Origin of the sequence: Burkholderia sp. FL-7-2-10-S1-D7 (assembly GCF_001524185.1) — a bacterium.
GTDB lineage: Bacteria > Pseudomonadota > Gammaproteobacteria > Burkholderiales > Burkholderiaceae > Burkholderia > Burkholderia diffusa.
In genome coordinates, this window is record NZ_LOWY01000023.1 from 1 (window position 1) to 57,671 (window position 57,671).

Annotated in this window: 47 protein-coding genes, 1 tRNA gene and 1 pseudogene (1 of these 49 running past the window's edge); 25 read left to right on the forward strand and 24 right to left on the reverse strand. The window is 66.8% G+C overall.

The window, feature by feature from the left end:
• Positions 1-109: 109 nt before the first annotated feature.
• Positions 110-400: pseudogene (locus WS75_RS31960) on the reverse strand (helix-turn-helix domain-containing protein); the annotation flags it as partial.
• A gap of 285 nt (positions 401-685) precedes the next feature.
• Between WS75_RS31960 and WS75_RS11845 the strand changes: the two are divergent.
• The 7 genes from WS75_RS11845 (at position 686) to WS75_RS33515 (ending at position 7,317) form a co-directional block, all read left to right on the forward strand.
• The gene (locus WS75_RS11845; protein WP_257129359.1) at positions 686-1,219 is read left to right on the forward strand and encodes a fimbrial protein; all 534 of its coding nucleotides are present in this window, start codon (positions 686-688) and stop codon (positions 1,217-1,219) included.
• A 106-nt stretch (positions 1,220-1,325) separates the two neighbouring features.
• A complete protein-coding gene (locus WS75_RS11850) occupies positions 1,326-3,587 on the forward strand; it encodes a TcfC E-set like domain-containing protein (RefSeq protein WP_257129360.1) in 2,262 nt (753 codons plus the stop codon).
• Positions 3,588-3,618: 31 nt separating this feature from the next.
• Positions 3,619-4,308, forward strand: coding sequence for a hypothetical protein (locus tag WS75_RS11855; RefSeq protein WP_059680641.1), 690 nt, complete (start codon positions 3,619-3,621; stop codon positions 4,306-4,308).
• On the forward strand, positions 4,305-4,775 hold the full coding sequence (locus WS75_RS11860; RefSeq protein ID WP_059680642.1) for a hypothetical protein: 471 nt from the start codon (positions 4,305-4,307) through the stop codon (positions 4,773-4,775). Before WS75_RS11855 ends, WS75_RS11860 begins: the two co-directional genes overlap by 4 nt.
• 82 nt (positions 4,776-4,857) lie before the next feature.
• Complete coding sequence (locus tag WS75_RS11865; protein ID WP_059680643.1) at positions 4,858-5,406, forward strand: hypothetical protein; 549 nt, start codon at positions 4,858-4,860, stop codon at positions 5,404-5,406.
• An 88-nt stretch (positions 5,407-5,494) separates the two neighbouring features.
• The gene (locus WS75_RS11870) at positions 5,495-6,181 is read left to right on the forward strand and encodes a hypothetical protein (RefSeq protein WP_059680644.1); all 687 of its coding nucleotides are present in this window, start codon (positions 5,495-5,497) and stop codon (positions 6,179-6,181) included.
• Positions 6,182-6,354: 173 nt separating this feature from the next.
• The gene (locus WS75_RS33515) at positions 6,355-7,317 is read left to right on the forward strand and encodes a hypothetical protein (RefSeq protein WP_156429766.1); all 963 of its coding nucleotides are present in this window, start codon (positions 6,355-6,357) and stop codon (positions 7,315-7,317) included.
• 356 nt (positions 7,318-7,673) lie between these two features.
• Here the strand turns inward: WS75_RS33515 and WS75_RS11880 are convergent, their stop codons facing one another.
• Entirely contained in the window at positions 7,674-8,957 is a 1,284-nt protein-coding gene (locus tag WS75_RS11880) for an isoprenylcysteine carboxylmethyltransferase family protein (protein WP_059680646.1), read from the reverse strand.
• A gap of 120 nt (positions 8,958-9,077) precedes the next feature.
• Entirely contained in the window at positions 9,078-11,324 is a 2,247-nt protein-coding gene (locus WS75_RS35195) for a collagen-like triple helix repeat-containing protein (protein ID WP_082729572.1), read from the reverse strand.
• 370 nt (positions 11,325-11,694) lie between these two features.
• Here WS75_RS35195 and WS75_RS11895 point away from each other — a divergent pair, with 370 nt between their 5' ends.
• Positions 11,695-12,093 carry a carboxymuconolactone decarboxylase family protein gene (locus WS75_RS11895; protein WP_059601370.1) on the forward strand — a complete coding sequence of 133 codons (399 nt, stop codon included), beginning with the start codon at positions 11,695-11,697 and terminating at the stop codon, positions 12,091-12,093.
• 40 nt (positions 12,094-12,133) lie between these two features.
• On the opposite strand, the gene WS75_RS11900 is transcribed toward WS75_RS11895, so the two are convergent.
• Genes WS75_RS11900 through WS75_RS11910 form a run of 3 tightly spaced genes read right to left on the reverse strand, consistent with a single transcriptional unit; the run spans position 12,134 to position 15,589 of the window.
• A complete protein-coding gene (locus WS75_RS11900) occupies positions 12,134-13,120 on the reverse strand; it encodes an alpha/beta fold hydrolase (protein WP_059680649.1) in 987 nt (328 codons plus the stop codon).
• Positions 13,121-13,127: 7 nt separating this feature from the next.
• Entirely contained in the window at positions 13,128-14,690 is a 1,563-nt protein-coding gene (locus WS75_RS11905; RefSeq protein WP_059680650.1) for a flavin-containing monooxygenase, read from the reverse strand.
• Positions 14,687-15,589, reverse strand: coding sequence for an SDR family NAD(P)-dependent oxidoreductase (locus WS75_RS11910; protein WP_059680651.1), 903 nt, complete (start codon positions 15,587-15,589; stop codon positions 14,687-14,689). The genes WS75_RS11905 and WS75_RS11910 overlap by 4 nt, the downstream gene beginning before the upstream one ends.
• Positions 15,590-15,677: 88 nt before the next feature.
• On the opposite strand from WS75_RS11910, the gene WS75_RS11915 reads away from it, so the two are divergent.
• Positions 15,678-16,334: a TetR/AcrR family transcriptional regulator gene (locus tag WS75_RS11915; RefSeq protein ID WP_059680652.1), complete on the forward strand. Its 657-nt coding sequence runs from the start codon at positions 15,678-15,680 to the stop codon at positions 16,332-16,334.
• Between the two features lie 63 nt (positions 16,335-16,397).
• Here WS75_RS11915 and WS75_RS11920 read toward each other — a convergent pair whose 3' ends face one another.
• Positions 16,398-17,342: a LysR family transcriptional regulator gene (locus WS75_RS11920; RefSeq protein WP_059680653.1), complete on the reverse strand. Its 945-nt coding sequence runs from the start codon at positions 17,340-17,342 to the stop codon at positions 16,398-16,400.
• A 126-nt stretch (positions 17,343-17,468) separates the two neighbouring features.
• Here WS75_RS11920 and WS75_RS11925 point away from each other — a divergent pair, with 126 nt between their 5' ends.
• The 3 genes from WS75_RS11925 to WS75_RS11935 all read left to right on the forward strand — a co-directional run bounded on the left by WS75_RS11925 (position 17,469) and on the right by WS75_RS11935 (position 20,544).
• Complete coding sequence (locus WS75_RS11925) at positions 17,469-18,113, forward strand: glutathione S-transferase family protein (protein ID WP_059680654.1); 645 nt, start codon at positions 17,469-17,471, stop codon at positions 18,111-18,113.
• Positions 18,114-18,144: 31 nt separating this feature from the next.
• Positions 18,145-20,208 (forward strand): pyridoxamine 5'-phosphate oxidase family protein, encoded by a 2,064-nt coding sequence (locus tag WS75_RS11930; protein WP_059680685.1) that lies wholly within the window; start codon positions 18,145-18,147, stop codon positions 20,206-20,208.
• A gap of 132 nt (positions 20,209-20,340) precedes the next feature.
• Entirely contained in the window at positions 20,341-20,544 is a 204-nt protein-coding gene (locus tag WS75_RS11935) for a DUF2970 domain-containing protein (RefSeq protein WP_059680655.1), read from the forward strand.
• Between the two features lie 47 nt (positions 20,545-20,591).
• Here the strand turns inward: WS75_RS11935 and WS75_RS11940 are convergent, their stop codons facing one another.
• The 7 genes from WS75_RS11940 to WS75_RS11970 form a co-directional block, all read right to left on the reverse strand.
• Positions 20,592-21,731, reverse strand: a complete 1,140-nt coding sequence (locus WS75_RS11940) for a porin (protein ID WP_059680656.1) — start codon at positions 21,729-21,731, stop codon at positions 20,592-20,594.
• A gap of 317 nt (positions 21,732-22,048) precedes the next feature.
• Positions 22,049-23,374: a flavin-dependent monooxygenase QhpG gene (gene qhpG, locus WS75_RS11945; RefSeq protein ID WP_059680657.1), complete on the reverse strand. Its 1,326-nt coding sequence runs from the start codon at positions 23,372-23,374 to the stop codon at positions 22,049-22,051.
• A complete protein-coding gene (gene qhpE, locus WS75_RS11950; protein ID WP_059680658.1) occupies positions 23,371-24,063 on the reverse strand; it encodes a subtilisin-like serine protease QhpE in 693 nt (230 codons plus the stop codon). The genes qhpG and qhpE overlap by 4 nt, the downstream gene beginning before the upstream one ends.
• Entirely contained in the window at positions 24,056-25,783 is a 1,728-nt protein-coding gene (locus tag WS75_RS11955; protein WP_059680659.1) for an ABC transporter ATP-binding protein, read from the reverse strand. Before WS75_RS11955 ends, qhpE begins: the two co-directional genes overlap by 8 nt.
• 49 nt (positions 25,784-25,832) lie before the next feature.
• The gene (locus WS75_RS11960; protein WP_082729573.1) at positions 25,833-27,764 is read right to left on the reverse strand and encodes a sigma-54-dependent Fis family transcriptional regulator; all 1,932 of its coding nucleotides are present in this window, start codon (positions 27,762-27,764) and stop codon (positions 25,833-25,835) included.
• 232 nt (positions 27,765-27,996) lie between these two features.
• A complete protein-coding gene (locus tag WS75_RS11965; protein WP_257129361.1) occupies positions 27,997-28,293 on the reverse strand; it encodes a hypothetical protein in 297 nt (98 codons plus the stop codon).
• A gap of 20 nt (positions 28,294-28,313) precedes the next feature.
• On the reverse strand, positions 28,314-29,807 hold the full coding sequence (locus tag WS75_RS11970; protein ID WP_059680661.1) for an aldehyde dehydrogenase family protein: 1,494 nt from the start codon (positions 29,805-29,807) through the stop codon (positions 28,314-28,316).
• A gap of 447 nt (positions 29,808-30,254) precedes the next feature.
• On the opposite strand from WS75_RS11970, the gene peaA reads away from it, so the two are divergent.
• From peaA to WS75_RS12010, 8 genes are all read left to right on the forward strand, one after another.
• Positions 30,255-31,862, forward strand: coding sequence for a quinohemoprotein amine dehydrogenase subunit alpha (gene peaA, locus WS75_RS11975; RefSeq protein WP_082729574.1), 1,608 nt, complete (start codon positions 30,255-30,257; stop codon positions 31,860-31,862).
• A gap of 71 nt (positions 31,863-31,933) precedes the next feature.
• On the forward strand, positions 31,934-33,364 hold the full coding sequence (gene peaB / locus WS75_RS11980; protein WP_059680662.1) for a quinohemoprotein amine dehydrogenase maturation protein: 1,431 nt from the start codon (positions 31,934-31,936) through the stop codon (positions 33,362-33,364).
• 1 nt (position 33,365) lies between these two features.
• Positions 33,366-33,689 carry a quinohemoprotein amine dehydrogenase subunit gamma gene (gene qhpC, locus WS75_RS11985; RefSeq protein ID WP_059466008.1) on the forward strand — a complete coding sequence of 108 codons (324 nt, stop codon included), beginning with the start codon at positions 33,366-33,368 and terminating at the stop codon, positions 33,687-33,689.
• Positions 33,690-33,717: 28 nt separating this feature from the next.
• A complete protein-coding gene (gene peaD / locus WS75_RS11990) occupies positions 33,718-34,836 on the forward strand; it encodes a quinohemoprotein amine dehydrogenase subunit beta (RefSeq protein ID WP_059680663.1) in 1,119 nt (372 codons plus the stop codon).
• A 45-nt stretch (positions 34,837-34,881) separates the two neighbouring features.
• Positions 34,882-36,600: an AMP-binding protein gene (locus WS75_RS11995; RefSeq protein ID WP_059680664.1), complete on the forward strand. Its 1,719-nt coding sequence runs from the start codon at positions 34,882-34,884 to the stop codon at positions 36,598-36,600.
• Between the two features lie 489 nt (positions 36,601-37,089).
• The gene (locus WS75_RS12000) at positions 37,090-39,321 is read left to right on the forward strand and encodes a TonB-dependent siderophore receptor (RefSeq protein ID WP_059680665.1); all 2,232 of its coding nucleotides are present in this window, start codon (positions 37,090-37,092) and stop codon (positions 39,319-39,321) included.
• A gap of 59 nt (positions 39,322-39,380) precedes the next feature.
• Positions 39,381-39,992 carry a nicotinamide riboside transporter PnuC gene (gene pnuC, locus WS75_RS12005; protein WP_059680666.1) on the forward strand — a complete coding sequence of 204 codons (612 nt, stop codon included), beginning with the start codon at positions 39,381-39,383 and terminating at the stop codon, positions 39,990-39,992.
• A 36-nt stretch (positions 39,993-40,028) separates the two neighbouring features.
• Positions 40,029-41,237, forward strand: coding sequence for a phosphotransferase enzyme family protein (locus WS75_RS12010; protein ID WP_059680667.1), 1,209 nt, complete (start codon positions 40,029-40,031; stop codon positions 41,235-41,237).
• A gap of 270 nt (positions 41,238-41,507) precedes the next feature.
• Here WS75_RS12010 and WS75_RS12015 read toward each other — a convergent pair whose 3' ends face one another.
• The gene (locus WS75_RS12015; protein ID WP_059680668.1) at positions 41,508-42,803 is read right to left on the reverse strand and encodes an O-acetylhomoserine aminocarboxypropyltransferase/cysteine synthase family protein; all 1,296 of its coding nucleotides are present in this window, start codon (positions 42,801-42,803) and stop codon (positions 41,508-41,510) included.
• 133 nt (positions 42,804-42,936) lie between these two features.
• Here WS75_RS12015 and WS75_RS12020 point away from each other — a divergent pair, with 133 nt between their 5' ends.
• On the forward strand, positions 42,937-43,605 hold the full coding sequence (locus WS75_RS12020) for an O-methyltransferase (protein ID WP_059680669.1): 669 nt from the start codon (positions 42,937-42,939) through the stop codon (positions 43,603-43,605).
• A gap of 105 nt (positions 43,606-43,710) precedes the next feature.
• On the opposite strand, the gene WS75_RS12025 is transcribed toward WS75_RS12020, so the two are convergent.
• The 3 genes from WS75_RS12025 to WS75_RS33520 form a co-directional block, all read right to left on the reverse strand.
• Positions 43,711-44,934, reverse strand: a complete 1,224-nt coding sequence (locus tag WS75_RS12025; protein ID WP_059680688.1) for an RtcB family protein — start codon at positions 44,932-44,934, stop codon at positions 43,711-43,713.
• A gap of 62 nt (positions 44,935-44,996) precedes the next feature.
• Complete coding sequence (locus WS75_RS12030; protein ID WP_059680689.1) at positions 44,997-46,136, reverse strand: slipin family protein; 1,140 nt, start codon at positions 46,134-46,136, stop codon at positions 44,997-44,999.
• Between the two features lie 258 nt (positions 46,137-46,394).
• Positions 46,395-46,467, reverse strand: a tRNA-Arg gene (locus WS75_RS33520).
• Between the two features lie 337 nt (positions 46,468-46,804).
• Here WS75_RS33520 and rtcR point away from each other — a divergent pair.
• On the forward strand, positions 46,805-48,421 hold the full coding sequence (rtcR, locus tag WS75_RS12035; RefSeq protein ID WP_059680670.1) for an RNA repair transcriptional activator RtcR: 1,617 nt from the start codon (positions 46,805-46,807) through the stop codon (positions 48,419-48,421).
• 84 nt (positions 48,422-48,505) lie between these two features.
• On the opposite strand, the gene WS75_RS12040 is transcribed toward rtcR, so the two are convergent.
• Entirely contained in the window at positions 48,506-49,132 is a 627-nt protein-coding gene (locus tag WS75_RS12040; protein ID WP_059531846.1) for a LysE family translocator, read from the reverse strand.
• Positions 49,133-49,281: 149 nt separating this feature from the next.
• Positions 49,282-50,190 (reverse strand): LysR substrate-binding domain-containing protein, encoded by a 909-nt coding sequence (locus WS75_RS12045; RefSeq protein WP_059680671.1) that lies wholly within the window; start codon positions 50,188-50,190, stop codon positions 49,282-49,284.
• Between the two features lie 107 nt (positions 50,191-50,297).
• Here WS75_RS12045 and WS75_RS12050 point away from each other — a divergent pair, with 107 nt between their 5' ends.
• The 3 genes from WS75_RS12050 (at position 50,298) to WS75_RS12060 (ending at position 53,341) form a co-directional block, all read left to right on the forward strand.
• Positions 50,298-51,380 carry a tartrate dehydrogenase gene (locus WS75_RS12050; protein WP_059680672.1) on the forward strand — a complete coding sequence of 361 codons (1,083 nt, stop codon included), beginning with the start codon at positions 50,298-50,300 and terminating at the stop codon, positions 51,378-51,380.
• Positions 51,381-51,555: 175 nt separating this feature from the next.
• Positions 51,556-52,866, forward strand: a complete 1,311-nt coding sequence (locus WS75_RS12055) for an MFS transporter (protein ID WP_059680673.1) — start codon at positions 51,556-51,558, stop codon at positions 52,864-52,866.
• Between the two features lie 109 nt (positions 52,867-52,975).
• Positions 52,976-53,341: a nuclear transport factor 2 family protein gene (locus tag WS75_RS12060; RefSeq protein WP_059680674.1), complete on the forward strand. Its 366-nt coding sequence runs from the start codon at positions 52,976-52,978 to the stop codon at positions 53,339-53,341.
• 18 nt (positions 53,342-53,359) lie between these two features.
• On the opposite strand, the gene WS75_RS12065 is transcribed toward WS75_RS12060, so the two are convergent.
• The 4 genes from WS75_RS12065 to WS75_RS12080 form a co-directional block, all read right to left on the reverse strand.
• Positions 53,360-53,872 (reverse strand): shikimate kinase, encoded by a 513-nt coding sequence (locus tag WS75_RS12065; RefSeq protein WP_059680690.1) that lies wholly within the window; start codon positions 53,870-53,872, stop codon positions 53,360-53,362.
• Positions 53,873-54,222: 350 nt separating this feature from the next.
• A complete protein-coding gene (argG, locus tag WS75_RS12070; protein ID WP_059601426.1) occupies positions 54,223-55,560 on the reverse strand; it encodes an argininosuccinate synthase in 1,338 nt (445 codons plus the stop codon).
• A 328-nt stretch (positions 55,561-55,888) separates the two neighbouring features.
• Positions 55,889-56,959: an FUSC family protein gene (locus tag WS75_RS12075; protein ID WP_059680675.1), complete on the reverse strand. Its 1,071-nt coding sequence runs from the start codon at positions 56,957-56,959 to the stop codon at positions 55,889-55,891.
• Between the two features lie 151 nt (positions 56,960-57,110).
• Positions 57,111-57,671: the end of a GGDEF domain-containing protein gene (locus WS75_RS12080; protein WP_059680676.1), read on the reverse strand. 972 nt of this gene lie beyond the right edge of the window; 561 of the gene's 1,533 nt are visible here — the last part of the coding sequence; its start codon lies off the right edge, out of view; it ends in the stop codon at positions 57,111-57,113.

Sequence of the window (57,671 nt, forward strand, 5' to 3'; positions counted from 1 at the left end):
GTTGTTCCGATGCCTGAGGTTAACAGCTCGTCGCGAAAGTTAACAGCCCCAAGGGGCCATTTTGAAACCGTCTCTTATGGATACCTTGAGGTTACACGGGCAGAGCACGTCGTTTGATGACCTCGTTGGCCATACGCACCTGACTGTAGGCCGGCAATTCGAGGGCGAGTTCGACAACGGCGGCCTCGACCTGAGGGTCCACGCGATTCTTGGGCAGCGGCCGGCGGTGGGAAATCTCCTGCAGCGCAGCTACTTCGCCTCGATCGTACGGTTCCTTGAATCGGTAGAAGCTGTCGCGCGAGTAACCCATTACGCGACAGGCCTAGCTGACGTTACCGGGTTGCCCGGCCACATCGAGTATGCCGACCTTGACGCGAATATCCTTCCGCCACCGATTCATGTCGGATTCCTTACTGTTTGAGGCGCGCATCGACGCTGAGGGCCGCACCCTCCACGCCACCATGAAAAACCGACCACGGTCAGATTCTTTCTAACCGACCACATTTAGGACGGTTCTTATGTTCATTCCTGCCGCTGGATGAAACAATCAATTCTCCTTTGCGGATATGTGCTAGCCCGCATCGGCGTTCGTCAACCGGATCGCCGCAACGCTTGTCTGCGTCGATCCATCGGTTGTCTCTAAATTAATTGTCAACTTCTTTTTATAAAAGATAAGGAATCGATAATGAAAAAAGTCGCTCTTACGCTGGGTATGACCGCGGTGCTGTTCGGAATGGCCAATGTGGCACAGGCTGACTCGGTGTCGAAGAAGATCACGCTGACGGCACAAATCAACGACGCGATCTTCGTTTCGAAGCCGGACGGTTCGACTTGGTACAGCACCGAGGAACTCGACGCCACCGACTATACGCAGGCGAAATTCACGAAGACGTTGCCGGTCCGCGTCTGGTCGAAGAACGCCGACTTCAACGTTTCGCTGGCCCAGCCGCTGAAGATGTCGAGCGCCACCTACGAAATGAAGAATCCGCAGGTCACGCTGTCCAGCCAGGCAGGTGAATCGAAGGTCGAATTCGGGGTCGTTCAAAAGATCACTCAGACGGTTGCCGGTAACGGCGGTTTCGACGAAATCCACAACCTGAAGATCGACGTCGAGGCGCCGACGGAGCTCAACGGCATCAGCACCAACGGCAGCTACAGCGGCGATCTCGTCATGGTGTTCGAGCCGGTTGCCGCATCGGGCGCCGAATCCGGTCAGTAACTTATCGCAATGGGAGCCCCAGGGTCACGAATGGGGCTTCCTTGCAGGTGTCATGTCAAAGCAGGGGCCGTGTCAACTCATCCACCTTACTCATAGAATATTCAGCGTGTCCGCCGATTTCTCTCCTCCTTTTCGATTCAACAAGCTGTGGTTGGGTGCGTTGATTTTTGCTTCGTCGTACTCATTTGCGAAGCTTGATATATCGTACGGTGTTCCGGAGGGATTCAGCGCGGCTGAGCTTGACGACAGCGCGAGCTATGTGGCGACGTTCAACGGGCGCACACTTCCCGGCTTCGTCAGCTATTCCCGGGACGAAAATTCACTCGTATTCGATGCGCTCAAGTACGAAGAGAATGGCATCTCACAAGAGGATGTGAATATCCTCCGGAGTATCCTCTCGAAACTCGACTACAAGTTGTGCACCAAGGGATGCGATCTAGATATCGATAGTTATCACGTGACGGTCGACAAGTTGAAGCGGTCGATTTCAATCCGTGATGCGAGCGAAGACTACATTGCACCGGAGACTGGCCTTGGTCTGGTCAACAACCAGTCGCTTGACTTGCGCGCAGCGTCGGACGGCTATCGCGCGGTCAACTTGAACGGGAACACGTGGGTCGGCCTGCCGTTTCAGAGCTTCGGCTACATGAGCTGGTATGCAAGCCGCACCGACGCGCACAACGTCGGCAGCAGCTCGCGAGGGGTATCGTCGTACTACCTGCAGAAGAATTTCTCAGATACGTACGTGCGGATGGGTAAGCAGAACAGCATTGACTACGCGGCCGGGTCGGTCAGCACGATGCTGTCGCCTAGCTTCGACCAGTTCGTGACGGTCGGCAGCCAGGCTCACCTGCAAGTCGGTAGCGATGCCGGATCGCTCATACTTTACGCAAGTGCGGAGGGGAGCTACGAGTTTTACCGCAACGGACGCCTGATCCTGAAGCGGCCGGCAGTACTTGGTCGAAATCAGATCAGCTTTGTTGACCTGCCGGGTGGCTATTACTCGGTAGAGGTTCGGCTCGTCGACCGGAACGGGAATCTGATCAGTCGTGAAACACGCGAGGTCAATAACCTCAACTTCACGGGTAATGGTGGTAATGCGTGGCACCTGACAGCCGGCAAGGACATGCAGGACGGCGGCTATCTGCTTGAGGCGGCGATGAGTCGAAACCTCAAGAAGTTCTACCTGAACGCATCGATGTTGGCGGGCAAAGGCGGTAAGTGGGCGGCCGAGGTCAACGTGACTCGCCCCACTCGAGTAGGCGAGGTCGAAATTGCGCCAACGCTCGGGATTCTGACTGGCGAGCGCAGTACGGGCGGTTACATCAATATCTCGATGGCGAGCGAAGAGCTGGGTACCCTGACGCTCAGCCGCTATCAGAACACCGGCATTTCGCGCTTCTACGACGGCCAGCCGAGCACCGCGGTGACCTTTAGCCGAAACTTCCGTCGCATGGCGTTCGGTTACAACTATCACAAGTCGAATTCAGGCGAATCGCATCAGGCCGAAGTGCGTTGGAATTATCGGCCGAATGGCTTGTGGAGTACGTTCGCGCTCGGCGTTCAGAAAGGCGGCTTTCAGCGGAACAATAGCGGATATGGCGTGTATTTCAACATGACCATGACGCTGGATCGCGTTCAGGCGAGCTTCAACGCCGCGCATTCTGGTGGGCAAACGCAACTCAGCGGGGATGTCCGCAAGGACTTCGTGGATGGTTTCGGCACATCGACGGTCGGGATGTCGGCGAACCGCGTGAACAACGAGTACGGCGTCAATCTGTATGGCAGCCGCTCCGGAACGCGCGGAGACGCGTCGCTGAACCTCGGACAAAGCTCCGCGGGAACGAACATGGACTTCAACTATCGCGGAATGGTAGCCGTCAGCCCGAAGGGCGTCGCGTTCGGCCGATACAGCTCGAGCGGAAGTGCAATCCTGCTCAGGACGCCGAAACTCGCCGGCATGAATTACGGGTTCAACGTGGAAGGCAATCCAGTTGGCGGTGGCAGCACCTACGCGGTGCCTATCAACGCGTATCAGGACGTCCCGTTTGCCCGCGTGCTGAGTAATAGCGAGAAACTCGACATGAACATCGAAGTGCCCGCGAACATCGTTCGCGCGCATCCGGGGCAAGTGTATTCGGCGACGGCGAAGGTCGACGTCAACATGATTTATGGCGGCTTCCTGACGGATGCGTCTGGCAAGCCCGTCAGCGGGAAGATCGTTGAAACAGGCGATACGGTGCATCCGAACGGACTATTCTCGCTTGTCAGCAAGACGGTTCTTTCCACTATCACAGTCGAAGGCAGCGGGGATCGGTACACGTGTGACCTGAAGGTCGAGAAAGGCAATTACTACCGCTGCGAATAGGCAAACATTCGGAAATGAAGGAAACACTGATATGACATCGAAATTGAAACTCGCGATACCGATTCTGTGCGGACTTCTTTTCGCATTGATCCCAACAGCTCGCGCCGAGGGCGAACTGATGGTGATGCCGGCGACGGTCAAGGTATTCAGCAGCCACGACCAGCGCGTCACGGTCAGGAATATGGGCGATGCGCCGCTCTATCTGGCGATCAGTCTGCAAAAGGTGACGAATCCCGGCACCACGCCGGAAAAGAAGATCGATCTCGGCGATCTGAAGCATCCGGGCATGCTTGCGAGCCCGGACAAGTTGACGCTCGGGAGCAACCAGACACGATCGATTTCGCTTAAGTCGCTGGTCGAACCGCAGGAGGAAGAACTGTATCGCCTGTATATCGTTCCGGTCCGGTCGCTGACGGTGAGTGGCGCGCCCACCGACAAGATCAGTGCTCCGATGTCGGTATCGGTCGGCTATGGCGTGCTCGTGCGGCACATGCCGCCACCGGGCAAGCAGACTAGCGGCTGGACCCATCGTTGCGAAGACAACGGCATCACGCTCGTGAACACCGGTAACGTGCGCCAGGTTTTCACGGATGTCTCGTACGACAAGGCACAATCAGCGCAAACCGTTGCAGTGTTCCCGGGTACGCCACAGCATTTTGCAACCAAGCGGATGACGCTGCGCTTCGATGACAAACCGCAGACGCTGGAATGCGCGCAATGAAAATCTGGATGCCTCTGGTACTTGGCGTCCTGGTAAGCCTGGGTTGCACGTCCAGCATGGCAGCCGCCGTACTTAAGCTATCGCGTACCGAATTGACGCTCGAGCCAGGTAAACCGATTAATGAGTTGTACGTCGAGAACATTGGAGATGCCCCACTGTACTTGAATGTCGAGCAGCACTTGCTGACGAATCCGGGAAACACGCCGGAGCAATTGGTACCCGTTACCGAAGTAAGGAAACCTAGTCTGCTGGTTCTGCCTAGCAAACTCGTACTGGCACCTGGGCAGAAATATCGGATGGTACTGAAGGCGCTTGGCATACCCGCTCGGACACTGGTGTGGCGAGTGACGTTCCGTCCCAAAGAGCGCGTCGTGATCGATGCCAAATCGGGAAACGACCTACCTACCCCGCTATTTGTCAGCGTCGGTTACGGCCTGGTGATTTATCAGAAAGGTGCAATGTCCTAGCGATATTGCGGGCGAGCCTCGATTTGACACTCGGCTGCGCTCTCGGAATTTCTACGGTCGCTACAAGGTTTCAGGAGGTGAAATGAGAAAACAGTGGACAAGTGCCGTATTGGCCGTACTGATGTGTTTGCCGGTGGCCGTATCGGCGCAAGAAGTGTCCCTCACGGGGAAAACGCAGAGCAACGTCACGGCGAAAGTGGTTAAGAGAAACGTGTTGGACGTGACGGACGACAAGGGAGGATGGTTCGCGCAAGGAATCGAGATGCAGCAGTTCGGAGGTTGGGAATCACCGTACGAGGCGCAGGCGCGGCTACGCGTCGTATCGACTACTGGTCGATTCCAGGTCCGTATGGATCAGCCATTGCAGATTGTCAATCAGGAAAAGCCGAGCGTCGTGTTCCAGAAGCCGACCATCAGTATGGGCGAGGAAGGAGCAGGCCTGAAACTGCTCGCCGTCGACCGGAGTGTCGAGTTTCAGAATCCGGCTGCGCCGTCCCCCAATATCGACTCGGAAGGGTATTACAACCTTGCTGTTTCTGCTTATCCACCGGCAGGGGATTTCCGGAGCACTGCCGGCACCTACACTGGAACGTTATCACTGACTTTCGAACCGGTTGTGGTGGCGCCATGATTCTCGTTGATCGCATGTCGGAGACTGAAATGCGTTACTCGTGGCGCATGGTAATTGTCAGGCAATCTAACTCCACTGAGATCGATACATGAAATTGCGCATTCACCGAGCTCTGGTTGTGGTCCTGATCGCTGGTTGGCTTGCCCCCGCCGTGACCTTCGCCGCGATAGACCTGATGCCGAAGGAAATAATCGTCGGCAACGACGGCGAAACCGCACAAATAATCAACAATGGAAATCGTCCCGAATACGTGTCGATTTCGTTGGCTCACCTTCTCAACCCTGGTGTTCCGTTACGCGACGAAAAATTGGAGCAGGTGGGGGACATGGAGAGCCCCATGCTTTTTGTTTCTCCGTCAAAACTGACCTTGGCGCCTGGGCAAGCGAAAACGATCATGCTCAAACCGATGCGTCCGGTCGACACGGAAACGGTGTATCGGCTGAATGTTAACCCGGTAATCGCAGCGCTCGGCGAGCAGAAAACGCATGCTGTTGGAGCGGTTATCGTCAACCTGGGTTTTAGCGGCCTGGTGCGGCAGTTACCTGCGAGTCAACACAAGGCATTGAAGGTTACATGCGACGAACGCGGGGCGCGCCTTATCAGCACCGGAAACGTGCGGTATACGGTGAACGATGCAAAAGTGAACGGCCGTGTCATCGAACCCTTCAATGTTTATCCGGGCGTTCCGCTGCCTGTGCCCGGGAATGCTGTCGAGATTCCCGGGCAGCCTGTGTGTCAGTTTAACGATAGCGTCAGCAATCAATTGAGTCATTAGGTTCCGCGGGGTTTTCAGCGTGGGTCGCTCGATAAGATATTCTTTAAAATTATTGAATATATAAAAGTGCGATAACCGCCAAATTCCAGCCATGGTTTCCCTCTCGCAGTCGTCAAGGTTTTCATGTTTGACGGCGATCGGCAAGGGGGTGATAGATCAAATACTGAACGCCCATGAAATATTTAATCTCAATCATATTGTCGTCATTTTCATTATTTCCTCTATTATCTTACGGGCAACAGCAGACCACATCCGTGGGCGCTTATTCAAACTGTAGATGGGTTGATTTGGGGAGTTCTACTCAGGTATCAGTGGATATAAATTTTATCGGCGAATTTGCCGGTACTGCTCCTCGATCGCGTGCGATTTATGTCTATCGATACGACAAAAACGGAACCCCTGCGCCTTTCGGCCGGGACACTATAACCGCAAGCAAGGATGGTTCGCCAGGGGAAGCGGTGCTTTATCACGCGAAGTATACTGGCTTCACGTCAAGAACTAATAACGCCTGGCTAAACCCCAAAGTCCATACGGCGACTTTCACGGTTTCGATTGACTCCGCGCAGCTTACCGACTGGCCCGCAATTACAATTCAAGGTGGCACTTTCGCGCCGGACGTCAATATGGAGTTCGTCGACTTGAAAGGCGGCGTCTATGTCCATCGAGTCGGTACCACCTCGAACTGCACAGTGATTTCGAACCCCACCGTCCCACCCCCGGTGCCGATCGAGATATCGATGAACGCACCCGACTGGAATCTCGGTGAACTGTCGCGCGGGACGAGTGAGAAGATTTTGTCGAATATTTCGGATCAGCTTTGCATCACGTATGCCGGAACAGCAGTCAATGGCAAGAAGTTCGTCGTCTCCGCAACCGGCTCCAACGGCGCGATCGGCAATCGGTATCAGCTTCAAAATTCGGCCGACCCGTCGCAGCGGGTGCCATACAGCATCACGTTGAGTGGTGGAATGTCGGGCATACCGATACAGTTACCCAACGTCGGCAATGAAGCGATATCGCTGGACAGCTCCGGCAGGACCTGCTTCGTACCGACCTTCACAACGATGGTCGACGAGAACGTGGAGCCCGGTACCTACACAGATGTGCTGACGTTTACGGTCGTTACCAAAACGTGAATGCCAGTCGTAACGGTCGTTGGGTGAGTTGATTAAATCGAGGCTCGATCGCTCGTGGTGCTCGACGTTGAAATGGCGGAGGTCTCGGGCGGGGCTGTCACCTGCAAGCCCGCCATCATGGGCTCGATTTAATCGAACCGGTCGAACTACAGTCTGGTGGCCGCCGCAAACTTCCCTAGCCTGTACGTTGTGCGTATGACGCAATAAAAATCGGCGACGCGTAAGCTTGCGCGTCGCCGTTCGGCTTCAGGTGTATCTGCATACGAACACGTGCGAAATCCCCTCTATTTTTCGCACGCGTTCCGCCGGGCTTCCATGATCGAGGCGCTCATCGAACCGCTGATCATGAGACCGCCTCACCCAGCCCGCCGCCCCCCGAACGCCTGCCTGATCCGCGCGAACAGCCCATGCTGCGCGATCCACTCAGCATACGCGCGATAGTCAGGATCGCGCATCAAATGCCGCTCCTCCGTCTTCGCCCGCGTGTAGTAGATCAGGTTGACCGCGACGAGCCCCGCGCAGTGCATCAGCCCGACCTGCCAGCCGAGCGGCTCGACGAACGGCACCGACACCATCCAGTACGACAGGTTCTTCGTGATGTATGCGGGATGCTTCGTGAAGCGGTACGGGCCGGACGTGATGATCCCGCGGTTCGTGAGGTTCGAGAACCGCAATCCGAACGAGATCGTCGATAGCGCATAGGTCATCAGCAGCAGGATGATCACCGCCCCCCAGATCACGCGCAGCGTCGGCGCGGACAGCAGCCAATTGTCCCAGAACAGCGAACCTTCGTAACGGATGTAGTTGTTCGAGATCAGCGACCAGAACGGCTGGTAGCACATCAGCGCGGCGACCCAGCCGAGCGTGGTCGGCTCGACGGTGCGCACGTGGCTGTCGAGGATGCGGAACGTGCACAGGTAGCCGACCGTGCCGAACATCAGGTCCATCGTGAACGACAGGTCGTACAGGAACACGAAGGTCGCGATCGTCATCGGCGCGTTCACGGCGTGCGCGAGCGACGCGCTCAGGTGATCGGCGTCCTTCGACAGGTAGACGGTCATCAGCGGCAGGAAGAACGCCTTCACGCCCCAGCCGGCGAGCATCTCGCGTACGGGCTGCCAGCTCGCGGGCTGCTCGTGGCGGAACAGGAAGCGGCCCCACAGCAGGTACGCGTCGTCGGTTTCGCGCTGGTGGCGATCCATCCACGCGAAGTAGAACGGCGCGGCGACGATCACGTACGGCGCGAGCGAGCGCAGCAGCGACCAGAACGGCAGGTAGAACGCGCCGTGATATTCGGGCAGGAGCCAGTAGATGACGCCGATGCCTGCGTAGATCGACGTCAGCGCGCCGAGCCGCGTCGCGACGCGGGCGAGCCCGAGCGGGCGCACGGCCTGCCGCGACAGTCCCGCGCTCGGGCGCAGGTAGACGCGCGAGATGAAGATTTCGTGCAGCGCGATCGTGCCGATGATCGCGAGGCTCGCGATGACCGCGCGGGTGGCCGCGTCGAGGCCCGGCTGGTCGCGCGTTGTCCACAGCGCGAACAGGCCGGCGGCGATGCCGAGCAGGCCCGCGCGGAATGGCGTGGCGGAACGGGGCGGGCGGTCCTGGACCGCGGCGATGCCGTCGATGGTGGAGTTCATGATCGGATCCTCGTGGGGATGACGGCCGGCGCCCCCGCTTGGCGGGTGACGCCGGCCATCGGCCGGGCTTTGATTTGGTATCTGCCCGGCCATTGGCCTGTGGTTCTGATACGTGAAGCGTTACTTCTTGGGGGTGGTGCCGCCGAGCAGACCGCCGAGCAGGTTCGTCACCGGCGCCAGCAGGTTGGTCGCGCCAGCCGTGCTACCGCCGTTCGAACTGCCGGTCAGGCCGGCCGTGACGGTGCCGCTGCCGGCCGGCGTCGTCGCCGTGCCCGCCGCGCCGCTCGGGCTGGCCGTGCCGACTGCGCCGAGCGTGCCGGCTGCAGAGGTCAGCGACCCCGTCAGCGTGCCGACCGGGCCGCTCGTCAACGCACCGCCGAGGTTGCCGGTCAGGCTGCCGCCCGGCGTCGTGACCGTACCGGTGAGGCTTGCGCCGAGCGGCGTCAGCGAGTTGACGAGGCCGGTGATCGGCGCGAGCAGACCGCCGACGCCCGAGCCGCTGGTGCCGCTGGTACCGCTGGTACCGCCCGTGCCGCTCGAACCGAGGCCGCCGAGCGCGCCCGTCACCGTGCCGAGCAGGCCGGTGATCGGCGCGAGCGGGCCGCCGCTGGTGCCGCTCGTGCCGCTGGTGCCACCCGAACCGCTCGAGCTGCTGCCGCCGCCGAGCGCACCCGTCAGCGAACCGAGCAGGCCCGTGATCGGCGCGAGCGGATTGGTGCCGCTGCTGGAGGTCCCGCTGCTGGAGCTGCCGCTGCCGCCGGACAACAGGCCGCCGGCCGATGACACGGTGTTGCCGAGCTGTGACACGCTGTTGCCGGCGCTCGTGCCGACCGGGTTGCCGGTCGTGCTGCCGACCTGCGAACCGGCGAGGCCGAGGCCGCTGCCGAGCGTGCTCAGCAGGCCGCTGAGCGGGGCGCCGAGCATGGTGGCGCCGCCGAGCGTCTGCGTCGCGCCAGGCGTCGTCACGCCGCCGGTCAGCGTGTTCGTGATCGGGTTGATCACGCTGCCGAGCTGCGTCTCGAGTTGCTGGACCGGCGCGCTGTTCAGCGCCGTGTTCAACGCCGATGCGGTCGAGTTGACGGCCGTGCCGACCGTGTTGACGAGGCTGCCGACCAGGGTCGTGGCCGGCGCGAGCGGCGACAGCGGGCCGGTGCCGAGGCTCGTCACTGCGTTGCCGAGGCTGTTGACCGCGCCGCCGGCGCCGGTCAGCAGGCCGGTGGTCGACGTGAGCGTCGGGCCGAGCGGGTTCGGCGACACGCCGATCGAGCCGAGGCCGGCCGCGACGCCGTTGCCGAGCGACTGCACGCCGTTGCCAAGGCTGGTGACCGCGTTGCCGATGCTGGTGGCCGTCGCCGGATTCGTGCCCGGAACTTTCACGCCGCCGATCTGCGAACCGCCGTTCGCGACCGTCGTGCCGAGTGCCGTGACGAGCGTGCCGGTTTGTTGGAGGACGTTGCCGAGCGGGGTGACGTTGGTGCCGGAGGTACCGGAGGTGCCCGACGTGCCGGAGGTGCCCGACGTACCGGAGGTGCCTGACGTACCGGAGGTGCCTGACGTACCGGAGGTGCCCGAGGTGCCAGAAGTACCCGACGTACCGGAAGTGCCCGAGGTGCCAGAAGTACCCGACGTACCGGAGGTGCCCGAGGTGCCGGAAGTACCCGACGTACCGGAGGTGCCCGAGGTGCCGGAAGTACCCGACGTACCGGAAGTGCCCGACGTGCCGGAGGTGCCCGACGTGCCGGAGGTGCCCGAAGTACCGGAGGTGCCCGACGTACCGGAAGTGCCCGACGTACCGGAAGTGCCCGACGTACCGGAAGTGCCCGACGTACCGGAGGTACCCGACGTACCGGAGGTGCCCGACGTGCCGGAGGTGCCCGACGTGCCGGAGGTGCCCGACGTGCCGGAAGTACCCGAGGTGCCGGAAGTACCCGACGTGCCGGAAGTACCCGACGTACCGGAAGTACCCGACGTACCGGAAGTGCCCGACGTACCGGAAGTGCCCGACGTACCGGAGGTACCCGACGTACCGGAGGTACCCGACGTACCGGAAGTACCCGACGTGCCGGAGGTGCCCGACGTACCGGAAGTGCCCGACGTACCGGAGGTACCCGACGTACCGGAAGTACCCGACGTACCGGAGGTACCCGACGTGCCGGAAGTGCCCGACGTGCCGGAGCTGCCCGACGTACCGGAAGTACCCGACGTACCCGAGCTGCCCGAGGTACCAGAGGAACCACCGCCGGACGTACCCGACGTGCTCGGCTTGATCGACGGTGTGACCGGCCCGTCGACCGAGCCGCAGCCGTACAGTGTGAGCAGCGACAGGACGGCCAGCGATACCGCCGTCTTCTTCAAGTAATGGTGCATGGTGGCCTCGACATTGGAAGTTGTGTCCGGGCCATTACTGCAAATTCCGCGCCATGACAGCATTTGCGAAATGCGTCAGCGCATTGTTGTGGGAAAAGGGAATATCGGCGCGATTTAAACGGAGGAATGGCGGTTTCGCGAGACGGAGACGCCGGACGTGCCGATGCGCTCGCCGTGATGTTCCCGTAAGGAACCGTAACGCCGGGCCGGATGTTACGTAGCGTTCGACCCGGCGTTCCGTGTGTGACGTGGCCGGCCGCGACCCGAGGCCGGCGTCTTTGACGAAACGCCCGTGCGCCGGGAACATGACGTGAATCAACCCGGCCGCGGGCGACGCCGAAGCGGCCACGACTCAAGACAGGGACACGACATGAGCGAACAGGACAGGGAGCAGGGCAAGGCGCGCCGCACCGAGGTGATGGGCGAGGCGTTCGTCGAGCGTGCGATGCGCGACCTCGACGGTTTTTCGCGTCCGTTGCAGAACTGGCTGAACGAGCACGCGTGGGGCAGTACGTGGCAGCGCGGCGGGATCGACCTGAAGACGCGCAGCCTCTGTACCTGCGCGATGCTGGCCGCGCTCGGCCGCAGCACGGAGCTGAAGGGCCACGTGCGTGGCGCCCTCAACAACGGTGCGAGCCTCGTCGAGATTCGCGAAGTGCTGCTGCATAGCGCGCTGTACGCGGGCGCGCCGGCGGCGGTCGAGGCGTTCCGCAGCGCGCGCGAGGTCATGACGGAACTCGGGCTGTCGCTGCCCGACGACGAAGCCTGACCGGCACACGGCGCATCCCGGCCGTCAGGCCCGCCGACGATCAATGCTCGACGTGCGCGCCTTGCGTCGGCGCCTCGGCCGGCGCGGCGGCGACTTCGAGCAGCCAGTCGGCCGTCGCGTCCGGAATCGTGACCGGCAGCATGTGCCCGCCTTCGACGACCTTCAGCCGCACGCGCGTCGACTTCTGCGCCAGCGCTTCGCCGTGCGTTCGCCAGTTCAGGATCGGATCGGCGCGGCCATACAGCACGTCGACCGGCAACGAGAGGTCCGCGTAGCGGCGCTCCATCGCAGGGAGGTCGACGGGCGCCGACAGCAGGTCCGTCGCCGTCGCGTAGAACACGTGCGGCCGCAGCCCGAGCAATCCGCCGCCCTTCACCGGGAAGTCGCGCGGCACGGCTTCCGGCGCGAACACCTGGCTCACGGCCTTGCGGCCGGTCAGGATCGTCAGCGGGATCGCGAAGGTCCACGACGCGAAGCGGCGCACCAGCGGCGACGGCAGCATCAGCGGCTTGAACGGCGCCGGCGGCTCGGTCTGCTCGTGCGACAGCGGCGCGATCAGCGCGAGCCGGCTGACGCGCTCCGGATGGTTGAGCCCGACCGCGAGCGCGATCGCGCCGCCGAGCGAGTGGCCGACGAGCACGGGCCGGTCGAGCTTCAGCGCGTCGATGAACGCGGCGACCGTGCGGGCCTGCGCGAACACGTTCGCCTGCGAGCTGGCGCCGCGCAGCGAGCGGCCGGCGCCGGGCCGGTCGATGAGGATCACGCGATGGTGCTGCGCGAGCCGCGTGAGCGGCAGGTACGCGAAGTTGCGCCACTGCCCGGCGAGCCCGTGCACGAACACGAGCGGCGGGCCGCTGCCGTATTCGACGTAATGGATGTGGTCGCCGCCGATGTCGACGAAGCGGCCTTCGGGCGGAAACGCGCGCGTCACGCGGCGCGCGACGTAGCCGGAAAACAGCGCAAGCGCGGCGAGCACCGCGACGACGCCGAGCAGCACGTTCTGGATCAGGTGGAGCGTATGGGTCATGTCGGCCTCAACGGGATTCGAGTACGGGTTCGGCAACCGGCACGGCGGCCGGGCCGGCTTTCGCGCGGCGTTCGAACTGCATCGCCGAATCGGCGAGTCCGCTGAACTTCAGCGACGCCAGATCGAGCACGTAGTTCTGATGGAATTTCCAGGGCTTGCGATGCCCCTGCTTCGGCAGGATGCCGGCCGCGCGCTGGATGTAGCCCGAGCTCAGGTTCACGGCCGGCACGTCGCCGAGGTCGCCGGCGCCGAGCCGCGGCACGCAGGTGTCGTAGCCGTTCGCGCGCATGTGGTTGAGCAGCCGGCACACGTAGCGCGAGATCAGCTCGGCCTTCAGCGTCCACGACGCGTTCGTGTAGCCGAACGACGACGCGAGGTTCGGCACGTCGCTGTACATCATTCCCTTATACGACACGGTCTGCGGCAGATCGACCGCGCGGCCGTCGACCGTGACGCGCGCGCCGCCGAGCATCTTCACCTTCAGCCCGGTCGCGGTGACGATCACGTCCGCGTCGAGCTGCTGGCCGCTCTTCAGCTTCAGGCCGGTCGGCGTGAAGCGCTCGATCTCGTCGGTGACGATCGAGGCGCGGCCCGCACGGATCGACTTGAACAGGTCGCCGTTCGGCACGAGGCACACGCGCTGGTCCCACGGCATGTAGCGCGGCGTCAGATGCTTCGCGACGTCGAAGTCGGGGCCGAGCTGCTTACCGGCCGCGCGGATGATGAACCGTTTGGTCTGCTCGGGCTTGCGGCGCGACACGTTGTACAGGTACATCGTCAGCAGTACGTTCTTCATGCGCACGATCCGGTGCGCGAGCCTTGACGGCAGCACGCGGCGCAACGCGTTCGCGATCTTGTCGCGCGCAGGCAGCGACACGATGTAGGTCGGCGAGCGCTGCAGCATCGTCACGTGTTTCGCATCGGCCGCCATCGACGGCACCAGCGTGACGGCCGTCGCGCCGCTGCCGATCACGACGACGCGCCGGTTTGCATACGACAGGTCCTTCGGCCATTGCTGCGGATGCACGATTCGGCCTTCGAACGAGTCCATGCCGGCCCAGTCGGGCAGGTAGCCGCCGTCGTAGTCGTAATAGCCGCTGCACATATAGAGGAAGCGGCACGTGTAGGCGAGCGTGTCGACCGCGCCGTCGCGCGTGCGCTCGATGCGTACCGTCCAGCGTGCGCGATTCGAATCCCAGTCGGCCGCGACCACCTTCTGGCCGTAGCGGATCATCTTGTCGATGCCGTGCGCGCGCGCGGTGTCGCGGATGTAGTCGAGGATCGTCTGGCCGTCCGAGATCGCCTTGTCGCTGTGCCACGGGCGGAAGCTGTAGCCGAGCGTGAACATGTCGGAATCCGAACGGACGCCGGGATAGCGGAACAGATCCCAGGTGCCGCCGATCGCATCGCGCGCCTCGACGATCGCCACGCTCGCATACGGGCAGCGCTGCTTCAGGTGATAGGCGGCACCGATGCCGGAGAGGCCGGCGCCGACGATCAGCACGTCGAGGTCGCGGCTGTCGCCGCAGGCGGACGGCGCGTCGCGCCGGTCGGTCGTCGTCGAGGTCATGCGGCATCCTTGGTTGGCGTGGTCGGGAGCGCGGCCGGTGCATGCGTGCGGCCGAGATTGCGTGCGCGGGCACGGCGCACGTGGCGCAGCACCAGCCGCTGGTAGCCGGCGCCGAGCAGGCGTGCGAGCTTGTCGAGGTGGCGGGCATCGGCGCCGACCAGCACGCGGCGCGCGTTGCGCTCGACGCCGGCGAGGATCTGCCGAGCGGCATCGTCGGCCGTCGTCGCGTTGATCAGGCGATTCGCCTGACGGCGGTGGGTTGCTTCGTCCTGGCCCGTGAGCGCGCGGATGCTGGTGTCGACACGGCTCGCGTCGACGATGTTGGTCGCGACGCCGCCCGGATGCACGCAGGTCGCGCTGACCGGCGCGCCGTCGAGTTCGAGCTCCATCCGCAGCGCCTCGGTGAAGCCGCGCACGGCGAACTTGGTCGCGTTGTACGCGCTTTGCGTCGGCATCGCGACGAGCCCGAACAGGCTCGACGTGTTGATCACGTGCCCGTCGCCCGACGCGCGCAGATGCGGCAGGAACGCCTGCGTGCCGTGCACGACACCCCAGAAGTTGATGCCGACGATCCATTCGAGATCGGCGATGCGCGCGGTCTCCGCGCTCGCGGCCAGCGACACACCCGCGTTGTTGAAGATCAGGTTGACCTTGCCGTGTTCGGCGCGCACGAAATCGGCCCACGCGAACACCGCATCGCGATCGGCGACGTCGAGCCGATGCGTGCTCGTGCGCACGCCGTGCGTCGCGCACGCTGCCGCCGTGCCGGCGAGCCCGACCTCGTTGACGTCGGCGAGCGCGACGTCGCAGCCGCGCCGCGCGAGCTCGATCGCGAGGCTGCGGCCCATGCCCGAACCGGCGCCCGTGATCGCGGCGACCTTGCCGGAAAAACCCTTCATCCGTCGTTCCTCCCGTTCCGCTTGCGCTGCGTCGGCGGCGCGCTTATTGTGGTGTTGTTCGTCACCACTTTAGTTTTCGGGTGTCCTGATGTCAAATAGCGAAATGGAGAAAGCACTCGAAACGGAAAAACGGGGCCGGGCATACGGCGGCGTGGCGCCCGAGGTGCGGGCGGCCGAGCGGCGCGATGCGCTGATCCGCGCGGCGACGCACGTGTTCGGCACGGTCGGTTTCCGCAAGGCGACCGTGCGGTCGATCTGCCAGGAAGCGAAGCTCAACGACCGCTATTTCTATGCGGCGTTCGACAGCACCGAGGATCTGCTGCGCTGCACCTACCTGCATCACGCGCAGCAGTTGCACGACGCGGTCGAGCGGGCGGTGGCCGAGCGCGGCGGCGATTTGCGCGAGCGCATCGACGCGGGGCTCGCCGCATTCTTCGGATTCCTGCGCGACCCGTGCGCGGCGCGCGTGCTGCTGCTCGAGGTGATGGGCGTGAGCGCGGACACCGACATGACGTATCAGCGGATGCTGATCGACTTCGGCAAGCTGATCATGGCGATCGGCGCGACGGGCGAGGCCGTGACGCCCGCCGAGCGCACCGAGCAGCGGCTGGTCGGGCTCGCGCTGGTCGGCGCGATGACGAACGTCGGCGCGGCGTGGCTGCTCACCGGCTATCGCGACCCGGAGGCGCAGATGGTCGCGAGTTGCAGGAAGGTGCTGCTGGGGACGTTGCGGGAAGCGGGCTAGGATGCGGCGACGAACGGACGTGCGCGATTCGCATCCGGTTGCGTCGCAAAGCCATCCGACGCGTCACCCCCTCGAGCGTTTCGATCGTGCCGCCATCGCACATCGCGCGTCCCCGATCCTCGCCTTCATCGCATCGATGAACGCACGCACCTTCGGCGAAGGCAACCGCGTCGACGGATACACCGCGTGAATCCCGGCCGGCGCCGAGCGCCATGCGGGCAGCAGCCGGACGAGCCGGCCGGCCGCGACGTCCTCCGCGATCGAGAAATCCGTCAGGAGGCCGAAGCCGCCGCCCGCGAGCGCGATTGCACGGCAGGCCGTCGCCGTGTTCGACACGACCGGCGCGATGCAGCGCACCGACGCGTGGCCGCCGCTCGCGTCGTGAAGTTCGAGCGTATGCGGGCGCGACAGCGTCGACAGCATCACGAACGGCAGCGCGGCGAGCGCGTCCGGATCGCGCGGCAGGCCGTGCCGCGCGACGAACGCGGGGCTCGCGACCAGCCACTTCTCGTACTCGCCGAGCTGCACCGCGCGATAGTTCGAATCCGCGAGGCGGCCGATGCGGATCGCGACGTCGAGATTGTCCGCGACCAGATCGACGATGCGGTCGTTCGCGATCAGCTCGACGTCGAGGCCCGGATGCGCGTCGCGCAGCGCGACGATGGCCGGCGCGACGACCAGCGAGCCATAGTCGATCGGCACGCTCACCCGCAGCGTGCCGCGCAGCGGCCCCGTGTCGGACGACACCGCGTCGAGCGCGCTTTCGGTCGCGCGCACGATGTCGCGGCACGCATCGTAGAACGCGCGCCCCGCATCGGTCACGCTCAGCCGCCGCGTGGTGCGCACCAGCAGGTTCGCGCCGACCTCGGATTCGAGCCGCTGCATGTGCGTGCTGACGACCGTCTTCGCGAGACCGAGCCGCTCGGCCGCGGCCGTCAGCGAGCCGGCATCGACCACCGCGACGAAGATCGCCAGCCGGTTCAGGTTCACGTCGCGCAGATCGGCCATCGTCGATTGTCCTATGAGAGCGGATAATGTTTCAGCGATTATCCGTCTTCTGGACGTGAACGGCGAGCGCTACGCTGGGGCCGTTCGTCGCCGATTCCCGGCGGCGCGAGATCCAGGAGCCTTTCCATGTCCGCCGCCAGCAAGCCCGCCCGTCCGGTTCGTGTCTATTCGTTTACGTTGTCGGGGCACGCGCATCGCGTCCGGCTGTTCCTGTCGCTGCTCGGGTTGCCGTTCGAGACGATCGACGTCGACCTCGCGGCCGGCGCGCAGCGCGAACCCGCGTTCCTCGCGCTCAATCCGCTCGGCCAGGTGCCGGTGATCGACGACGACGGCACCGTGCTCGCCGATTCGAATGCGATCCTCGTCTATCTCGCGAAGCGCTACGGCGACGCGCACTGGCTGCCCGACGATGCCGCCGGCGCGGCGACCGTGCAGCGCTGGCTGTCATACGCGGCCGGGCCGATCGCGTCCGGGCCGGCCGCCGCGCGGCTCGTCACCGTGTTCAGCGCGCCGCTCGATCACGACGCCGCCAAGCGCACGGCCGCGAAGGTACTCGCGGTGATCGACGGCGAACTCGCCGGCAAGCCGTTCGCCGCGGGCGCGCAGCCGACGATCGCCGACATTGCCGCCTACACGTACATCGCGCACGCGCCGGAAGGCGGCGTGTCGCTGGAACCGTATCCGCACGTGCGCGCTTGGCTCGCCCGCGTCGAGGCGCTGCCGGGTTTCGTCGCGATGCCGCCGACCCGCGCCGGCCTGCTTGCCGCCTGACGCGAAGCTGCGTCGTTACCGGGAGAACGCGATGACCACGCCGACCGCCGCCGTGCCGGGCTGGGAACTCGACGTTGCGCCGTTTCATGCGGGCGAACTTGCCGTGCAGCAGCGTGCGGGCGTGACGGAGGCCGCGGGCACGGCCGGCCGGCGCGGGATTCGCCGCTTCATGCCGGACCAGCACCGGACGTTCTTTGCGCAACTGCCGTTCTTCGTGCTCGGCGGCGTCGATGAGGGCGGGCAGCCGTGGGCGACGCTGCGGGTCGGGATGCCGGGCTTCGTTACGGCGCCGGACGCGCGCACGCTGCGCATCGACGGCGACGCGCTGCCCGGCGATCCGCTGGCGGGCGCGTGGCAGCCGGGCGCGCCGCTCGGCGGGCTCGGGATCGAGTTCGACACGCGCCGGCGCAATCGCGTGAACGGCATCGTGCGCGCGGTAGACGGCGGTGCGCTGACGATCGCGGTCGAGCAGAGCTTCGGCAACTGTGCGAAGTACATTCAGGGACGCAAGCCGACGTTCGTGGCGCGCGAAGGCGATGCGCGCGGCGAGGCCGACGTGTCGGACCGGCTGACGGATGCGGACCGCACGCTGCTCGCGCAGGCCGATACGTTCTTCGTCGCGAGTGCGAACACGTCTGCCGGTGCGGGCGCCGCGCGCGGCGCGGACGTGTCGCATCGCGGCGGCATGCCGGGCTTCGTGCGCGTCGACGACGCGCACACACTGACGACGCCCGATTTCAGCGGCAATCGCTTCTTCAACACGCTCGGCAACCTCCAGCACGATCCGCGCGCGGGGCTGCTGTTCGTCGACTTCGACAGCGGCGACCTGCTGTATGTCGCCGCGCGGGCGGAGATCGTGTGGGACGGGCCGCTCGTCGCGTCGTTCGACGGCGCGCAGCGGGTCGTGCGGTTTCATGTGCGGGAAGTGCGGCGCACGCGCGGCGTGCTGCCGTTCCGGTGGTCGGCGGTCGAGCGGGCGCCGCAGTTTGCGGGGATGGCGGCGAGCGCGGGCGGGGCGGTGGCGGCGTCTGTCTCATCGTCGGCATCGGCTTCTGCATCCGCATCGCCCGCCACCTGGCGCCCGCTGCGCATCGCGCAGATCGTCGACGAAGCGCGCGCGATCCGCTCGTTTCATTTCGAACCGGCGGATGGCGGCGCGTTGCCGGCCTACGAAGCCGGTCAGCATCTGACGCTGCGCGTCGCGTTGCCGGACGGCGATGCACCGACGATCCGCAGCTACACGCTGTCCGATGCGCCCGGTGCGTCGCATTACCGGATCACCGTGAAGCGCGAAGGACGTGTATCGGCCTGGCTGCACGACCATGCGCGCGCCGGGATGACGCTCGACGCGCAGATGCCGCGCGGCCGCTTCACGTTCGACGTTGCGAGCCCGCGTCCGGCCGTGCTGGTGTCGGCCGGCATCGGCATCACGCCGATGATCGCGATATTGCGCCGCGCGCTGGCCGACGACGCGCCGTCGCGCCGCGTGGTGTTCGTGCACGGCGCGCGTGATACGGCCGACCGGCCGTTCGCGACGGAGCTGACGCGCATCGCGGACGCCGACGCCCGCGTCGCGCTGCACTGGTTCGACAGCCGGCCGCAGCGCGACGGCGCGGCGCGACCAGGCCGCATCGATGTCGCGCAACTGAAGCGCATCCTGCCGTTCGACGATTACGACTTTTACCTGTGCGGGCCATCCGCGTTCATGCGCGATTTGTACGACGGATTGCGCGCGCTGAACGTGCCGGACGAGCGGATCCGCTTCGAGGCGTTCGGGCCGTCGAGCGTCGTGCGCAGCGTGGCCCGCACGGCAGCGGCGGCGGTGGCCAGCACGCCCGTCGTGTTCCGCCGCTCGGCGCGCGACGCCGCCTGGACGCCCGCGGACGGTACGCTGCTCGAATTCGCTGAAGACCAGGGTGTGGCGGTGCCGTCCGAATGCCGGTCGGGGGCGTGCGGTACGTGCGCGACGCGCGTGCTGTCCGGTGCGGTCGATTACGTGCAGCCGCCCGATGCGGCGGTCGAACCCGGCTGCGCGCTGCTGTGCGTCGCGCGGCCGGCCGAAGGTGCCACGGAGCCGCTCGTGCTCGACCGCTGACGTGCATGCGACAACCGTGCGACACGCGGTCGCACGGCGCGTGCTGCGCAAAAACCGCGCGCATCTGCTTCTTTTTCCGGAGACCTGTCGGATCGACGATAGCGTCAACCGATAGCGAAAAGGAGCAACATCATGAAACTGTTCAGCATGATCCGCCTGGTTCTGTGGAGTTTCTTCGGCGTGCGCAACAGCAAGGCGCACGCGTCCGATCTCGCGAACGTCAACTTCACGCTGCTGCCGTTCGTCGCGATCCTGCTCGCGCTGCTGGTCGGCGCGGTGATCTACGGCGTCGTCCACCTGGTCGTCGATCCGACGGTGACGATGCAGGGGTTCTGAGCGGCGCGCGTGCCGCGCATTCCCGTTGCGGCACGCGACACCGCCGATCAGAACGTGTGATTCACCGCGACGCGCGCGACGAGCTGGTGCCCGTTCGACGATGCACCGGGCGAGCCGGGCACGAGCCCGCCGTCGAGCGGCGTGCCGGTCGCGCTGCCGCCGACCCGTTGATACGCGACCTGCGTATAGACCGACGTACGCTTCGACAGCACGTACTGCGCCATCGCGCCGAACTGGTGCCAGTGCAGCGACGACTTCGCGCCGGCCTGATCGAGCCCGCCGCGCGTATACGTGTACATGCCGCCGACGAGAACGGCCGGCGTGACGTTGTACTTCGCGTTGACTTCGAAGTTGTCGAACGTGAGCCGCGCATTCGCGAGACCGAGGCTGCCTGCATACAGCGACGCATCGGGCTGGCCGACGTTCACGTGCGAGTAGACCGCGCCGAGCGTCGCGGGTCCGATTCCGTAGTTCACGCCGATGCCGTAGATCTTCTGGTTGCCCGCGACGAAATCCGTGTCGTCCGGCGTGAGCGCCCCGCCCGTCGTGGTGCCGGGGTTCGACATGTTTTCATAGACCGCGGCGACCGACAACGTCTGGTACGTGTAGTTCAGGCCGACGCCAAGCATCCGGTTCCGCGCGAAGCCGCCGGCCAGATTGCTCAGTCCGTACATCACCGTGCCGGAAAAGCCGCCGAATGCGGGGCTCGTGTACTTCACCGCGTTGTTCGCGTGGAACGACGCATCGGTGTTGTCGTTGTCGAGCGGATGCGAGAACAGAAAGCCCGCCCAGCTGCCGTTGGCGGTCAGCGGCCCGATCGTGTCGGAGACGCTATCGAACTGGCGGCCGAGCGTCAGTGTGCCGAGTCGGTCCGACTGCAGCCCGACGTACGACTGGAAGCCGAACAGGCGGCCGCCGTAGCCGAGCTGGCCGCTTTCGACCGCGAAGCCGCTCTCCAGGTCGAAGATCGCGTGCAGTCCGCCGCCGAGATCCTCGTTGCCTTTGATGCCCCAGCGGCTCGTCGAGAGATCGCCGCTCGCCATCTGCCATGACGACTTGCCGCCGACATTGCTCGTGTAGTTGATGCCCTCGTCGAGGACGCCGAACAGCAGGACGGAACTTTGTGCATGCGCGTTCGCGCAACCGATAAGGAATCCTGCAGACAGGATGAAGCGTGCTTTTTTCATGTGGGATGCGGGCTCGAAAGATGAAACGGTCGATGGTCCGGCGCGCGGCGTGAGCGGCGCGTGACCTTCGATAAGCAGATGGCATGCCATCACCCGTTTCAAGACCGCGATGTGCCGGATGCGTTCCATTTCATCGGGATGTGGCCGTCGAATCGGGGTGATCGCGCGCAAGTCGAGTAGCAACTCGCGTCGCGTGTCGCATGTTGCGTCTCAGATTGAGACGAGCGCCGAAATGGAATGGCGCGCGCGAACAGGCGCATGCCGTGATGCGTGAGTCGCGGCGTGGGGGAACGGAGGAAGGGGAGCGCGCGCGCGTGTCACGCGCGTAAGAACGGATAACCCTGTGTCTCGAGCCAGCGCCGTACCAGCGCGGCCTGCGGCGGCGTGAATTCCGCGAGTACTTGCGCAACCGGCCGTTCGCGCAGCGCCGCGACGATCGGCGCGAGCGGGATGCCTTGCAGATGCCAGATCCCGAGCGGCTGGTCGGGGCTCGTGACGACGTCGGCTTCGGCGATGGTGTCGCCGTCGATCACGGGCGCCCGCTCGATCGCGAGCGCGTCGAAATCGGGCGCACGATGCGACGGCGCATCGTCGGGCCATGCGCGGCGCGCGTGCCAGAACGGTCGGTCGGCCCATTGCGTGTCGAGCGCATAGAAGTCGCGGCCGATCCGCGCGAAGCGCATGAACAGTGCGTTGATGCGCCGTTCGTGAAAGCGCAGCGCGAGTGCCGCGCGTTCGGGATGCGCGAGCAGCGTATGGATGACGGCCGGCGCCTGCAGCGCGGACGACAGCGACTGGAAGATGCCGTTGCCGGAGAGCGGATCGACGGCCATCGCCGCGTCGCCGACGCGCAGCCAGTTCGCGCCGCCGGTGTCGCCGGACAGCGTCGCGCTGCTGGTGCGCGCGAACACGCGCGCATCGGTGCCGGTATCCGCGCCACCCACACCGAAGAAGCCGCGCGCGAGCGGCGTTTGCCGCAGCGTCGCGCACCACGCGGGCAGCGCGTCGCGCGGCGGCAGCGTGGTGGTCGCGACGTCGAGCGTCACCTGCCAGTAGCAGCGGCCGTCGGGCAGGCGTGCCATCCACGCCCAGCCGTCCGGCAAGCTCTCGATCGCCGACGCCGCGTCGCCGGGCGTGCCTTGCCACACGTTCAGGAGGCTGAGCGTCTGCGGGCCGCGGATTGCGTCGCGCGTGCGCGGTGCCAGGCGACCGCGCGCCTCGACGACGAACGCCGCGTGCAGCGTGCGTTCACCGTCCGGCGTGTCGATGCGGATCGCATGCGCGTCGCCGTCGGCCTGCACCGCGCGGATCGTCGCTTCACGCACCGCAATGCCTGCATCGGCGAGATCGCGGCGCAGCGCCGTGTCGAAACGGCCGCGGTCGATCAGGTGTTCGTGGTTGAGCGTGCGCGTGTCGCCGTTCCAGTGCGTCGTGCGCGCGCAAGGCGGCAATGCGCATGCGGCGGCGTGCGCGAGCCCGGCATGACGCAGTCCTTGCAGCACGCGATCGGACACGCCTTCCACCGCGTCGAAGTGCCTCCATTCGCTGACGATCGTGACCGGATAGCCGAGCCGCGCGAGTCCGAGCGCGGTGGCGGCGCCCGCCGGCCCCGCGCCGAGCACGACGATCGATGGACGGCTCACGATGCCTGGGTGCGTCGCTCGACGCCGATGTACGCGGCATTCGCGCGCAGGTGCGCGAGCAGCGCTGCCGTGTCGGCATCCGGATACCGCGCGAACCAGTCCGCCGCATATCCGCTGAGCGTCGCGCACGCGATGCTCGCACCGGCCGGCGCGCGCGGTGCGCCGCTCGACACGACCGCACCGAAATCGGCCTGCGCGCTGTCGAGCCACGACCATTGCCCCGGCGCGCAGCGCGCATCGCCCGTGACGCGCACGATCCCGGGATAGCTCGCCGGAAACACCGGCGCGCCTTGCGCGGGGCTCGAAGCGAAGACGGTCACGCGTTGCGCGACGGCTGCCGCGCATGCGTCGCGCAGCGTGTCGCGATCGGCGCGCACACCGAGACTCAGGTTGATGAGACGAACACGTTGCGTGAGCAACCAGTCGATTGCATGCGCGATCTGCGCGGCGCTCGTCACGCCGCGCGCCTCGAACACCTGCGCGACGACCAAGGCCGCTTCGGGCGCGGCGGCCGCGAGCGTCGTGCAGATCGCGCTGCCGTGACCGACGCGATCGGGTTCGACCGCACGCGCCTGTACCGTCGAAGCATCGTCGAACGCGAAGCGCCGCGCGTCGACGACGCGTGCGCTCAGCGACGGCGGATAGCCGCTGTCGACGATCCCGACGCGCACGGCCCGGTCGTCAGGCATGGGCCACATCGCGGTGCGTGCGTCGTGCGAGTCGTCCGTCCGCGAGTTCGAAATGCAGGTCGACGCCGACGAGCGTCGATGCACGGTGGCTGACGAGGATGCGCGTGCGGTCGCCGAACAGCGTGTCGATCTGCGCGATGACCTGTCGCTCGGTCGCTTCGTCGACGGCGGACGTCGCCTCGTCGAGCACGAGGATTGCCGGCGCCTGCAGCAGCGCGCGCGCGATCGCGATGCGCTGCTTCTGGCCGCCGGACAGTTGCTGTCCGCGTTCGCCGACCGGACCGTCGAGGCCGCCCGGCAGCGTTGCGATCAGTTCGTCGAGCTGCGCGGCGCGAGCGGTATGCACGACGTCGTCGTGTGTCGCGAACGGCGCCGCGTAGCGGATATTGTCGGCGAGGCTGCCGCGAAACAGCACGATGTCCTGGCTGACGACCGCGATGTGGCGGCGCAGCGCGTCGAGATCGACGTCGCGCAGGTCGATGCCGTCGATCCGCACGCTGCCCCGCTGCGGGTCGTAGAAGCGCTGCATCAGGTCGATCAGCGTCGATTTCCCGCTGCCCGACAGTCCGGACAGCGCGACCTTGCTGCCGGCCGGCACGCGCGCGCTGACGCCGCGCAGCACCGCCCGCGCGCGCTCGTCGTGCGCGAACCACACGTCGACGAATTCGAGATCGCCGCGCGGTGGCAGTTCGCGCGCGTTGGCTGGCGGCTGCACGGCCACCGGCGCGCGCTGCAGTTCCATCACGCGGCCGAGGCTGACCGTCATCCGCTGCAGCGCGACGTAGAGGCCGAGCAGGCTCTTCACGGGGCCGATCGCCATCCCGAGATAGCTCGAGAACGCGATCAGGGAGCCGAGCGGCCAGTCGCCGCGGATTACCCAGTAGCCGCCGACGATGAATGCACCCGCGCGCGACACCGACGTCAGCGTGCCGGGCACCGATTGCGTGATGAACTCGGTGACCTGCAGCTTCAGCAGGCGTTCCATGTAGCGGTCGCCGAGGCCGTCGAGCCGCGCCTGTTCCGCACGCTGGCGTCCGGCAGCCTGGATGAACTTCATCGCGGGCAGCGTCTCGACGAGGAACGACGACACGTCGGCCGCGCCTTCGCGCACCGAGCGCGCATCGCGCTCGACCTTGCGGCGCATCGTGCGCAGCCACAGAATCTCGAACGGAATCAGCAGCAGCGCGAGCAGCGACAGCTTCCACGACAGCATGACGAGCAGCGCCAGCGTGCCGACCAGCCCGATCACGTTCGACACGGCGGAGAACAGCGCGTCGAGCGCGAAGCGCTGGATCTCGGCGACGTCGCCGTCGAGGCGCGACAGCAGGTCGCCGAGGCGGCGCTGGCCGTAGAACGACGGCGACAGCCGCTGCAGGTGCGCATAGACGGCGCCGCGCAGCGAGAACAGCACGCGGCCGGACAGCCGCGTGTGCAGGTAGCGGTTGATGCCGCCGAGCAGCGTGCCGATGAAGCCCGCGAACACCATCGCGAATGCGATCGCGACGAGCATCCGGAAATCCTTGCCGACCAGCCCGCGGTCGATCAGCTCCTTCGTGAGCCACGGTTGCGCGACCGCGAGCAGCGACGCGCAGGCCGACAGCGCGAGCAGCCCGGCGATCGCGAGCCGGTGCGGCCGGACGAAACCGTACAGCCAGCCGAGCGCGCGCGCGAGCTGCGCGCGGTCGTCAGTCTTCACGAAACGCAGGACGAGTTTCAGCATCGGCGCGATCGGTCCGTAACGAATGCAATGGACGAACGCGCGCGCGACATCATGACTGCAGCCGCTTGAGGCGGCGGTACAGCGTCGCGCGGCTGATGCCGAGCGTCTGCGCGGCGGCCGCGACGTTACCGTCGTGGCGCGCGAGCGATTCGCGGATCAGGTCGTCCTCGTGGCGGCGGATCAGCCCGAACGACGCGTCCGGCGCCGGGCACACGCCGTCGATGAAGCCGTCACACAGATGATCGAGGCCGAGCACGTGGTCATGCTCGTCGCGCACCGCGAGCGCGGTGCGCAGCACCATCTCGAGCTGGCGGATGTTGCCGGGCCAGCGATGCTGGCGGAACACGTCGGCGAGTTCGGCACTCACGCTCACGTGCGGCGCACCGAGCCGCGCGAGCAACGCGGCGACGATCAGGTCGACGTCGTCGCGTTCGCGCAGCGCGGGCAGCAGCACGTTCACGCCGTGAATGCGGTAATAAAGGTCTTCGCGGAACGACTTGTCGCGCACCATCGTCTGCAAGTCGCGGTGCGTCGCGCAGATCACCGCGATGTCGATCGACTGCTCGTCGCCCGCGCCGAGCGGCGCGACCTTGCGTTCCTGCAGCACGCGCAGCAGGCGCGCCTGCAGGTGCAGCGGCATGTCGCCGATCTCGTCGAGAAACAGCGTGCCGCCGTGCGCCTGCATCAGCCGGCCGGTCATCCCGCCCTTGCGGGCGCCCGTGAACGCGCCGTCGCGGTAGCCGAACAGTTCCGACTCGATCAGCCCTTCGGGAATCGACGCGCAGTTCACCGCGACGAACGGCTTGCCGGCTCGTGCGCTCGCATCGTGCAGCGCGCGCGCAACGACTTCCTTGCCGGTGCCCGTCTCGCCCTGCACGAGCACGGGCAGCCCGTTGTTGAGCCCTTGACGCGCCATCGTGAGCGCGCGCAGCAGGCGCGGCTGGCGGCCGGCGAGGGCCGCGAGCGCCTGTGTGCCGGCATCGTCGCGGGCAGCGGCGGCCGGTGACGGCGCGCGTTCGCGCGAGGCCGGCACGACGGTTGCGCGCGGCAGGCGCAGCGCCTTGCAATGGAACGCGGCGTCCACGCCTTCGACGCGCAGCATTCCGCCTTGCTCTGCGAATGCGATGAACGACGGCGTGCGCGCGACCGCCGCGCTTTCGCAGCGGCGACCCACGAGTGCGTCGCGCGCCGCGCCGAGCAGCTCGCACGCATGCGCGTTCGCGGCGACGATGTGGCCGGCTTCCGACACGGCCAGCACGCCGCTCCAGCTCGAACCGAGATACGCCTGGCGCGGGTGAAACACGAGCACGACATGTTCGGGGAAATACGCGTCGAACAGGCGCGTCTCGATGTGCGTGGCGGCGGCGCTCATCAGCATCGACACGCCGTCGAGCGTGAGCGGCAAATCGCCTTCGCGCGTGAGGTCCAGCACGCCGATCGGCTTGCCGTGCGGATCGCACAGCGGCAGCGAGCGGCACGAGAAGCGGCTCAATTGGCCGAGGAAATGCTCGCCGCTGTCGATCGCGACCCCACAGCCTTCGACGAGCGCGGTGCCGAGCGCGTTCGTGCCGCGCAGCGATTCGCACCAGTTCGCGCCGGCGCGGATGTCGCCGATGCCGAGCGCGGCGAGATGGCTCGCGTTGCCGTCGACCGACAGAATGGTTGCATGTGCATCGGCCAGCAGGATCATCCCGTCGCTTCCACAGCGCTCGGCGAGGAAGGCGAGTTCGGGGGTGGCCGCGTCGAGCAGCAGGCGGTTCGCGTCGCGCAGCTCGTCGAGATTGCAGAATTCGTGCAGGTTCAGCCGCGCGTCGTCGTCCCAGCGCACGCCGTGATCGAGACTGCGCCGCCACGACTGATCGATTTCGAGGCGCAGGCAGCCTTGTGGCAGCACGCCGTCGGCCGTGAGGCGTTCGCGAATCAGGCGGGTTGCCTGCAGCCGGTCCGGCAGGCGTTGGCCGGAAGGGAAGTAGTCTTGCACGTCGCCCCTCCTCAGGAGAATGTCGGGCCGTCCGATCCGGCGCGGCCGCTCGCAAAAAGGCCCGCCGAGTCTGGCACAAGCCCGGGCATAAATCCATCCGGTCAAAAACCTAAAACCCAGGCGGGGCGCGGCCGTGCGGGCGATCGGCGCGCGCGGGCGGCCCGCATTCGGCGCGCGTGACGGAGTGGCGTGCATGGCTTCAGGGCGGGCGAACTTCGCGCGACGGCGGCGCTTACGTGCGCAGGTTGTGCGCGTTGCACCTGCCTTCGTTCGCGACCCGTTTTCCGGCGAATATCGGGCTCGGTGCGTTCGTATTGGTTTCGTCCAGCAGCGGTGACGCGGCGCAGGCGGCGCGCGGCAGCGCGGCGGCCGACAGCAGGCCGGCGGCCGCGATCATGAGCGCGCGGCGGGCAGCGGGGAGGCGCGGCATCGGATGTCTCGTTGTCGTGATGGTTCGGGGAAAGGCGCGGAAGATACGCGCGCGGGCGGAACAGGCGCGCCGCGCGACATCGTCGCGCGGCGCATGCATTGCTCACATCCGCGACGCGATCACACGTTCATCAGCACCGATTTCAGTTCCGTGTAGTGTTCGATCGCGGCCGCGCCCATCTCGCGGCCGAAGCCCGACATCCGGTAACCGCCGAACGGCAGTGCCGGATCGAGCGCGCTGTGGCAATTGACCCAGACCGAGCCCGAACGGATCTTCGGGATCATCCGGTGCGCGGCCGACAGGTTGTGGGTCCAGATGCTCGCGCCGAGTCCGTAGCGCGTGTCGTTCGCGAGGCGGATCGCATCGTCGATCGTGTCGAACGGCATCGCGACCAGCACCGGCCCGAAGATTTCCTCTTGCACGAGCGGACCCTTCTGGTCGACGTCCACGAGCACGGTGGGCTTCACGAAGTAGCCTGGGCCGAACGCTTCGCCACCGCACGCGAGCTGGGCGCCCAGTTCGCGGCCGCGCTCGATGTAGCCGGCCACGCGCTTTTGCTGCTTCGCCGAAATCAGCGGGCCCATGTCGACCGACGGGTCGAGCGCGTTGCCGAGCTTCATGTTGCTCGCGATGCCCGCGATGTCGCCTACCACGCGATCGAAGTGCTTGCGTTGCACGTAGAGGCGCGAGCCCGCGCAGCACACCTGGCCGTGATTGAAGAAGATCGCGGTGGCCGCGCCCGAGGCCGCGACGGCCGGGTCCGCATCGTCGAACACGATCGTCGGCGACTTGCCGCCGAGTTCGAGCGTCACGCGCGTCATCGATTCCATCGCGGCCTTGCCGATCAGCTTGCCGACTTCGGTCGAGCCGGTGAAGGTCAGCTTGTCGACGTCCGGGTGATGCGCGAGCGCGGCACCCGCTTCGATGCCGGTGCCGGTCACGACGTTGAACACGCCGGCCGGGTAGCCGGCTTCCTGCACGAGTTCGGCGAGCCGCAGCGCGGTGAGGGGCGTTTCGTCGGCGGGCTTCAGCACCATCGTGCAGCCGGTCGCGAGCGCGGGGCCGAGCTTCCAGCACGCGAGCAACAGCGGGAAATTCCACGCGACGATCGCACCGACCACGCCGACGGCCTCGCGCCGGATGAAGCCGTGGAACTGGCTGTCGGGCATCAGCGGCATCGACACGTCGACGGTCGCGCCTTCGATCTTGGTGGCCCAGCCGGCCATGTAGCGCAGGAAGTCGATCGCCAGCTGCACGTCCATCACGCGCGCGATCTGCGCGCTCTTGCCGTTGTTCACGCATTCGAGCTCGGCGAGCTGCTGGGCGTCGCGTTCGAGCAGATCCGCGAGACGCCACAGCAGGTTCTGTCTTTCGCGGGGCCGCATGCGGCTCCACGCGGAATCGTCGAACGCCTGGCGCGCGGCGCGCACCGCACGGTCGACGTCGGCCGCGCCGGACGCCGGCACGCGGCACAGTTCGTCGCCGGTCGCGGGGTTGTGGACGGCCAGGGTGGCGCCGCTTTCGGCGCTGCGCCACGTATCGCCGATCAGCATCGACGGCGTGCGTGCGATGAACGACTGGGTTTGCGGAAGTAACGACAACGTTGCCTGCATGGAAGCTCCTCGCTCATCGGGGTTCGGGTGTCGAGGCGAAAAGCAGCTTCCATACCAACGACCGGGCGGCGGCCTGCGTGCACGCCGCATGCGCCATGCGGCGCGGGGCGTGCGGCGTGACGCCCGTCGTCGGCATGCACGACCGGCATCGCGCCGCGTTCGCGGTGCGGCGTCTCAATTTGAGAATCCGGATGCAATGTGAGACGCGACATGCGGCACGCGCGCTGCCGGCCGCTCCGGCGACACCACCGCAAAGGCGCGCGAATGCCGGTTTGGCGCGCCGCTTTGAATCGGGATTTTCCCGAGCGTTCGGCGATAAAAGCGCGTGTTTTCCTTGTGGCAAACCCGACGTCGGCAATTGGCACGGGCTGTGCTTGAAGAGCGAGAGACAAGCGCCGCAGCGCTGCATGCCGGACGATTCGAGACCCCACGTAAAGGAGCAGAGCCTTGTTCAAGACTTTCATTCGACGCAGCAGGCCGCCCCGCGCGGCCGCGACCGTCGCCGCCGCTGGCGCGCTGGCGCTGGCCGCGGGTGCCGTGCACGCCCAGGCCCAGGCACCGCGCGACGCTCACGCGATCCTGAGCCAGACATGCGCGGCGTGTCACGCGGCCGAGTCGAAGGATTCGTGGAGCCGCATCAGCCATCAGCGCAAAACGCCGGAAGGCTGGCTGATGACGATCGCGCGGATGCAGACGATGCACGGCCTCACGATCAGCGACGACGAGCGGCGCATTCTCGTGAAGTACCTGTCGGATACGCAGGGCCTCGCGCCGTCGGAGACGAAGGATTTCCGCTACGCACCCGAGCGTCGCCTGAACACGCAGGAGACCGTCAACAACGAGGAATTCAAGCAGATGTGTGCGCGTTGCCACTCGGCCGCGCGCCCGCTGCTGCAGCGCCGCCCCGTCGCCGAGTGGGACAAGCTCGTGAACTTTCACCTCGGGCAGTGGCCGTCGATCGAGTATTCGGCGATGGGCCGCGACCGCGACTGGCTGAAAATCGCGCTCACCGAGATGGCGCCGATGCTCGCGAAGGACTACCCGTACGACAGCAAGGCATGGACCGCGTGGAAGCAGCACCATCCGCCTGCCACCGCGCTCGCCGGCACCTGGAGCTTCGGCGGTCACATGCCGGGCAAGGGCGACGCGTACGGCACGATGACCGTGAAGGGCGGCACGGGCGACCGCTTCGACGTCGAGCTGAAGGGCCGCTTCGCGGACGGCAGCCCGCTCGTCGGCACCGGTACCGCGACGCTCTATACCGGCTACGAATGGCGCGCGAGCGTGAAGGTCGGCGACACGACGATGCGTCAGGTGCTGATGGCGAGCGACGGCACGCTGCGCGGCCGCATGTTCGACGATGCGCATGACGAGCGCGGCCTTGACTTCAACGCGGCGAAGCTCGGCAACGCACGGATCGTGGCGGTGCAGCCGGCGTACGTGAAGGCGGGTAGCGAGACCGACGTGACGATCGTCGGCGCGAACCTGCAGGGCACACCGGCGTTCGGCGCGGGTGTCACGGTCGCATCGGTGCTCGAGCGCACGCCGGGCTACGTGCGGGTGCGGGTGAAGGCCGCCGACGGCAGCGCGGCCGGCGTGCGCCGCGTGAGCGTCGGCGCCGCGCATGCGGACGGGTTTGCCGTTTATCGCGAGATCCACGACGTGAAGGTCGAGCCCGACTTCGCGGTTGCGCGCATCGGCGGCAACGGCGGCTCGACGCCGAAAGTCGAGGGCCGCTTCGACGCGGTCGCGTGGGGTGTCGACGGGGCGGGCAAGCCGTTCCGCATCGGCGTCGTGCCCGCGCAATGGTCGGTCGCGCCGTTCGACGATCAGTCGAAGGGCGATCGCGACACGCAGTTCGCGGGCGTGATGCAGGCGTCGACGGGGATCTTCACACCAGCCGACGCCGGCCCGAATCCCGCACGCCGGATGGGCACCAACAACACGGGCAACCTGAACGTCGTGGCGACGGTGACGGACGGTTCGCGCACGGTGACGGGCACCGGGCACATGATCGTCGCGGTGCAGCGCTGGAACAATCCGCCGCTGCCCTGACCGGCCGCCCATCCACTGGCGCCGGGCCGCGACGCGGCTCGGTCCGAATCGACGAACGCAAGGAGAATCCGATGAGCGCCCTGCTGAACGTGGTCGAACGCAACGTGCACGAAGTGCGCGTCGACGACGAGCGCCTGATGTTTCACGTGCCGAGCAGCTCGCTGTTCGCGGCCGATCGCGTGACGGCCGACATCATCGACGCATTGCGTGCGAGCAGCTGCACGGCCGACGAGCTGTTCGCGCGGCTGGCCGGCCGCTCGCCGCACAGCGAACTCGCCGAGACGCTCGGCGAGCTGATGGCCCTCGAGGTCGTCAGCGACGGCTCGCCGCTCACGCCCGAGATCGCGGTGAAGCGCGTCGAGCGCACCGCGATCGACACGGTCGTGCTGAACGTGAACACCGGCTGCAACCTGAGCTGCACGTACTGCTACAAGGAAGACCTCGACACGCCGTCCGCCGGGCGGCGGATGGACATCGACACTGCGAAGGCGTCGGTCGAGATGCTGCTGAAGGAGTCGCCCGACCTGCCGCGCTACACGGTCGTGTTCTTCGGCGGCGAACCGCTCAGCAATCGCAAGCTGATCGAGTGCATGGTCGAGTATTGCGAGCTGCGCTTCGGCGCGCTCGGCAAGCAGGTCGAGTTCGTGATGACGACCAACGCGACGCTCTTGACCGAGGAGATCGTCGAGTGGCTCGACGCGCATCGCTTCGGGCTGTCGGTCAGCATCGACGGACCGCGCTCGATCCACGACCTGAACCGCCGCACGGTCGGGGGCGCGGGCACCTACGACGTCGTGCGTCGCAAGGTCGAGATGCTGCTCGCGCGCTACCGCAGCCGCCCGGTCGGCGCGCGCGTGACGCTGACGAGCGGCGTGACCGACATCGAAGGCATCTGGGATCACCTGTTCAACGAACTCGGCTTCGCGGAAGTCGGCTTCGCGCCGGTCACGTCGGGGCAGCTCGACACGTTCAACCTGCAGCCCGAGGAGCTCGCACGGGTGTTCGCGACCATGAAGGCGCTCGGTCGGCGTTATCTCGCCGCCGCGCTCGAGAACCGCAACATCGGCTTCTCGAACCTGCACCAGCTGATCACCGACCTGCACGAGGGGCACAAGAAGTCGCTGCCGTGCGGCGCGGGGCTCAAGATGCTCGCGGTCGACCACAAGGGCGACCTGAACCTGTGCCACCGCTTCACCGGCTCGGCGCTGCCGACCTTCGGCAACGTGCATGAAGGCGTCGCGCAGGCGGAGCTCAACGACTTCCTGTCGCAACGCCTCGAGCGCAGCGGCACCGGCTGCGAAACCTGCCGGATCCGCAACCTGTGCTCGGGCGGCTGCTATCACGAGAGCTACGCGCGCTACGGCGATCCCGCGCATCCGACCTACCACTACTGCGAGCTGATGCGCGACTGGATCGATTTCGGCATCGAGGTCTACAGCCGGATCATCGCCGGCAACCCGGCGTTCATCGGCAACTACATCACTCCGCGCAAGGCGAACTGACATGAAACATCTGAAGCCGCTCAACAACAAGGCGAAAAAGCTCGAGGAGGCCGTGCAGCAGGATCGACTCGAGGAAGTCGTCGCGATGACGTCCGTCGCGGGCTGCACGTCGACCACCGACCCCGGCTGGGAAACGGACGTGTTCGGCGGGGTCGCGTCGCTGTGCCAGCCTATGGAGGCCGACCTGTACGGCTGCTCCGACCCGTGCTGGTGGCCCGCGCAGGTGCCCGACATGATGAGCACCTATCCCGACTGGAACAAGCACGCGGCCGATTCCGGCGCGGACTGGCGCCAGCTCGGCAGCGTGTTCCCCAAAGACAAGTGATCCACCCGGCACCGATCAAGGATTCTCCATGCGATTCACGACACCCCTGAGCCGCACGCTCCTCGCCGCCGCGCTGGTCTCGGCCGCGTCGCTGTCGGCCGCGGCCGACGGTCCGCTGCAGACCGGCCACGAATACCTCGCCGTCACGAACTACCCGAACAACCTGACGGTGATCGACACGGGCACCGACAGCATCGTCAAGACCTGCGCGCTGCCCGATGCGTTCGGCCCCGGCACGATCCAGATCAGCCCGGACCGCACGCGCGCGTACGTGCTGAACAATCACTACGGCGACCTGTACGGCGTCGATCTCGATTCGTGCAAGACCGTGTTCCATGCGGATCTCGCGGAAGCGGGCAACGAGCGGGCGCGCGCGATGTTCTCGGTCGCGCTGAGCCCGGACGGCAAGGAGATCTACAGCGTCGTCAATCCGACGAAGCTGAACCGCGACAGCTACGAAGTGCAAGCGCCGCGCCTGCAGGTGTACCGTACCGACGCCGGGCTCGACGCGAAGCCGGCGCGCACGTTCCCGGCGCCGCGCCAGACGACGATGCTGCAGGCCGCCGACGACGGATCGCTGTTCGTCGTCGGCGCGGACATCTACCGGATGAACGTGCAGACCGGCCAGTACGACGTCGCGGTGCCGCTGCGCAACTGGAAGCAGCCGCTGCACGGCCAGCCGGACGTGCTGTACGTGTGGCCGCAGCAGCGTCCGCAGCACACGCTCAACCTGCTCTATACGGCTGACCGTTTCAAGGACGAGAAGAAGGATCCTGCCTCCGCGCAGACGATGTACGGCTACGTCGACATCGACCTGAGGACGGGCAACGCGACGGTCAAGGATTTCGCGCCGCTCACCGAGGTGTATTTCACGGGCGGGCTGTCGCCGAGGGATCCGAATGCGATGTACGGGGTGCTGAACCGGCTCGCGAAGTACGACGTGAAGAACGAGAAACTGGTCGAGGCCGCGCCGCTCGATCATTCGTACTACTGCCTGTCGTTCAATCGTGAGGGCAGCAAGCTCTATCTCGCGGGCACCTTCAACACGGTCGCCGTATACGATGCCGACACACTGAAGAAGCTGAAGGACATTCGCGTGCCGGGCGGCGACATGGCGATCACCACCGCGCAGATTTTCACACGATGATGGATGCGCCGGCCCGCGGGCCGGCGCCGTAGATCAGGAGACTCCATGACCACCGCCATCGCCACCGGCGTGCCGCGCGACGGCCTGTCGATCGTGCGAGGCCGCACCGACGTGCCGCTGTCGGATGCGACCGTCGCCGCGCTGCTGCACGACACCGCGTCGCGCTTTCCGGCGCGGCCGGCCGTCGTGTTCCGCGAGCAGGGCATTTGCTGGGACTGGCGCACGTTCGCGCACGAAATCGACGTGCTCGCGACCGGCCTCGCCGCGCTCGGGATCGAGAAGGGCGACTGCGTCGGCATCTGGTCGCCGAACCGCAGCGAATGGCTGCTCACGCAATTCGCAACCGCGCGCATCGGCGCGGTCCTCGTCAACATCAACCCGGCCTATCGGCTCGCGGAACTCGACTATGCGTTGAACAAGGTCGGCTGCCGCGCGCTGATCGCGGCCGAGCAGTTCAAGTCGTCGAAGTACCTGGAGATGCTGCAGGCGCTCGCACCGGAACTCGCGCATTGCGTGCCGGGTGAATTGCATGCGGCACGCGTGCCGAGCTTGCGTACGATCGTATCGATGGGCGAGGCGGCGCCGGCCGGCATGTTCCGCTTCGCGGACGTGATGGCGCGCGGCCGCGACACGCTCGATGTCGCGCGGCTCGATGCGATCGGCGCGACGCTCGCGGCCACCGATCCGATCAACATCCAGTTCACGAGCGGCACGACCGGCAGCCCGAAGGGCGCGACGCTCACGCACCGGAACGTCGTCAACAACGCGCGCTTCATCGCGATGGCGATGCGTTTCACCGAACAGGATTCGCTCTGTATCCCGGTGCCGCTGTATCACTGCTTCGGGATGGTGCTGGCCGTGCTCGCGTGCGTGTCGACGGGCGCCGCGATGGTGTTTCCCGGCGAGGCGTTCGATCCGGTCGCGACGCTCGCGGCCGTGGCCGACGAGCGCTGTACCGCATTGCACGGCGTGCCGACGATGTTCATCGCGGAACTCGATCATCCGGACTTCGCGAAGTTCGACCTGTCGACGCTGCGTACCGGGATCATGGCCGGCTCGCCGTGCCCGATCGAGACGATGAAGCGCGTCGTGTCGCAGATGCATCTGTCCGAGATCACGATCGCGTACGGCATGACGGAGACGAGCCCCGTGTCGTTCCAGAGCTCGACCGACGACCCGCTCGAGAAGCGCACGACGACGGTCGGGCGCATCCAGCCGCATCTGGAGGTGAAGATCGTTGATCCGAGCGGCGAGATCGTGCCGGTCGGCGCGACGGGCGAGCTGTGCACGAAGGGTTATTCGGTGATGCTCGGCTACTGGGGCGACGATGCGAAGACTCAGGAATCGATCGTCGACGGCTGGATGCATACGGGCGACCTCGCGACACTCGACGCTGACGGCTACTGCAACATCGTCGGCCGGCTGAAGGACATGGTGATTCGCGGCGGCGAGAACATCTACCCGCGCGAGATCGAGGAATTTCTGTTCAGGCATCCGAAGATCCAGAGCGCGCAGGTGTTCGGCGTGCCCGACGCGAAATACGGCGAGGAGCTGTGCGCGTGGATCGTGCTGCGTGCGGGCGAGCAGATGTCGGAGGACGACGTGCGCGCGTTCTGCACCGGCCAGATCGCGCACTACAAGATCCCGAAGTACGTCTGCTTCGTCGACGAATTGCCGATGACGGTGACGGGCAAGGTGCAGAAATTCGTGATGCGCCAGCAGATGATCGACGCATGGGGGCTGAAAGCCGCCGATACCGCGTAGTACCGCGCGGGCGCTCGTCTTGCCGCCCGCCACGCCCGTCATGACCGCCCGAGCGGCGGTTTTCCCTGCCGCCCGTTCCGCCCGGGGTAAAATGCGCGCCACGCCGCGATGTCGCGCGCGACGGGCATTGCGGCGTTCCGACGAACGGCGCAACGCACGGCGCCCGCACCGGGGCGTTCGAAGCGTCCCCCCGCGTGACAAGACCGTGCGACGCGGCTGGCTGCCCGACCCGAACCCGATCGATGGACCGGCGGCCGCGTCGGTGCCGGGCGTGTCACCGGCATCCGATGCCCCTTTCCGCGCTTTCCGAATCGATCGGCACGCATGCGGCCCGATCGTCCGACTCGTCTGACGAATGTCGTGTCGACGTTCGTGCCCGGTGGTTGCCGGGCACGGTCGCGGGTTCATGCGCGAGGTCGCGCTTCGCGGCTGCACAACGAGTTTCGAGTGTCTCGACAGGGTCGAGTGGCGAGTTTTCCATCCAGAACAATGACGGTGAATAGAACAACAGCGGCGCCCGCACGGCGGCGGCGCGCGAAGGCCGGGCTTGGCGTCGGTCTCGGCATCACGCTTTTCGCGGCGCAGGCCGCCGCGGCACAGGGCGACGCGCCGGCATCCGTCGCCGATGCAGCCGGCGCTGCGACACTGCCGACGATCACGGTCAGTGGCGAGCGCGGCAGCGCGTTTCGTGCGCGCGAAGCGTCGGTTGCGGGGCTCGACGATGCGCCGCTGCGCGACACGCCGGCGTCCGTCAACGTCGTCACGCGCGCGCAGATCGACGACCAGCAGGCGAAGCGCCTGAGCGACGTGGTGCGCAACGACGCATCGGTCGTCAACGACTACGCGCCGGTCGGCTACTACGAAGGCTTTGCGATCCGCGGCTTCCCGGTCGATCTCGCGAGTGCGATCCGGATCGACGGGCTGACGGTGTCCGGCGAGCAAAACGTGCCGCTCGAGAACAAGGAGCGCGTCGAGATCCTGAAAGGGCTGGCCGGCATAGACAGCGGCGTGGTCGCGCCGGGCGGCGTGATCAACTTCGTGACGAAGCGCTCGGCGAACGTCGCGAGCGTGACGGGCGGCGTCGACAGCCGCGGCTCGACGTCGGCGGCCGTCGATCTCGGCCGCCGCTTCGGCCCCGACAATCAGTTCGGCTTCCGGATCAATGCCGCGAAGGAGAACATGCACTCGTACATCGACGGCACGAACGGACGGCGCACGTTCGGCTCGATCGCAGCCGACTGGGACATCAGCCCGCGCGCGAGCCTGCAGCTCAACGCAGAATTCCAGCAGTGGATCCAGCGCTCCGCGCCCGGCTATCAACTGCTCGGCGGCACCGTCGTGCCGTCGGTCAACACGACGTCGAAGGCGCTCGGCACGCAGCCGTGGGCGAAGCCGGTGACGACCGATGCGCTGAACCTGAACGCGCGCTTCGACTACCAGTTCAACGACGACTGGAAGGCGTATGTCGCGGCGGGCCGCAGCCGCACGATGATCGACGACAACAGCGCGTTCGCGTACGGCTGCTATTACGCGGCGAGCTGCGCGGCCGGCACGACGTCGCCGTTCTTCTTCGGCGCGAACGGCGACTACGACGTCTACGACTTCCGCAGCCCCGGCGAATACCGTCGCAACGACGACCTGCGCGCGGTGACGACGGGCAAGTTCGCGACGGGCCCGCTGCGCCACGAGCTGACGCTCGGCGTGAGCGTGCAGCGCCGCGTCGTGCACATGGCGAACGCCGTGTACGACTATGTGGGCAGCGAGAACATCTACGGGCCCGATGTCGCGTTCGCACCGTCGCCGAATACGGCCGGGCCGTCGTATCCGCAGCTCGATTCATGGCAGTACGGCGTGTTCGGGCTCGACCGCATCAGCATCGGCGAGCACTGGCAGGTGCTCGCGGGCGGCAAGGAAGTGCTGCTGCGCCAGCGCAGCTGGGGCAGCCTCGACGGCGACGCCACCCATACCGATCGCTCGGTGTTCCTGCCACAGGTCGCGCTCGTCTACAAGCCGGTGAACGTGCTGTCGCTGTACGCGTCGTACAGCAAGGCGCTGTCGCTCGGCGACCAGGCGCCGGTGCGCGCGACCAACGCGTATGCGTTCCTGCCGCCGGTCGAATCGCACCAGATCGAGCTCGGCGCGAAGTATGACTGGCTCGACCGGCTGAGTCTGACGGCCGCCGTGTTCTCGATCAGCAAGCCGTTCCAGTTCGCCGATCCCGATGCGTCCGGCACGAGCTATACCTTCGTGCAGCGCGGCACGCAGCGTCACCAGGGGCTCGAGCTCGGCGCGGCCGGACGGCTCACCGAGCGGCTGTCGCTGACGGCGAGCGTCGCGGCGATTCGCGCGCGCGCGTACGATTCGGGTTCGCCGGCGTACGAAGGGCACCAGATCATCAACGTGCCGGCGCTGCGCGCGTCGCTGTATGCGGACTACGCGGTGCCGGGCGTCGCGGGGCTGAACATGCTCGGCGGCGTCGAATACAGCGCGGGCCGCAACGCGAACGAAGAGGGCACCGCGCGCGTGCCGTCGTGGTTCGTGTTCAATCTCGGCGCGCGCTACACGACGAAGATCGCGGGCCATCGCACGGTGCTGCGCGTGTCGGTGGACAACCTGTTCAACAAGTTCTACTGGCGCGACGCGGGCGAGCAGCAGGGCGACGCGTACCTGTTCCCGGGAGCGCCGCGCACCGCCCGCGTATCGTTGACCTATGATTTCTGATCGTCCGGACCCGGCCGCATGATGCGCGGCTCCGGCAGCCAACCAGGAGAGTACAGACGATGTCCCCACTCGAAATCGCCGGCGTGATCGTCAGCGCGCTCGCGATCTGGCTGACCGCGAAGCGGCGCATGCTGTGCTGGCCGGTCGGGCTCGCGTCGGTCGCGCTGTACGGCTGGATCTTCTTCGATGCGAAGCTGTATTCCGACATGCTGCTGCAGGGCGCGTTCGCGGTGCTGCAGGTGTACGGCTGGCGCCGGTGGATCGCGCAGCGTACGCTCGAGGCGGGCGGCGGCGCGGCGCCGGCAGGCGACGTCGCGCCCGTCACCGGCGTGCGGCCCCGGCAGATGTTGCCCGACCTGATCGCGGCCGTCGTCGGCAGCGCGCTGCTCGGCGGAATGATGGCGCGCTGGACCGATGCGGCGCTGCCGTTCGTCGATGCGTCGCTGACCGCGTTCAGCCTCGTCGCGCAATACTGGACCGCGCGGCGCTACATCGCGTCGTGGGGGTTGTGGATCGTCGTGAACGTCGTGTACGTCGGGATGTTCGTGTTCAAGGAACTGTATCTGACGGCCGGACTCTATGCGCTGTTCATCGCGCTCGCCGTCATCGGCTGGCGCGACTGGAGCCGGACGGCCGACGCGCTGCGCGCAACGGCGAGCCCGGCGGGCTGATTCACGGGCCGATTCAACTACGGAGCTGCGCCGTCCATGACATTTCCTCTCGAGCCGAACGCGCCTGCGTCGCGTGACGCTGCCGACGCGCGGGACGTCGCCCCGCCGCAATTCGGCGTCGACGGCGAGCAGGCCGAACGCGACTGGCCGCTGATGACGCACGACGAGGTCGCGGGCGTGCTCGCGCGGATCGATGGCGTCGGCGCGCCGGCGCGGCTTGCGTGGCACAGCCCGCGGCCGTTCTCGGCGGCCGTGCTGGTGCGCACGACAGACGAGCGCACGCTGTTCGTCAAGCGTCATCACGTGAGCCTGCGCGATGTTGCCGGACTCGAGGAAGAGCATCGCTTCATCGCGCATCTGCGTGAGCGCGGCATTCCGGTCGCCGACGTGCTCGCCGGTCGCGACGGTGCGACCGCGTTCGCATCCGGCGACTGGACCTATGAAGTGCACGCGGTCGCGCCCGGTGTCGACGCGTATCGCGGCGTGATGTCGTGGCAGCCGTTCACGCATGCTTCGCATGCGTACGCGGCCGGCCGCGCACTGGCCGAACTGCATCGCGCGTCGGCCGGCTACGATGCGCCGGCACGGCCCGTGCGCACGCTGTTGTCGAGTTTCCGGGTGCTTTCGTCCACCGATCTGGCGGGCGCGCTCGAACGCTGGGTCGAGGCGCAGCCGCTGCTGGTGCGCGCACTCGGCACGCGCGACTGGCGTGGCGATGTGGCGGATGCGATCGGCCCGTATCACGCGCGACTCGTACCGCTGCTGCCCGCGCTGCCGCCGCTGTGGACGCACGGCGACTGGCACGCGTCGAACCTGCTGTGGACCGATGCCGGCCCCGGCGCGCGGGTGCGCACCGTGCTCGACTTCGGCCTGGCCGATCGCACGTGCGCGGTGATGGACGTCGCGCTGGCGATCGAGCGCAATACGGTCGACTGGATGGCGCCGGCCGATGCGCGCCGCATCGAATACGCGCACATCGATGCGCTGCTCGACGGCTACGAATCGCTCGAACCGCTGAGCGACGATGCGTACGCGGCGCTGGTCGCGATGCTGCCGATCGCGCATGTGGAGTTCGCGCTGTCGGAGGTCGCGTACTTCGGGTGCATCATCGATGTGCCGGCGATCGTCGACATCGCGTACGACGGCTACCTGCTCGGGCACGCGCGCTGGTTCGGCGAACGCGACGGACGACACCTGCTCGACTGGCTGGTGCAACGCCGGCGCGCGAAGCGGGGCAGCGTGTAAGGCTGCGTGCCGGACATGGTCGAGCCCGCGGTGTCGGCGGGCCGGGCTTCATTTTCCTTCCGTGCGGCGATCGCAACGCACATTCACTGAAACCGTTCGATCTCCGAAGCGGATCCTGCTCCCGCAGGACGTCGCACGTCCGCACTCCGTCGCATCCAACATGACGGAATTGTCATCTTCGGCGCATGTTCGCACTGCACCGGATTCGTAGCATCGATGCGAACATGCTCGAGCCATTTGATGCGGGCGTGTCGGCACGCCCGCGTCGGGTCACAGCTGCGCGAGCGCCTGGTCGAGATCGGCGAGCAGGTCGTCGATGTGCTCGATGCCGATCGACAGCCGCACCGTTTCCTCCTTCACGCCGGCCTTCGCGAGTTCGGCCGGCGACAGTTGGCGGTGCGTCGTCGAGGCCGGATGCGTGGCGAGCGATTTCGTGTCGCCGATGTTGACGAGCCGCGTGAACAGCTTCAGCGCGTCCTGGAACTTCGCGCCGCCGTCGCGGCCGCCCTTTACGCCGAACGTCAGGATGCCGGGCGCGCGGCCCGACAGGTAGCGCGCGACGAGCGGATGATCCGGGTGATCGGGCAGCCCCGCGTAGTTCACCCACTCGACGTGTTCGTGGCGCGCGAGATGCTGCGCGATCTTCAGCGCGTTGTCGCTGATGCGCTCGACGCGCAGCGCGAGCGTCTCGATGCCCTGCAGGATCTGGAACGCGTTGAACGGCGAGATCGCCGCGCCCATGTTGCGCAGCGGCACGACCCGCGCGCGCCCGATATAGGCGGCCGGCCCGAACGCTTCCGTGTACACGACGCCGTGATAGCTGACGTCGGGCTCGTTGAGCCGCTTGAAGCGGTCCGCGTGCTGCGTCCACGGGAACTTGCCCGAATCGACGATCGCACCGCCGAGGCTCGTGCCGTGGCCGCCGAGATACTTCGTCAGCGAGTGCACGACGATGTCCGCGCCGTGTTCGAACGGGCGCAGCAGGTACGGCGACGGCACAGTGTTGTCGACGATCAGCGGGATCCCGTGGCGATGCGCGACTTCCGCGAGCGCGGCGATGTCGGTTACGTTGCCGAGCGGGTTGCCGACCGATTCCGCGAAGATCGCCTTCGTGCGCGCGTCGATCAGCGGCTCGAACGACGCCGGGTCGCGCGGATCGGCGAAGCGCGTCGTGATCCCGTATTGCGGCAGCGTATGCGCGAACAGGTTGTAGGTGCCGCCGTACAGCGAACTGGCGGACACGATGTTGTCGCCGGCTTCGGCGATCGTCTGGATCGCGTACGTGACGGCAGCCTGGCCCGATGCCAGCGCGAGCGCGCCGATGCCGCCCTCGAGCGCGGCGATCCGCTGCTCGAGCACGTCCGTCGTCGGGTTCATGATTCGCGTGTAGATATTGCCCTGGACCTTCAGGTCGAACAGGTCCGCGCCGTGCTGCGTGTCGTCGAATGCGTACGCAACGGTCTGGTAGATCGGCACCGCGACCGCGCGCGTGGTCGGGTCGGGTCGATAGCCGCCGTGCACGGCGATGGTTTCGAGGCGCCAGTTCGAAGAGGCCTGATCGGTCATGGGTGCTCCATCTGTTGTTGTCGTGGTCGAGCGATTATAGGAGCAGGTGCGCTGCTGCCTTTAGAACGAATGGTTGGTTGCTTATGGGGCCGTCGCGCATAGAATGCGTTTTTCCGCAGACGAAGGGTGCGCGATGGATCAGGATCAGTGGAACAGGGTGGATGCGTATTTCTCCGCGACGCTCGTGCCGTCCGACGACGTGCTCGACGCCGCGCTTGCGGCGAGCGACGCGGCCGGGCTGCCCGCGATCAACGTCGCGCCGAACCAGGGCAAGCTGCTGCAAGTGCTCGCGACGATTCGCGGCGCGCGGCGCATCCTCGAGGTCGGCACGCTCCGCGGCTACAGCACGATCTGGCTCGCGCGCGCGTTGCCGCCGGGCGGCACGCTCGTGACGCTCGAACTGAACCCCGATCACGCGAAGGTCGCGACGCGGAACATCGCGCGCGCCGGGTTCGCGGACGTGGTGTCGGTGATCGTCGGCAGCGCGAAAGACAGCCTCGCGCGGCTCGTCGCTGCGGGCGAGGCGCCGTTCGACTTCATCTTCATCGATGCGGACAAGGACAACAACGCCGTGTATCTCGACGCCGCGTTGAAGCTGTCGCGGCCGGGCACGGTGATCGTCGTCGACAATGTGGTGCGCGGCGGGCGCGTGGCCGATCCGGACAATCGCGAGCCCGATGCGGTCGGCGTGAGGGAAGGCTTCGCGCGTCTCGCGGCCGAGCCGACGCTCACGACGACGGCCGTGCAGACGGTCGGGCAGAAGGGCTGGGACGGGTTCTCGATTTCGATCGTCGGCGCGTGAGGTGACGGCGGCGCGTCAGCGCGGTCGTCGGCGGGCCGTGCGATACAGTCGCGGCCACTGATCTTTCATTGCGCGCGGCCGCCCGGCTTTCGGCCGCGCGCCGCGCTATCCTTTCACGCACACCACCTGGCGCAGCGTGTGCACCACTTCGACGAGGCTGCGCTGTGCCGCCATCACCGCATCGATGTCCTTGTAGGCCATCGGAATCTCGTCGACGACACCCGCGTCCTTCCGGCATTCGACGCCGCGCGTCGCTCTCACCTGGTCGTCGACCGTGAAGCGGCGCTTCGCCTCGGTCCGGCTCATCGAGCGGCCGGCGCCGTGGCTGCACGAACAGAAGCTCTCCGGATTGCCGAGCCCGCGCACGATGAAGCTCTTCGCGCCCATCGAGCCCGGAATGATCCCGAGCTGCCCCTTCTGCGCGGACACCGCGCCCTTGCGCGTCACGAGCACGTCCTCGCCGAAGTGGCGTTCGCGCTGCACGTAGTTGTGGTGGCAGTTCACCGCGTGCTCGTCGACCGAGAACGGTTTCGCGATCACGCCGCGCGCCGCACCGATCACCGCGTCCATCATCGCCTGCCGGTTGCGGCGCGCGTAGTCCTGCGCCCAGCCGACTGCTTCGCCGTAATCGTCGAAGTGGCGGCTGCCCTCGGTGAAATACGCGAGGTTGCGATCCGGCAGGTTCGCAATGTGCTGCCGCATGTCGGCCTGCGCGAGCTCGATGAACAGGCTGCCGATCGCGTTGCCGACGCCGCGCGAGCCGCTGTGCAGCATGAACCACACGTGGTCCGCTTCATCGACGCACACTTCGATGAAGTGGTTGCCGGTGCCGAGCGTGCCCAGATGCGCGTAGTGGTTCGTCTTTTCCAGCTTCGGATACTTGTCGACGATCCGCCGAAAGCCCGGCAGCAGCGACTTCCACGACTCGGTCACGGCGGCCGGCGTGCGATCGCCCCATGCGCCCGGGTCACGGCGCCCCGGCGCGCGGCCGTGCGGCACCGCGCGTTCGATCGCGCTGCGCAGCCCGCCGAGCGAGTCCGGCAGGTCGGACGCCGTGAGCGTCGTGCGCGCGGCCATCATCCCGCAGCCGATGTCGACGCCGACCGCGGCCGGAATGATCGCGCCCTTCGTCGGGATCACGCTGCCGATCGTCGAGCCCTTGCCGAGGTGGACGTCCGGCATCACCGCGACGTGCCTGAAAATGAACGGCATCTGCGCGGTGTTGCGCAATTGCGCGCGCGCGTCGTCCTCGACCGCGACGCCTTGCGTCCACATCTTCACCGGCTTGCCGTTCGCCAGTTCCATCACCTGATAATCCATGTCAGTCATTTGCTTCACCTGATTCATTCGTGCGGCGCGGCACCCATGCGCCGCGCCGTTTGCTTCGTGCATCATGCGCCCTTGATGCTGACGAGTCCGTTCAGCACCTGGTCGAGGCCGCCGAACACCGAGATGCGGTCGATCCGTTCCGCGACGCGCTCGAGCGTTTCCAGCTCCTTGAGCCGCAGCGCGGTCGGGTTCTCTTCCATCACCTTCGCGGTGTTCAGCAGCGAACGCGTCGCCGCCGTTTCCTCGCGACGGCGAATCACGTTCGCCTGCGCGGCCTTTTCGGCCTCGACCACCTGCGCGAGGATCGTCTTCATGTCGCCCGGCAGCACGATATCCTTCACGCCGACGCTGCGCACGTCCACGCCCGATTGCTCGAGCCGCGGGCGCACCTGGGCAATCACGATGTCGTCGATCGCCTGCTTGTCCTCCAGCAGCTCGTCGAGCGAGCGCGTGCCGACCGCCGCGCGCAGCGCGAACTGCAGTTCGCGATACAGATGTTCGACCGGCTTCTGCAACTGGCCGAACGCATGCAGCACGTCCGCATAGCGCCACGTTGCCGACAGGTTCAGCCGCAGCGCGACCTTGTCTCGCGTCAGGATTTCCTGGCCGGCGACTTCGAGCGCCTGCAGGCGCAGGTCGACCAGCTCGACCGCGACATCGCGGTTGAAGCGCCAGAACGCCGCGACACCCGCATCCAGCAGCCGCTCGATCTTGCCGTCGATCTTCAGCACACCGACGTGATACGCCGGCACCTGCGCCAGCAGCACGCCCGTCAGGCCCGCCACGCCGCGCGCACGAAGCGCCGGTTGCGCGATGCGCTTCGCGAGCGCGGCCGGCAGCATGCTGTCCTGCGCGAGGTCGACGCGCTCCAGCCGATGGGCGATGAGGCCGCGCCAGTACAGCCGGCGCGTGCCGGGCGGCAGGATCTCGACGAGCACGTCGTCTTCGTAACGCAGGCCCGCTTCGTCGTCGGCCAGATCCATCGCGACGAAGTATTGCGCGAGCACGTCCTGCGCGTCGTGACGCAGGTAGTCGGCCAATGCCGCGTCGGCGAGCGGCGCGTCGAGACGCGCGGTCTGCACCGACAGACGCTTGAACGGATCGAAGGCCTTGAACACGCCCGGTTCCAGCACCTTCACGAAATCGCCCTCATTCATCAGCAGCGCGCGTTCGTTCTTTTTCACCACATGACGCTTCCACATATTCTTGTCCTTTTCTTCAATGGCCGCCGGGCGACACGCATCGCACGGATCGGGGTGCGACGCGATCGGGCGGGCGGCGCGTGGGTCCGGCGCGGCTGCACGCGGCGACGCATCCTGCATCGCGTCGTCGAGCGCATTCGCGCGGGCCGTCCGGCCGCCCGGCCGATCGCGCGGAACCGCAACCGGTCCGACGCGCGGCGGGCCTGTCGGCCCGCACCGGCGGGTACTGCTTCTTTCGACAGACCGTCCTTGCGGACGGCGTTCGGACGGGATTCGAACCCGCCACACACCGGCTCGCGCCGGCTGCTCCACCTGAATGAGCTTCCGAACAGTGGGCGCTCCGGGATTCGAACCCGGACAAGGCTGCCTCGCGCGCCCCTTTGCCTTCGTCTGTCCATGGCGGCATGCGCTGCCGCGACGAACCAGGTTCGGCGGCGGCGCACCAGCAGGGCTTTGTGAACCCTGGCTCGCGGGCCAGCGGGACATCCGGCGTCTTCCATTAAGCGAGGAGCGTGCCAGCGGGCGGGGCAGGCTGCGGGGAAGGCAATCAAGTCTTTGAAGAGAAAGGGAAATTCATGATTGTCGAAGGTTGCGGAGGGCAGGTCGCCGCATCGCATCGCCGCTGAATTCCGATACAATCGGATCGTTTTTTATCCCATGAGATAAACATGCGCAAGACCGTCGCCATCGGTTTTCTCGGCACCGTGCTCGACCAGGGCGGCCGTGCGCCGCGCCGCTATCGCAAGTGGCGGCCGACGGTCTCGCTCTGCATGCAGCCGGACTTCGCGATCGACCGGCTCGAGTTGCTGCATCCGCCTGGCTACGCGCGCCTTGCCAATCAGGTGCGCGACGATCTCGCGAACCTGTCGCCGCATACCGAGGTGCGGCTCACGCCGGTCACGATTCATGACCCGTGGGATTTCGAGGAGGTCTACGCGACGCTGCACGACTTCGCGCGCGCCTATCCGTTCGACCTCGACCGCGAGGACTACCTGGTCCACATCACGACCGGCACGCACGTCGCGCAGATCTGCTGGTTCCTGCTGGCGGAAGCGCGCTACCTGCCCGCGCGCCTCGTGCAGACGGGGCCGCCGAAGCAGACCGACGAGGGGCCGAGCGGGCCGGGCACGGTGTCGGTGATCGATCTCGACCTGTCGCGCTACAACCGCATCGCACAGCGCTTCACGCGCGAGCGCGACGAGACGGTGTCGTTCCTGAAGGCGGGCATCGCGACGCGCAATGCGCGCTTCAACGCGCTGATCGAGCAACTGGAGCGCGTGGCCGTGCGCTCACGCGCGCCGATGCTGCTCGTCGGTCCGACGGGCGCCGGCAAGTCGTTTCTGGCGAAACGCGTGTACGAACTGAAGCGCGGCCGCCATCGGCTCGCGGGGCCGTTCATCGAGATCAACTGCGCGACGCTGCGCGGCGACGCGGCGATGTCGACGCTGTTCGGTCACGTGAAGGGCGCGTTCACCGGCGCGCAGTCCGCGCGTGCGGGCTTGCTGCGCGCGGCGGACGGCGGCCTGCTGTTTCTCGACGAAATCGGTGAACTCGGGCTCGACGAGCAGGCGATGCTGCTGAAGGCGATCGAGGAGAAGCGCTTCCTGCCGGTCGGCGCGGACGTCGAGGTGGCCAGCGATTTCGAGCTGATCGCCGGCACGCACCGCGATTTGCGGCAGATGGTGGCGGCCGGCACGTTCCGCGAGGATCTGTATGCGCGGATCAATCTGTGGACGTACGACTTGCCGGGGCTGGCGGAACGGCGCGAGGACATCGAGCCGAACCTCGAATTCGAGCTCGATCGCTTCGGCCGCGAGCAGGGCGAGCAGGTGCGGTTCAACGTGGAAGCGAAGCGGCGCTATCTCGCGTTCGCGGCATCGCCGCGCGCGGCCTGGGCTGGCAACTTCCGCGAGTTGTCCGCATCGGTCACGCGGATGGCGACGCTCGCCGATGCGGGGCGGATTACCGAGACGATTGTCGAGCAGGAGGTCGAGCGACTGACGCGCACGTGGTCGCAGCCGGGCGGTGCAAGTTCGACGGACGGATGCGTCGACGCGGTATTCGGCGCGCGTGCGGCGGAACTCGACCTGTTCGACCGCGCGCAGCTCGAACGCGTGCTCGACGTGTGCCGTGCGTCGGCGAGCTTGTCGGAGGCCGGCCGCGCGCTGTTCGCGGTGTCGCGGCAGAACAAGAAGCAGCCGAACGACGCAGACCGGTTGCGCAAGTATCTGGCGCGGTTCGGGCTCGATTGGGACGGCGTGCGGGACGCGCTGGGCGCGAGGTAGTCAGGCGGGCGCGGCATTCAACCGCTCACGCGCGGCAGGGCGTCGAGATCGCACGCGAGCCAGCCGACCGCGCCGGCGCGCACGTCAGCGCTGCTGAACCGCGACGCGCAGCCCGAGCGCGATGAAGATCGAGCCGATGATCTTCCCCTGCCAGCGCGTGAGCCACGCAAGCCGCTTCACGAGGCGGCCGAGCGGGCGGATCGAGCACGCGATCAGCGTCGTGTAGAGCGAGCTGAGCACGACGAAAATCAGCCCGAGCACCGCGAACTGCACGAACGTCGAGCCGCGTTCCGGATGCACGAACTGCGGCATGAACGCGAGGAAGAACAGCGCGGTCTTCGGGTTCAGCACTTCGGCGGGAATCGCCTGCAGGTACGCCTTCAGCGGCGTGACGGGCGACACCTTCGGCAGCGACGGATCGGACGGCCTGTCGAGCAGCGCGCGCACGCCGAGGTAGATCAGGTACGCGGCGCCGACCAGCTTCACGACATTGAACGCGAGCGCCGACGTCATCAGCAGCGCCGACAGCCCGACCGCCGCGAACAGCGTATGCACGAAGTCGCCGCTCGCGACGCCGAGCCCGGTCAGGATGCCGGTCTTGCGGCCGCCCTGCACGGTGCGGCTCAGCACGAGCAGCACGGCGGGGCCGGGAATCAGGAACAGACCCAGTACGACGGCGGTGAAGGTGGTCAGCGTGGTCAGGTCGAACATGGCGGCTCCGGCAAGGTTGGCGCAGCGGCGAGGGATGATGCGGCGGCGCGGATTTTCCGATCATTCAATGGTCGATTCGCCAGAATATCAGCGTTTCCGGCACCCATGCCCGCTCCGCCCGCCGCCCGCCGCCCGCCGCCCGTCACCCGTCACCCGCCAAGCGCCTCCGCCAGAAAATCCACAAAGGCCCGTATCCGCGCGGACATCTGATGCCGCTGCGCATACACCGCATAGATATCCGCGCTCGGGGTCTCGTAGTCCGGCAGCACGACGACGAGACGCCCGTCGGCCAGATAGTCGCGAATATCCCACTCGGCGCGCATCAGGATCCCGTGCCCGTCGAGCGCCCACTTCACCGCGATCTCGCCGTCGTTCGTCGTCAGGTTGCCGTTGATCCGCACGGCTTCCGTGTTGCGCGCCGCGCCGCGTCCGCTCGTCAGCCGCCAGATCCCGTAGCCTTCGTCGCCCTGCCGGATGCCGATGCAGTTGTGCCGCGTCAGGTCGTGCGGCGTGCCCGGTGTCCCGTGTCGAGCGATGTACGCGGGCGCCGCGCACAGCAGCCGCCGGTTCGGCGCGAGCCGCCGCGCGACGACGCGCGTATCGGGCGGCTCGCCGAAGCGGATGCACACGTCGAACGCGTCGTCGGTGAGCGGCGGCGGCATCACCGACAACTGCAGCTGCACCGACACCTCCGGATAGCGCGCGACGAAGCGCGAGATCGCCGGGCCGACGTGGCTGCGTCCGAAGCCGAGCGTCGCGTTCACGCGCAGCAGCCCCTTCGGCCGCTGCTTCGCGCTGCCGAGCAGTTCGCCCAGCTCGTCCATCTGATCGAGGATCCGGCGCGCGTAGTCGAGATACACGTCGCCCTCGGGTGTCAGCATCATGCGCCGCGTCGTGCGGTTGACGAGCGTCACGCCCGCGCGCCGTTCCATCTGCGTGAGCCGCTTGCTGACGGCCGCCGCCGTCAATCCGAGTTCGCGCGCGGCCGCGCTCAGGCTGCCCGACGCGGCCAGCGTCGAGAAGAAGGCGAGATCGGCCGGCTGGACGGTATCCGTCATGACGGGATTCGTGAATTGAAGTTAAAGATGCTTTGAGTCTAGCACCGGTTACCGCACTTCCAGTTGGGTAAAGTGTGTTCACGCTCACGATCAATCGAGGATGTGGCATGAAGACCTACCGTATCGCGACCATTCCCGGCGACGGCATCGGCAAGGAAGTGGTGCCGGCCGGCAAGCAGGTGCTGGAAGCGCTGGCTCGCGGCAGCGACCGCTTTGCGTTCGAGTTCGAGGATTTCGACTGGGGCGCCGATTACTACCGCCGGCACGGCGCGATGATGCCGGCCGACGGCCTCGATGCGCTGCGCGGCAAGGACGCGATCCTGTTCGGCTCGGCGGGCGACCCCGACGTGCCCGATCACGTGACGCTGTGGGGCCTGCGCCTGAAGATCTGCCAGGGCTTCGACCAGTACGCGAACGTGCGCCCGACGCGCATCCTGCCCGGCATCGATGCGCCGCTGAAGCGCTGCGGGCCGGACGACCTGAACTGGGTGATCGTGCGCGAGAACTCGGAAGGCGAATACGCGGGCGTCGGCGGCCGCGTGCATCAGGGGCATCCGATCGAGGCCGCGACCGACGTGTCGATCCTCACGCGTGCCGGCGTCGAACGCATCATGCGCTTCGCATTCCGGCTTGCGCAGTCGCGTCCGCGCAAGCTGCTGACCGTCATCACGAAGAGCAACGCGCAGCGTCACGCGATGGTGATGTGGGACGAGATCGCGAAGCAGATCGCGCAGGAATTCCCCGACGTCACGTGGGACAAGGAACTCGTCGATGCCGCGACCGCGCGCATGGTGAACCGCCCGGCGTCGCTCGACACGATCGTCGCGACCAACCTGCACGCCGACATCCTCAGCGATCTCGCCGCCGCGCTGGCCGGGAGCCTCGGCATCGCGCCGACCGGCAACATCGATCCCGAGCGCCGCTATCCGTCGATGTTCGAGCCGATCCACGGCTCCGCGTTCGACATCATGGGCAAGGGCCTCGCGAATCCGGTCGGCACGTTCTGGTCGGTCGTGATGCTGCTCGAGCATCTCGGCGAGACGGAAGCGGCAGCGCGCGTGATGCAGGCGATCGAGGCCGTCACGGCCGATCCGTCGCTGCATACGCGCGACCTCGGCGGCAGCGCGACGACCGCGCAGGTAACGGCCGCCGTCTGCGAGCGCGTCGCGCGCGCGGCGGTCGCAGCCTGACGGCAGCACGGGCTGCGCCGGCCGCGTTGCGTTCACCGCTCACCGGATTTTCCTGCTCGCGACTCGCGCATTCGACGTGAGCCGGGCGCCGGCGCACACGATTCGTCGTGAAGCCGGCAAGCACTCACGGGGCTCGTGCGGAGAACGCGCGGCCCGACCTCGAAGGAGGAGACACATGCAAGCTGATCTGGAAACCCGCGTCGCGCGGAAACTGATGTGGCGCATCATTCCGTTCGTGATGCTGCTTTATTTCGTCAGCTTTCTCGATCGCGTCAACGTCGGCTTCGCGGCGATGACGATGAACCAGGCGATCGGCCTGTCGCCCACCGCGTTCGGACTCGGCGGCGGCCTGTTCTTCATCGGCTACTTTCTCTTCGAAGTGCCGAGCAACCTGATTCTCCATCGTGTCGGCGCCCGCATCTGGATCGCGCGCGTGATGATCACGTGGGGCATCGTGTCGGCGGTGTCCGCGTTCGCGGCCGGGCCGACGAGCTTCTACGTGCTGCGCTTCCTGCTCGGCGTTGCGGAAGCCGGTTTCTTTCCCGGCATCATCCTGTACCTGAGCCTGTGGTTTCCCGCGAAGCAGCGCGCAGTGGCCGCCGCGTGGTTCATGGCGGCCGCGCCGATCTCGACCGCGATCGGCTCGCCGCTGTCGGGCGCGATCATGCAGATGCCGCCGATGTTCGGCCTCGCCGACTGGCAGATGCTCTACATCGTCGAGGCGCTGCCCGCGGTCGCGCTCGGCGTCGTCGTGCTGAAGTGCCTGACCGATGCGCCGTCGAAGGCCGCATGGCTGCAGCCGGACGAGCGCGACTGGCTGATCGCGAAGCTGAATTCCGAGGCCGACGCGCGGCACACGCATGCCGGACACACGGCCGGCGCGTGGCAGGCGCTGCGCGACCCGCGCGTGCTGGCGCTCGCGCTGATCTACTTCGGCACGTCGGCGGGCCTCTATACGCTCGGCCTGTGGGCGCCGCTGATGGTCAAGCAGTTCGGCTTCACCGCGCTGCAGACAGGTTTGCTCACCGGTATCCCGAGCATTGCCGCGGTCGTCGCGATGATCGGATGGGCACGACATTCGGATCGCACCGGCGAGCGCACCTGGCACGTCGTGATTCCGTGCGTGCTGGCCTGTGTCGGCTTCGTGTTCGCGGGGCAGGCGAACACCGCGCTCCTGACCGTGCTCGCGCTGGTCGTCGTCAACATCGGGATCAGCGCCGCGAAGGCGCCGCTGTGGGCGATGCCGAGCGCGTTCCTGTCCGGCGCCGGCGCGGCCGCGGGGATCGCGATGATCAACTCGATCGGCAACCTCGGCGGGTTCGTCGGGCCGTTCGCGATCGGCTGGCTCAAGCACATGACGGGCGGGTATGCGGCCGGGCTGTACGTGGTGGCCGGCACGCTCGCGGTGTCGGCGGTCGTCACGCTGTTGCTGAGCCGCAAGGGGGCGCGCGAGGAGGTTGTGTCGGGGGTGCGGCAGCATCATTGAGCGCGCGCATGCCAGCCGCGGCGAGTGCGCGGAAACCGTGCGGCCGCTGATACACTCGGGCGCACGGGCCGGCATTCACGCCGCGCCCGATAGGGGGACGACGAGCCGCATGGAACCCATCACCGACGCATTCGCGCAGCACTTCGCGCAGGAATGGATCGACGCATGGAACGCGCACGATCTCGACCGCATCCTCGCGCACTACGATGACGCCTTCGTCATGCATTCGCCGATGATCGTGCGGATCGCGGGCGAGCCGAGCGGATGCCTGCGCGGCAAGGAGGCGGTGCGCGCGTACTGGGCGAAGGCGCTGCAACGCATCCCGGACCTGCGTTTCGAGTTCATTGCGGTGCTGGCGGGCGTGGACAGCATCGCCATTCACTATCGCGGCGCAAACGGCCGCAGCGCGGTCGAGGTGTTCCGCTTCGGTGCCGGCAATCGCGTGAACGAGGCGTTCGCCCACTACGCGGCGTGAGGCGGTGGCCGCGTGCCGCTATGCATGCGATGCGTGGACGCGTTGCGCAATCTCTCGCGCGCATGCATCCACCGAAGCCGTCGACGAATCGATCACGCAATCGCTGAACGCGCGCGCCGCATACCCTTCCCGATACATCTCGGCGATACGTTGCCGCTCCCATTCCGTCAGCACCCGCGTGCCGCGATCCGACGCCGCGATCGCCTCGGGCGGCGCGAGCGTGACGACGATCAACCGTGCATCACGCGCATCGCAGGCCGCGCGCAGCCGCGCGAATTCGGCTTCGCCGATCGGATAGGCGATCACCAGATGACGTTCTCTGGCCTGCGCGATCTGCGTGACGAGGCGCTCCAGCGCGATCGCCCACTGCACGTCGAACGGTGCATCTTCGGGGGCAGCGTGATCGTCGCCGTCGATGAAGCGCGCATCCGGCAGCACGCGGGCGAGCGCGCGACCGATCGTCGTCTTGCCGCTGTTGATCGGGCCGTTCAGGTGAATGACGGTGAGAGGCGGGTTTGCTGGAGGAATCATGAAGGCGTGCTGGATCGGAACGCCTGCATTGTGCCTCGACATGCAATCCGTTTGTCATGCCGAAGCGATGAGAAAGATTTGTTCGATGAAGCGCGCCACGTGAGGCGGCTCGGAGAAAACGTTCCGTCAACAACCAAAAGCCACTCACTCCAACTGCGAAGACGACTGCGGCTGCGGCGATTGCGACTGCGACCGGGACGGCCACGGCATCGAAATGATCCTGATGCGACTGCAGGATCGTCGCGATGCGCGTTCCGAATCCGGCAGTGCTTGAAGAAAAGGCGGGAGGGGAGTACTGCATGCGGCCGGGCGGTTTTCATGCCGCCCGGCCGCTCGCGAAAGCGACCGGCTTACTCGCCGCTGTCGCCCTTGATCTGCGGCAACGCCGACGATTCACCCGGCGTGAGCAAACCGACCTGCGTATAGACGCGCAGCTTGTCGCGCGTATCGGTGATGTCGAGGTTGCGCATCGTCAGCTGGCCGATCCGGTCGCGCGGCGAGAACGTCGACGCCACCTTCTCCATCGACAGGCGTTCCGGCTGATACGTGAGGTTCGGCGACTTCGTGCTCAGGATCGAGTAGTCGTTGCCGCGGCGCAGTTCGATCTTCACTTCGCCGGTGATCGCGCGCGCGACCCAGCGCTGCGCCGTTTCGCGCAGCATGATCGCCTGCGGGTCGAACCAGCGGCCCTGGTACAGCAGGCGGCCGAGACGGCGGCCGTTCTCGCGATACTGCTCGATCGTGTCTTCGTTGTGGATGCCGGTGACGAGACGCTCGTACGCGATGTACAGCAGCGCGAGCCCCGGGGCTTCATAGATGCCGCGGCTCTTCGCCTCGATGATGCGGTTCTCGATCTGGTCGCTCATGCCGAGGCCGTGGCGGCCGCCGATGCGGTTCGCTTCCAGCAGCAGCTCGACCGGGTCCTTGAACTCGACGCCGTTCAGCGCGACCGGCTGGCCCGCTTCGAAGCGCACCGTCACTTCCTCGGCGGCGATCTTCACGTCGTCGCGCCAGAACGCGACACCCATGATCGGGTTCACGATCTTGATGCCGCTCTCGAGGCTTTCGAGATCCTTCGCCTCGTGCGTCGCGCCGAGCAGGTTCGAATCGGTCGAATACGCCTTCTCGGCCGACATCTTGTACGCGAAACCGGCCTGGTTCATGAATTCGGACATTTCGGCGCGGCCGCCGAGTTCGTCGATGAACGTCTGGTCGAGCCACGGCTTGTAGATCTTCAGATCCGGGTTCACGAGCAGGCCGTAGCGGTAGAAGCGCTCGATGTCGTTGCCCTTGTACGTGCTGCCGTCACCCCAGATGTTGACGCCGTCTTCCTTCATCGCGGCGACGAGCATCGTGCCCGTCACGGCGCGGCCGATCGGCGTCGTGTTGAAGTACGTGACGCCGGCCGTCGTGATGTGGAACGCGCCGCTTTGTAGCGCGGCGATGCCTTCGGCGACGAGCTGCGCACGGCAGTCGATCAGGCGGGCGCCGGCTGCGCCGTATTCGATCGCGCGCTTCGGGATCGCGTCGTAATCGTCTTCGTCGGGCTGGCCGAGGTTCGCCGTATATGCGTACGGGACGGCGCCCTTCAGTTTCATCCAGTGCAGCGCTGCGCTGGTGTCCAGGCCGCCGGAGAAGGCGATACCGACCTTCTGGCCGGTCGGGAGGCTTTCGAGAATCGTGCTCATAGGAATTACCGTGGATTGAAGCCGGTGGGATCGTATTTCGCGGAATATGCGAGTATCGGCTGTCCGGGAAGTTGGGGCAAGACCTGATTTTCGCGCCAATACGTCGTCGGGCCTGTCGCGGCGGGCCCGGCGGGCGGCGACCCAGGCAGAGAACGCCGCGCAAACCGGGGCCGAGCGGCGGCCGAAACGGTCTCGGCCGAGCGCCGTCGCGGGCCGTGGTTCCGGGGCCGGATCGGCTGAAGGGCGGGGCAGCCGCCGTCGGGATGCGAGCGCGCCGCTCCGAAAGGTTTTTGAAAGATTGTCGCGCGAGGCCTGGAGCCCGCGACCCTCAGATATTCCACGCCTGCGCGGTATCGAGCAGTTTCTCCCGCAACTGATCCACTTCGCCGGCCACCTTGATCGTGATCGACACGTAGCCCGACAACTGCGGCGGAGGCATGTCGTGCGGCGGCTCGGCCGGCCGGCGGCGCGCCGCGAGCCGGCTCGGCGTGCCGAACTTGAGCGCGCGGCTCGCGCCGACGAGCGTGTCGCGGATGCGCCGGTTCACGGCCTTCATTTCGTTGCGCATGTATTCGCGGGCCGTCACGTCGTCGCGGGCCGGCACCATGCTCGACAGGATCTCCAGGTAGCTGATGCACAGGCGCAGGCTGCGCTGGATCGCTTCGAGGTGCGTGACCGAGATCTCGCATTCCTTCGACACCGACGGCATCAGCGAACGCAACTGCACCAGCAGCGCGCTCAGCGCGGCCATTTCCTTCAGGTGCGCGTCGTCGCTCACGTGGCGGTCGCCGGCGAGCCGCGCATGCACGGCCGCGCACGCGCGCAGCGCGTCGGCGAGCTTGTAGCGCCACGAGTAGGTCGCGTAGAGCGGCAGCGCGAACGAGAACGCCAGCGCGATCGCGATGCCGCTCAGGACGTTTACCGCGCGCCACAGGCCGTCGACGATCTCGTTGTCGCCATGCCCGGCGACGATCACCATCGTGATCGCCGACAGCAGCGCGATGTAGCCGGCCTTGCCGATCGCGTGATACGCGCAGAGTCCGCACGCGATCGCCATCAGCAAGTAGATCGCGAGCGGCGCGTGCAGCACGGAGTAGAGCACGATCAACCCGAGCCCCGCGAGCGCGCCGATCGACGTGCCGAGCGCGCGCTCGGCCGCCTTCTTGCGGATGTTCCCGTGGTGCTGCAGCCCGCCGACGACGATCAGCACGGTGATCGTCGACCATTCGCCGTGCGGCACGCGCAGCCCGGTGGACAAGGCGATCGACACGAGGATCGCGAGCGCGACGCGCGCCGCATGGATCAGCTTCGCGTGCCGGTAGCGGCGGTAAGGGTCCAGCAGGGGACGGAGGGCGTGGCGCAGGAGTTGCGGCAGTCGGGCAGGAAGCTGGGCGTTCATGACGGAGCAGGGATGGCCGGCGGGGTGGCCGGAATACGCGCGGGCGGCTCGCGCGGGCCGGCGCCGCGCCGCACGCGCAGCTGACGTAACGCTAGCCGAACGCGCGCGGGCTGTCCACGGCGACGCGGTGCGGGTGCCGCCGGCCGCCGCGTCACGCGTCGGCCGTGTTCGCCTCGGCGTTCGACACGCGATTGCGTCCGCCGGACTTCGCGCGGTACAGCGCCTCGTCGGCCTGCCGCAGCAGCGTCGCGGCGTCGATGCGCCCGCCGGCGGCGGTCGCGGCGCCGATGCTCGCCGTCACGTGCCCGTACGGGCTGCGGCCGTGCGCGATGTCGAGCCCGGCGATCGCGCGGCGGATTCCTTCGGCGACGGTCGCCGCGCCCCGCGCATCGGTGTCCGGCAGCGTGACGACGAATTCCTCGCCGCCGTAGCGCGCGACGTGGTCGCTGTCGCGGCGCAGGCAGCGCGACGCCGATTGCGCGACGCGGCGCAGCACATCGTCGCCGGCGAGGTGGCCGTAGTAGTCGTTGAACGCCTTGAAATGATCGACGTCGACGAACAGCACCGACAGTGGGCGGCCGCTGCGCGACGCGCGCAGCGCTTCCTTCGCGAGCACCGTGTCGAACGTGCCGCGGTTGTCGAGCCCGGTCAGTGAATCGGTGTGCGCGAGCCGGTACAGCTTCGACTCGGCGATCTGCCGGCGCTTGAGTTC

Coding starts and splice junctions, on each gene's coding strand:
- WS75_RS11845 (WP_257129359.1), top strand. CDS start 686: ATGAAAAAAGTCGCTCTTACGCTGGGTATGACCGCGGTGCTGTTCGGA.
- WS75_RS11855 (WP_059680641.1), top strand. CDS start 3,619: ATGACATCGAAATTGAAACTCGCGATACCGATTCTGTGCGGACTTCTT.
- WS75_RS11860 (WP_059680642.1), top strand. CDS start 4,305: ATGAAAATCTGGATGCCTCTGGTACTTGGCGTCCTGGTAAGCCTGGGT.
- WS75_RS11865 (WP_059680643.1), top strand. CDS start 4,858: ATGAGAAAACAGTGGACAAGTGCCGTATTGGCCGTACTGATGTGTTTG.
- WS75_RS11870 (WP_059680644.1), top strand. CDS start 5,495: ATGAAATTGCGCATTCACCGAGCTCTGGTTGTGGTCCTGATCGCTGGT.
- WS75_RS33515 (WP_156429766.1), top strand. CDS start 6,355: ATGAAATATTTAATCTCAATCATATTGTCGTCATTTTCATTATTTCCT.
- WS75_RS11880 (WP_059680646.1), bottom strand. CDS start 8,957: ATGAACTCCACCATCGACGGCATCGCCGCGGTCCAGGACCGCCCGCCC.
- WS75_RS35195 (WP_082729572.1), bottom strand. CDS start 11,324: ATGCACCATTACTTGAAGAAGACGGCGGTATCGCTGGCCGTCCTGTCG.
- WS75_RS11895 (WP_059601370.1), top strand. CDS start 11,695: ATGAGCGAACAGGACAGGGAGCAGGGCAAGGCGCGCCGCACCGAGGTG.
- WS75_RS11900 (WP_059680649.1), bottom strand. CDS start 13,120: ATGACCCATACGCTCCACCTGATCCAGAACGTGCTGCTCGGCGTCGTC.
- WS75_RS11905 (WP_059680650.1), bottom strand. CDS start 14,690: ATGACCTCGACGACGACCGACCGGCGCGACGCGCCGTCCGCCTGCGGC.
- WS75_RS11910 (WP_059680651.1), bottom strand. CDS start 15,589: ATGAAGGGTTTTTCCGGCAAGGTCGCCGCGATCACGGGCGCCGGTTCG.
- WS75_RS11915 (WP_059680652.1), top strand. CDS start 15,678: ATGTCAAATAGCGAAATGGAGAAAGCACTCGAAACGGAAAAACGGGGC.
- WS75_RS11920 (WP_059680653.1), bottom strand. CDS start 17,342: ATGGCCGATCTGCGCGACGTGAACCTGAACCGGCTGGCGATCTTCGTC.
- WS75_RS11925 (WP_059680654.1), top strand. CDS start 17,469: ATGTCCGCCGCCAGCAAGCCCGCCCGTCCGGTTCGTGTCTATTCGTTT.
- WS75_RS11930 (WP_059680685.1), top strand. CDS start 18,145: ATGACCACGCCGACCGCCGCCGTGCCGGGCTGGGAACTCGACGTTGCG.
- WS75_RS11935 (WP_059680655.1), top strand. CDS start 20,341: ATGAAACTGTTCAGCATGATCCGCCTGGTTCTGTGGAGTTTCTTCGGC.
- WS75_RS11940 (WP_059680656.1), bottom strand. CDS start 21,731: ATGAAAAAAGCACGCTTCATCCTGTCTGCAGGATTCCTTATCGGTTGC.
- qhpE (WP_059680658.1), bottom strand. CDS start 24,063: ATGCCTGACGACCGGGCCGTGCGCGTCGGGATCGTCGACAGCGGCTAT.
- WS75_RS11955 (WP_059680659.1), bottom strand. CDS start 25,783: ATGCTGAAACTCGTCCTGCGTTTCGTGAAGACTGACGACCGCGCGCAG.
- WS75_RS11965 (WP_257129361.1), bottom strand. CDS start 28,293: ATGCATGCGCCGCGCGACGATGTCGCGCGGCGCGCCTGTTCCGCCCGC.
- WS75_RS11970 (WP_059680661.1), bottom strand. CDS start 29,807: ATGCAGGCAACGTTGTCGTTACTTCCGCAAACCCAGTCGTTCATCGCA.
- peaB (WP_059680662.1), top strand. CDS start 31,934: ATGAGCGCCCTGCTGAACGTGGTCGAACGCAACGTGCACGAAGTGCGC.
- qhpC (WP_059466008.1), top strand. CDS start 33,366: ATGAAACATCTGAAGCCGCTCAACAACAAGGCGAAAAAGCTCGAGGAG.
- peaD (WP_059680663.1), top strand. CDS start 33,718: ATGCGATTCACGACACCCCTGAGCCGCACGCTCCTCGCCGCCGCGCTG.
- WS75_RS11995 (WP_059680664.1), top strand. CDS start 34,882: ATGACCACCGCCATCGCCACCGGCGTGCCGCGCGACGGCCTGTCGATC.
- WS75_RS12000 (WP_059680665.1), top strand. CDS start 37,090: ATGACGGTGAATAGAACAACAGCGGCGCCCGCACGGCGGCGGCGCGCG.
- pnuC (WP_059680666.1), top strand. CDS start 39,381: ATGTCCCCACTCGAAATCGCCGGCGTGATCGTCAGCGCGCTCGCGATC.
- WS75_RS12010 (WP_059680667.1), top strand. CDS start 40,029: ATGACATTTCCTCTCGAGCCGAACGCGCCTGCGTCGCGTGACGCTGCC.
- WS75_RS12015 (WP_059680668.1), bottom strand. CDS start 42,803: ATGACCGATCAGGCCTCTTCGAACTGGCGCCTCGAAACCATCGCCGTG.
- WS75_RS12020 (WP_059680669.1), top strand. CDS start 42,937: ATGGATCAGGATCAGTGGAACAGGGTGGATGCGTATTTCTCCGCGACG.
- WS75_RS12025 (WP_059680688.1), bottom strand. CDS start 44,934: ATGACTGACATGGATTATCAGGTGATGGAACTGGCGAACGGCAAGCCG.
- WS75_RS12030 (WP_059680689.1), bottom strand. CDS start 46,136: ATGTGGAAGCGTCATGTGGTGAAAAAGAACGAACGCGCGCTGCTGATG.
- rtcR (WP_059680670.1), top strand. CDS start 46,805: ATGCGCAAGACCGTCGCCATCGGTTTTCTCGGCACCGTGCTCGACCAG.
- WS75_RS12040 (WP_059531846.1), bottom strand. CDS start 49,132: ATGTTCGACCTGACCACGCTGACCACCTTCACCGCCGTCGTACTGGGT.
- WS75_RS12045 (WP_059680671.1), bottom strand. CDS start 50,190: ATGACGGATACCGTCCAGCCGGCCGATCTCGCCTTCTTCTCGACGCTG.
- WS75_RS12050 (WP_059680672.1), top strand. CDS start 50,298: ATGAAGACCTACCGTATCGCGACCATTCCCGGCGACGGCATCGGCAAG.
- WS75_RS12055 (WP_059680673.1), top strand. CDS start 51,556: ATGCAAGCTGATCTGGAAACCCGCGTCGCGCGGAAACTGATGTGGCGC.
- WS75_RS12060 (WP_059680674.1), top strand. CDS start 52,976: ATGGAACCCATCACCGACGCATTCGCGCAGCACTTCGCGCAGGAATGG.
- WS75_RS12065 (WP_059680690.1), bottom strand. CDS start 53,872: ATGATTCCTCCAGCAAACCCGCCTCTCACCGTCATTCACCTGAACGGC.
- argG (WP_059601426.1), bottom strand. CDS start 55,560: ATGAGCACGATTCTCGAAAGCCTCCCGACCGGCCAGAAGGTCGGTATC.
- WS75_RS12075 (WP_059680675.1), bottom strand. CDS start 56,959: ATGAACGCCCAGCTTCCTGCCCGACTGCCGCAACTCCTGCGCCACGCC.